General features: G+C 57.2%; 38 protein-coding genes (1 of these 38 only partly in view). 31 read left to right on the top strand and 7 right to left on the bottom strand.

What is annotated here, in order from left to right:
- Both FD02_RS04645 and FD02_RS04650 read right to left on the bottom strand, forming a co-directional pair.
- Positions 1–454: the start of a WxLIP family cell surface protein gene (locus FD02_RS04645; RefSeq protein WP_056950868.1), read on the bottom strand. The gene continues 542 nt to the left of window position 1, outside the view; the window shows 454 of its 996 coding nt (coding positions 1–454); it begins with the start codon at positions 452–454; its stop codon lies beyond the left edge, outside the window.
- A 36-nt stretch (positions 455–490) separates the two neighbouring features.
- Complete coding sequence (locus tag FD02_RS04650) at positions 491–1150, bottom strand: WxL domain-containing protein (RefSeq protein ID WP_056950870.1); 660 nt, start codon at positions 1148–1150, stop codon at positions 491–493.
- Between the two features lie 290 nt (positions 1151–1440).
- On the opposite strand from FD02_RS04650, the gene FD02_RS04655 reads away from it, so the two are divergent.
- From FD02_RS04655 to FD02_RS04700, 10 genes are all read left to right on the top strand, one after another.
- Entirely contained in the window at positions 1441–3300 is a 1860-nt protein-coding gene (locus tag FD02_RS04655) for a BglG family transcription antiterminator (protein ID WP_056950872.1), read from the top strand.
- Positions 3260–3610, top strand: coding sequence for a transcriptional regulator (locus tag FD02_RS04660; RefSeq protein ID WP_054723009.1), 351 nt, complete (start codon positions 3260–3262; stop codon positions 3608–3610). The genes FD02_RS04655 and FD02_RS04660 overlap by 41 nt, the downstream gene beginning before the upstream one ends.
- A 28-nt stretch (positions 3611–3638) precedes the next feature.
- On the top strand, positions 3639–4001 hold the full coding sequence (locus tag FD02_RS04665; protein WP_054723010.1) for an SFCGS family glycine-rich protein: 363 nt from the start codon (positions 3639–3641) through the stop codon (positions 3999–4001).
- A 41-nt stretch (positions 4002–4042) separates the two neighbouring features.
- Positions 4043–4411: a DUF4312 family protein gene (locus FD02_RS04670; protein ID WP_054723024.1), complete on the top strand. Its 369-nt coding sequence runs from the start codon at positions 4043–4045 to the stop codon at positions 4409–4411.
- Positions 4412–4414: 3 nt separating this feature from the next.
- Positions 4415–5191 carry a DUF4311 domain-containing protein gene (locus tag FD02_RS04675; RefSeq protein WP_056950874.1) on the top strand — a complete coding sequence of 259 codons (777 nt, stop codon included), beginning with the start codon at positions 4415–4417 and terminating at the stop codon, positions 5189–5191.
- 13 nt (positions 5192–5204) lie between these two features.
- Positions 5205–5876: a DUF4310 family protein gene (locus tag FD02_RS04680; protein WP_054723012.1), complete on the top strand. Its 672-nt coding sequence runs from the start codon at positions 5205–5207 to the stop codon at positions 5874–5876.
- Between the two features lie 48 nt (positions 5877–5924).
- Positions 5925–7046 (top strand): amidohydrolase/deacetylase family metallohydrolase, encoded by a 1122-nt coding sequence (locus FD02_RS04685; protein WP_054723014.1) that lies wholly within the window; start codon positions 5925–5927, stop codon positions 7044–7046.
- Complete coding sequence (locus tag FD02_RS04690; protein WP_056950876.1) at positions 7039–8136, top strand: DgaE family pyridoxal phosphate-dependent ammonia lyase; 1098 nt, start codon at positions 7039–7041, stop codon at positions 8134–8136. The genes FD02_RS04685 and FD02_RS04690 overlap by 8 nt, the downstream gene beginning before the upstream one ends.
- Before the next feature lie 21 nt (positions 8137–8157).
- On the top strand, positions 8158–8904 hold the full coding sequence (gene dagF, locus FD02_RS04695; RefSeq protein ID WP_054723016.1) for a 2-dehydro-3-deoxy-phosphogluconate aldolase: 747 nt from the start codon (positions 8158–8160) through the stop codon (positions 8902–8904).
- A gap of 117 nt (positions 8905–9021) precedes the next feature.
- Positions 9022–10014 (top strand): aldo/keto reductase, encoded by a 993-nt coding sequence (locus FD02_RS04700; protein ID WP_054723018.1) that lies wholly within the window; start codon positions 9022–9024, stop codon positions 10012–10014.
- A 49-nt stretch (positions 10015–10063) separates the two neighbouring features.
- Here FD02_RS04700 and FD02_RS04705 read toward each other — a convergent pair whose 3' ends face one another.
- Positions 10064–10885, bottom strand: coding sequence for a helix-turn-helix transcriptional regulator (locus FD02_RS04705; RefSeq protein WP_056950878.1), 822 nt, complete (start codon positions 10883–10885; stop codon positions 10064–10066).
- 93 nt (positions 10886–10978) lie between these two features.
- Here FD02_RS04705 and FD02_RS04710 point away from each other — a divergent pair, with 93 nt between their 5' ends.
- The gene (locus FD02_RS04710) at positions 10979–12694 is read left to right on the top strand and encodes a glycoside hydrolase family 2 protein (RefSeq protein ID WP_056950880.1); all 1716 of its coding nucleotides are present in this window, start codon (positions 10979–10981) and stop codon (positions 12692–12694) included.
- A gap of 73 nt (positions 12695–12767) precedes the next feature.
- On the opposite strand, the gene FD02_RS04715 is transcribed toward FD02_RS04710, so the two are convergent.
- Positions 12768–13877: a GntR family transcriptional regulator gene (locus FD02_RS04715; RefSeq protein WP_054723022.1), complete on the bottom strand. Its 1110-nt coding sequence runs from the start codon at positions 13875–13877 to the stop codon at positions 12768–12770.
- Between the two features lie 228 nt (positions 13878–14105).
- Here FD02_RS04715 and FD02_RS04720 point away from each other — a divergent pair, with 228 nt between their 5' ends.
- The 8 genes from FD02_RS04720 to FD02_RS04755 all read left to right on the top strand — a co-directional run bounded on the left by FD02_RS04720 (position 14106) and on the right by FD02_RS04755 (position 26572).
- The gene (locus FD02_RS04720) at positions 14106–15467 is read left to right on the top strand and encodes an extracellular solute-binding protein (protein ID WP_235806672.1); all 1362 of its coding nucleotides are present in this window, start codon (positions 14106–14108) and stop codon (positions 15465–15467) included.
- Positions 15468–15624: 157 nt separating this feature from the next.
- On the top strand, positions 15625–16461 hold the full coding sequence (locus FD02_RS04725; protein WP_056950926.1) for a carbohydrate ABC transporter permease: 837 nt from the start codon (positions 15625–15627) through the stop codon (positions 16459–16461).
- Between the two features lie 13 nt (positions 16462–16474).
- Complete coding sequence (locus tag FD02_RS04730; RefSeq protein WP_082603308.1) at positions 16475–17299, top strand: carbohydrate ABC transporter permease; 825 nt, start codon at positions 16475–16477, stop codon at positions 17297–17299.
- A gap of 238 nt (positions 17300–17537) precedes the next feature.
- Positions 17538–20651: an alpha-mannosidase gene (locus FD02_RS04735; RefSeq protein ID WP_056950884.1), complete on the top strand. Its 3114-nt coding sequence runs from the start codon at positions 17538–17540 to the stop codon at positions 20649–20651.
- A gap of 298 nt (positions 20652–20949) precedes the next feature.
- A complete protein-coding gene (locus FD02_RS04740; protein WP_054723166.1) occupies positions 20950–22842 on the top strand; it encodes an MBG domain-containing protein in 1893 nt (630 codons plus the stop codon).
- A gap of 121 nt (positions 22843–22963) precedes the next feature.
- The gene (locus FD02_RS04745; protein WP_054723165.1) at positions 22964–24853 is read left to right on the top strand and encodes an MBG domain-containing protein; all 1890 of its coding nucleotides are present in this window, start codon (positions 22964–22966) and stop codon (positions 24851–24853) included.
- An 87-nt stretch (positions 24854–24940) separates the two neighbouring features.
- Positions 24941–25534, top strand: a complete 594-nt coding sequence (locus FD02_RS04750) for a hypothetical protein (protein ID WP_056950886.1) — start codon at positions 24941–24943, stop codon at positions 25532–25534.
- Between the two features lie 81 nt (positions 25535–25615).
- On the top strand, positions 25616–26572 hold the full coding sequence (locus FD02_RS04755; protein WP_054723163.1) for a magnesium transporter CorA family protein: 957 nt from the start codon (positions 25616–25618) through the stop codon (positions 26570–26572).
- Positions 26573–26628: 56 nt separating this feature from the next.
- Here FD02_RS04755 and FD02_RS04760 read toward each other — a convergent pair whose 3' ends face one another.
- The gene (locus FD02_RS04760) at positions 26629–27504 is read right to left on the bottom strand and encodes a Cof-type HAD-IIB family hydrolase (protein WP_056950888.1); all 876 of its coding nucleotides are present in this window, start codon (positions 27502–27504) and stop codon (positions 26629–26631) included.
- Positions 27504–28373, bottom strand: a complete 870-nt coding sequence (locus FD02_RS04765; protein ID WP_056950890.1) for a MurR/RpiR family transcriptional regulator — start codon at positions 28371–28373, stop codon at positions 27504–27506. Before FD02_RS04765 ends, FD02_RS04760 begins: the two co-directional genes overlap by 1 nt.
- 221 nt (positions 28374–28594) lie before the next feature.
- Between FD02_RS04765 and FD02_RS04770 the strand changes: the two genes are divergently transcribed.
- From FD02_RS04770 to FD02_RS04800, 7 genes are read left to right on the top strand one after another with little or no spacing between them, the layout of a single operon-like run.
- Positions 28595–29596, top strand: a complete 1002-nt coding sequence (locus FD02_RS04770) for a D-isomer specific 2-hydroxyacid dehydrogenase family protein (protein WP_056950892.1) — start codon at positions 28595–28597, stop codon at positions 29594–29596.
- A gap of 15 nt (positions 29597–29611) precedes the next feature.
- Positions 29612–30751 carry an iron-containing alcohol dehydrogenase family protein gene (locus tag FD02_RS04775; RefSeq protein ID WP_056950895.1) on the top strand — a complete coding sequence of 380 codons (1140 nt, stop codon included), beginning with the start codon at positions 29612–29614 and terminating at the stop codon, positions 30749–30751.
- A 36-nt stretch (positions 30752–30787) separates the two neighbouring features.
- Entirely contained in the window at positions 30788–31633 is an 846-nt protein-coding gene (locus tag FD02_RS04780; protein ID WP_056950898.1) for a PTS mannose/fructose/sorbose/N-acetylgalactosamine transporter subunit IIC, read from the top strand.
- Between the two features lie 16 nt (positions 31634–31649).
- The gene (locus FD02_RS04785; protein WP_056950899.1) at positions 31650–32522 is read left to right on the top strand and encodes a PTS system mannose/fructose/sorbose family transporter subunit IID; all 873 of its coding nucleotides are present in this window, start codon (positions 31650–31652) and stop codon (positions 32520–32522) included.
- 15 nt (positions 32523–32537) lie between these two features.
- On the top strand, positions 32538–33041 hold the full coding sequence (locus tag FD02_RS04790; RefSeq protein ID WP_054723160.1) for a PTS sugar transporter subunit IIB: 504 nt from the start codon (positions 32538–32540) through the stop codon (positions 33039–33041).
- Positions 33042–33059: 18 nt separating this feature from the next.
- Positions 33060–33953 carry a hypothetical protein gene (locus FD02_RS04795; RefSeq protein WP_054723159.1) on the top strand — a complete coding sequence of 298 codons (894 nt, stop codon included), beginning with the start codon at positions 33060–33062 and terminating at the stop codon, positions 33951–33953.
- Positions 33954–33957: 4 nt separating this feature from the next.
- A complete protein-coding gene (locus FD02_RS04800; RefSeq protein WP_054723158.1) occupies positions 33958–34398 on the top strand; it encodes a PTS sugar transporter subunit IIA in 441 nt (146 codons plus the stop codon).
- A 229-nt stretch (positions 34399–34627) separates the two neighbouring features.
- Here FD02_RS04800 and gnd read toward each other — a convergent pair whose 3' ends face one another.
- Complete coding sequence (gene gnd, locus FD02_RS04805; protein WP_054723157.1) at positions 34628–35524, bottom strand: phosphogluconate dehydrogenase (NAD(+)-dependent, decarboxylating); 897 nt, start codon at positions 35522–35524, stop codon at positions 34628–34630.
- A 138-nt stretch (positions 35525–35662) separates the two neighbouring features.
- Between gnd and FD02_RS04810 the strand changes: the two genes are divergently transcribed.
- The 5 genes from FD02_RS04810 (at position 35663) to FD02_RS04830 (ending at position 44096) form a co-directional block, all read left to right on the top strand.
- Positions 35663–36505 carry a MurR/RpiR family transcriptional regulator gene (locus tag FD02_RS04810; RefSeq protein ID WP_056950901.1) on the top strand — a complete coding sequence of 281 codons (843 nt, stop codon included), beginning with the start codon at positions 35663–35665 and terminating at the stop codon, positions 36503–36505.
- 217 nt (positions 36506–36722) lie between these two features.
- A complete protein-coding gene (locus FD02_RS04815; protein ID WP_056950902.1) occupies positions 36723–40061 on the top strand; it encodes an MSCRAMM family protein in 3339 nt (1112 codons plus the stop codon).
- Position 40062: 1 nt separating this feature from the next.
- A complete protein-coding gene (locus tag FD02_RS04820; RefSeq protein WP_054723474.1) occupies positions 40063–41343 on the top strand; it encodes a pilin N-terminal domain-containing protein in 1281 nt (426 codons plus the stop codon).
- 63 nt (positions 41344–41406) lie between these two features.
- Positions 41407–43080, top strand: a complete 1674-nt coding sequence (locus FD02_RS04825; RefSeq protein WP_056950904.1) for a SpaH/EbpB family LPXTG-anchored major pilin — start codon at positions 41407–41409, stop codon at positions 43078–43080.
- A gap of 185 nt (positions 43081–43265) precedes the next feature.
- Positions 43266–44096, top strand: a complete 831-nt coding sequence (locus FD02_RS04830) for a class C sortase (protein ID WP_056950905.1) — start codon at positions 43266–43268, stop codon at positions 44094–44096.
- Positions 44097–44468 lie beyond the last annotated feature (372 nt).

Below are 44468 nucleotides of genomic sequence, written 5' to 3' on the forward strand. Positions count from 1 at the left end.
TCACCACATTGAGGCCGCCGAGCACGCGACCCTTGAACGTGGTGGCAGGCAGGTTCAGCGTGATGGGAATGGTCACTTTTTCCCCGCCGACCAATGCGTATCTGTGCTTGGCAAGCGTGACGGCTTGGCGCCAATCAACCGGGACAGTCGAGTCGATGGGCGCCTGGCGTTGGGTGTAGTCAATGGCCCCGTTGTCACTGGTCAAGGCGGGGTTGGCCCACACCTCAAAGCGGGCAGGGTGCTTGCTGGTATTGGTCAAGGTGACGGTCAACGTTTGCCGCTGACGGGGTTTGACGAGCAGGTCAAAATAGCTCTTGGTCGTTTGCAGTTGGTTCTCCGGCAGCTGCGGCGTAACGGTGTAATCACCTGGCTGTTCGGCAGCCTGAGTCGGCGTCGGGGCACCGCACCATAAGCCGCCCAGCACCAGTAGGAACAATAGGCGACGAACAGTCATCGCAGTCACCTCCAGAAATTTGCTTGACGCGGGCGGTTATTGGACCGGACCGTCGTTAATGGTCCAAGTCAGCTGAGACGTGAAGGTCCCGGCTTGTTGCACGCCGGTTGGAACCGTCAAATGAAATTGGTTGGCGTCGTAGATGGCCTGCCAAGTCCCGCCGCTGGTCTCGACCGCACCGGTGAAAATGTTGGCGACGCCGGTGCCATCGGTGGCGAGGTCGCTCACGGCGAGGCTGGTGATGCCGGCCGTGTCGATGCTGGCGTCTAAGGCGCCGTCGACGGCACCACTTTTATTGGCGGCCACGTCACTACTCAGTGTCGCCCCGGTCAGGTCGTTACCGTTACCAGCGGTGAAGACGGCAGCACTGAGGGTGACCGTCCAGCCCGTATTGGCAGTGCGGGAGTCGGTGACCTGGATCTTGTGGGGGCCGGCATCATCAAACTTGGTCATGGCCTTGGCTGCGTGGTCTCCGAAGTCCAGGTTCGGCACTAGGTCGAGAGAAAGCGGACCGTTCATCCCGGTTTCCTTGTCGGTGTCGCCGGGATCGATGGGCGTCGTCGGGCCAGTGTTTTCGTGAAATTTGATGGTGGCCGTTGAGTCGGCGGTGTCACCGGCGGCCGCAGCGACCGGGCTGGCGCCTGCGGTGAGCAGCATGGCCAGCGCAGCGGTGCTGGCGCAGATTAGTTTTTTCATTGGAATCCTCCTTGCATGAAACGTGCGTGACGGCAAACTGTCCCTAACCACATGCTACAGAGGCGGGATAACATGTGTCCACTTATCTGGTGAGCACGCCAACAAACCGGGGGGGCCGCATTACTTGGCGTAATCTGTTACGCCAAGCTAAGCGCGGTCGCCGCGTTGGTGATTCGTTCGCCCACCGCTGCCACCACCAGTTGCAGGATATATGGTGCAAGAGGTTCATCTTGTTTCCAGCGTGGCACCGCTTAACAATGGACATACGGCTTGGCAAGGAAGGTGATGAAATGACATTGACGCCCCGCCAGCAAGCGCTTTTACGCCAACTGCTCAACGCGGCTGGCGTGACCACGGTGGCCACGTTAGCCGCCGGCGCCCACGTCAGCGTGCGCACGTTGCGGTATGACCTCACCGCCTTGCGTGAATGGCTGGTCGACCAACCAGCAAGCCTGAAGAGTCAGCCGCATAAAGGCGTGTGGTTGGAGGCCACGGCGTCTGCGCGGGCCGCATTGCGCGCGGCCCTTGACGCTCCTAGCGTCAGCGACGCCTTGGCCCCCTCCGCGCGCATGGTGACCTTGATCTTCATGCTGGCACAAGCCGCTGAATTTCAAACGCTGACCTTGCTGCAAGCCAAGGTGCAGGTGAGTCCCACGACGCTCAAGCACGATATGAAAAAACTGCGGGCGTACTTGGCTAATACCGGCGTCCAGCTGGTCAGCAAGAACTATTACGGCTATGCCTTGGCCGGCGCTGAACGCGATATTCGCCAGTTGCTGGTGCAGCTGCTCCATGAGGGGCTGAACCGGCAGTCGTTGCCGGCTAATATCGCGCAAGCTCTTGCGGCAAAGCAGCTGCCCCCTGGCGAACTGGCGTTGACCCGCGACGCGACGATCAACCATTTGTTTACCACGGTGATTGGATTTGCGGTGACGCTGGCGCAAGCCGGGGTGGCAATCCCCGAGCTGAACACGGTGCTCAGCACGAGCATTCGGCTGGTCGTTTCGGTCATGCGCCAAAGTCTCAACCGGCCCCAAAACAGCTATCAAACTTTGAGCGTTGACGCCGTGCCGCAAACTTTTGCCGCCTTGCTCATGCAACGCGTCGTGCAGTATTACGCCTTGCCGTTGCTCCGAGACGATTATCAATACGTGGCGGGTACCGCGAAGCCGGGGCTGACTGACCAGAACCTGGTGGCAGTCACCCGGGCCATTATTCTCGGCGTCGGTCAAGAAGTGGCCACAGACTTCGCCAGCGACGCGCAACTCCAGGAAAATCTCTATCTGCACCTGCGGCAACAGGCGGCGGTTGCGCAACCGGTGCTGGCCTACAGCCCGTTCACGCAAGACCTCCAAGACCAGCACCCGCAGTTGTTTGGCGCGATTCGCCGGGTCTTGAGCCGCGAATTGCCGACGCTGCCGCTGACCGATGCGTTCGTGTCCTATGTCGCCTTGCACTTTCTCGTCTCACTGCACCGCGCTGGTCACCGCCAGCGCCCCGTGCGCATCGCCTACATCTGTGCGACGGGGTTAGGCATTACCAACCTGATCGAGGCGCGGTTGGCCGCCAACATCAGCCACATCGAGTTGGTCGGCTTCGCCGGGTTAGAGGAGGCGCAGGCGTTGATTACCCGCGCCCAGCCCGATTTAGTGGTGAGCATTTTTCCTTTGGCCGACGTTGGTGTGCCGGTCATTGAGGTCCAGCCACTGCCGACGCCGGCAGATATCGAGCGAATTCGCGACGCCGTGGCTCACCGCGTGGCGCTGCCGGTCGGAGAGTTGCGACCGGCAACCGCGTCGCCTGGCGCGACGATTGCCCAGCAGGCGCAAAAGGCGATTCTGTTGATGTTTGCCATTTACGACGACCTCAAGCGCGTCTTGCCGATTCCGGTGGCACCGGAATATGCCGATGCGTTTCTTATGCACGTGTTCCTGGCGGTGCACCGCGTGATGTTTAATCAGCAGTCCACCGCTGAGACTAAACCGGTGGTGCCTGCCGACCTCCAACACCGCATTCAAGCCGTGTTCCAGCGCCACGGCCTCAGCATCAACCAGGCGGAAGTGCACGCCATTACGGAATATCTGAAATTATCCCAATCAAGCCAAGGAGGTGACGCCGATGACCGTCACGAAATATCCAGCAGCCATTGAAAATATGCTCCAAGCCAGCGCCGACCCGAGTGCGGGCCGCGCGTTGGTCGACTGGGTCGTCGCCGCGGCTGAACAGGTCGGCATCACGTTTACACCGCTTCAGCTTCAGGTGTTGACCAATCACCTGCTGGAGATGCAAGGACGGGCCCGCTCGGGTGAGCAACTACCCCCCGTCGACCCGGCACTGTTTGCTGAGGTGTCGCCACAAGCGCTGGCTTTAGCCGAGCAAGTCGTGGCGCACATTGGTCACCTCGGACCCGGCGAGCAATACGTGTTATCAATCCATTTTGAAGCTGCCCAAAGTCACTGAACCTGATTCAACCAAGGAGGATATCACCATGATTAAAGTTGTCATTGCAGACCGGATGGGGAAGGGTCAAAACGTGGCCAAAGGCGTCGAAGCCGCCGGGGGCCAGGCCATTGTCGTGCCGGGGATGGGTGCGGATATGCGCCTAGGCCAGGTGATGCACGATGAACAAGCCGACCTCGGTTTTTCCTTCTGCGGGTCCGGCGGCGCCGGGGCGATTACCGCAAACACGCAATACGGCTATCCGGAACGCCACGGCATGCGCTCGATTCAAGAAGGCATCACTGCCGTAGAAGACGGTAAGGTCGTGCTCGGGTTCGGCTTCATGGACCAAGCCGCCCTCGGCCAGCAAATCGTCGAGGCCTTCAAAAAGCAACATCCCGAGCTGGCGTGATGGCGGTCACCGATTCACCTTATGAAGGAGGCAAAGTCAAGATGGACGCGATTCAAGCCGATCGGCAGCAAGCCGTGGTGGTCACGGGGACTGGCGCCACGAAACAGCAGGCCTTTGCCAGCGCCTTGGCCACGGTGCAGCGGCAGCTGATTGCCGAGGAAACGGAAACCATTTTGCGGATCGAACCACTGGCCATCACGCCGCTTGCGTTGACTGAGGAGCGGTATGTGGAGAAGTTTCTCTTCTTTTTCTTCAAGCGTCAGCGCGTGACGTATCGGGTGCGCCTGCAAGTGACGGTGGCCATCACCGCCGTCGACTTGGCCCCCCTGACTTTCACGGTGCACCAGTTGCCAAGTCCCGACGCCATTGCCTGGCCACGCCTGAAGTGGTTCTCGAAAGGAGCAAAATAGTCTATGCACATTATTGAAATCCTGATTCAATCCGTCATCATTGGCGCCTTGGTCGGCTTTGCGGTCGGCGTCGGTGCTGCGCGCATGTTTACCGCACCGAAAACCCAGGCGTTAGGCGCCTTTCGTACCCTAGGCGAAATGAATGCCGCGGAAGGCGACCCGGCTTCTCACTTCAGCTTCGGCTTGGGGTTCTTCTTTAACGCCTGGGCCTCCACGGTAGGGGCCGGGGCGTTCACCCAAGACGTTACCCACCGCGTGTTGCCGAACTGGGCGGCCGCGGGGTTGCTGGTGCGCTATAAGGACAAGAAAATTATTCAAAACCCCAAGCTGATGGGGCTCACCGCCGCCGTGATCGGGGTCGTCGTGGTGGCGTTCTTGAACGTGACCAGTAGCTCGATTCCCGAATCCCTGCAGGTGACCGCGGTGAAGGTGTTGGTACCAGCGGCCGATCAGCTGATCAACCTCGTCATGCCGATTTTGTTCTGGTTAGCCGCCATTGATGCAGGCCACCGCTCGGGGATGTTCGGTACCGTGTTTGGCGGCTTATCCGCCATGATCATGGGCAACGCCGTTCCAGGCGTCGTGTTAGGAATCCTCGTCGGCAAAGGCGTCGATGAAATCGGCTGGACGCGCACCACGAAGATTATTCTCGGGGCGGCCATCGCCTTGTTCGTGTTGAGCGGATTCTTCCGCGGGTTTGACCTGACGATGCTGCAGCAATTCGGCCTAGGCACGCCAAGCTGGCTGACGAACTTGCACGGCGTATTCACAGTGAAGTAGGGAGGATAACCACATGAGTGAACCAACACAACCAACCATCGATCAGCCCACCTCAAAAGACTTTTGGCATGCCGACTGGGGCTTTGTCGTGATTACCACGATGATGGCCGCCGGCGTGTTCGCCGGGACCTCAATGTATTACAATTTTGGTGTAGGCGCTTTCAACGAAGTGGCCATCGTGGCCATGCTCAAGGCTGGGATCGAAGGCGGCTCTTATGGGGCGGCTGCGGCATTTGGCGCCAGCTTCCTGTTCGCCCGAATCCTTGAAGGCTCGCTGGTCGGGATCCTCGACCTCGGTGGGTCCATTCTGACCGGCGTTGCGATCGGGGTGCCGGCGATTTTACTGAGCGTCGGGGCTAAGCCGCTGGTGCAAAACTTCGGGCTGGCCCTGTTGACCGGCGCCATTCTCGGGTTGGCCATCGGCTTGATCATCTTCTTTGTCCGCAAGTTTACGATTAACCAAACCAAGGCGACGTTCGGTGCGGATGTCATGATGGGCGCCGGTAACGCCACTGGCCGCTTCCTGGGCCCGCTGATCATTCTCAGCGCCGCCACTGCCAGCATTCCGATTGGCATCGGCAGTACCATTGGCGCCGCACTGTTTTACGCTTGGAAGAAGCCAATTCCCGGTGGCGCCATCATCGGGGCCATGATCATGGGCTTGTTCTTCCCGGTGAAGCTATAACCCGGCGCCGTCACACGAGCCACGAATTTTCTCAGGAGGTTGACACCCTTGTATGATGTCTTAATCAAAAACGCGCTGACCGCTCGGCGCCAACCCATCGAAATTGCTCTGAACGGCAACAAGATCGCCGCAGTCGCCACCCAACTGGTGGGGGCCACCGCCCAGCAGGTGATCGACCTGCACGGTGCCACCTACGTCAGCGCCGGCTGGATTGACGATCACGTGCACTGCGATGAGCAGCTGACACTGTATTACGACGACCCCGACGAAGACGGCTACAAAACCGGTGTGACCACCGTGGTCGATGCCGGGTCGACGGGCGCCGATAATATCCGCGATTTTTACCAGCGAACGCGGGCGAAAATTACCAATGTTTATGCCTTGATCAACATCGGCCGCACCGGGATTCTTGCGCAAGACGAGCTCGGAGACCTGAGCAAAATCGACCGCGATGCGTTGCTGGCCGCTCATCACGAGCTACCGGACTTCATTCTCGGCATCAAGGCGCGCGAAAGTCATTCGGTCGTCGTCGATAACGGCATCAAGCCCCTGCTGGCGGCGCGGTCTTATGCGGCACTCATGGGCGGGCTGCCGGTGATGGTTCACGTGGGCGCCAAACCCCCAGAGTTGCAGGATATCCTGCAAGCCATGGGGCCTGGTGACATCCTGACGCATGCCTATAATGGCAAGCCCAACGGCATGGTGGCACCAGACGGGACCATTCACCAATTTGTCTATGACGCCTATGACCGCGGCGTGATTTTCGACGTCGGCCACGGGACGGACAGCTTCAACTTCCGCACCATGAGCATCGCGCGGGACCATGGCCTCGACCCACAATCGCTCAGCACCGATATTTACCACCGCAATCGCGAAGACGGGCCGGTAGTCAACATGGCTACGACCATGGCGAAAATGCTCGCGGTGGGCTATACCTTGCCCGAGGTGATTCGCATGGTGACGCTGGCCCCGGCACAGAATATGCACCTGCTGACCAAGGGCCGCTTGCGGCCTGGCGCAGACGCAGACTTGACGATTTTCACGGTGACCGCCGGGGAGCAGCCGCTCACCGACGCCAATGGCAACACCCGCACCGGGCACGCCATCATCACGCCGCGCACGACCATCGTCGGCGGCAAGGTTTATGACTTGGAGGCAACCCATGACTGATTTTTACCAGGAATTCGGCTTGAAGCACGTGATCAATGCCAGCGGCAAGATGACCATTCTCGGCGTCTCGCAGGTGCCACAGGCGGCAATTGAGGCGCAGCAATTCGGCGACACGCACTTCTTTGAGATGGCCGCCTTAGCCGAGCAAACCGGCAAGACCATCGCTGGCTGGCTCGGCGCGGAAGCCGCGCTTGTGGTGAACTCCGCGTCCGCCGGCATCGCTGAAGTGGTAGCCGGCCTGATTGGCCAAGGCAGTTCCTACCACGTCTATCATCCCAATGATCCGCGCTTCACCCAGCGAGAAATCGTCATGGCTAAGGGCCATAACGTCGATTATGGCACGCCGGAAAGCGTCATGATCGAGCTCGGCGGTGGGCGCGTGGTCGAGGCCGGGTACGCGAATATGTGCACGCCAGCGCACATGGCCATGATGATTACCGAACAAACGGCGGCGATTTTCTACGTCAAAAGCCATCACACGGTCCAAAAATCGATGCTAAGTATTGAAGAGGCACTGACCGTGGCGCACGCGCACGATTTACCGCTAATTCTCGACGCCGCCGCCGAGGAGGATTTGCAGCAATACGTGGCCATGGGCGTCGACGTCGTGATTTTTTCCGGCGCCAAGGCGCTGGCCGGACCGGCGAGCGGCCTGATTTATGGCAAGCAGCCCTACATCGGCTGGGCGCAGCTGCAAGGTAAGGGCATCGGGCGCGCGATGAAAATCGGTAAGGAGAACATCCTTGGCTTTACCGCGGCCTTGAAGCAATACCTCGCTGAAGGCCCGGAATCCGGACCGGCGATGCAGGCACGCCTGACGCCTTTCCTGACGGCCTTGAATCAGGTGCCGCACCTCCGCGCACGGTCGGTGCAAGATGGCGCCGGGCGAGCCATTTATCGCGCCGAGGTGACGGTGGCGCCGACGAGTGCCAAATCTGCCAAACAGGTGGTGGCCGAGTTGAAAGCCGGTGATCCGGCCATTTATACCCGGGAGTACCGCACCAACGAAGGCGTGTTTGAATTCGACATTCGCGCCGTTGATGAAGGCGAAATGGCCCAGATCGTGGCGCGCCTGCAGGAAATTTTATAACCAGCCCAAAGGAGAATCGACATGCAATTAGTCCCTAATTACTACAAGCACCGCGTGGCGTTGAACGTGTTGGCCGGCTCGGTCGCCAACGCCAAGGCCATTTACGAAGCCGCCGAGACCCACGTGGTGGTGGGCGTGCTCACCAAGAATTACGCCACAGACGAAGCGGCCATTGCCGAGATGAAGCTGTATCAGGCGGCGACTGACAACGCCATTTCCGTGGGTCTCGGGGCCGGCGACCCGAACCAAAGCCAAATGGTCAGTCGCGTGTCGCAAGCCTTGTTGCCGCAACACGTGAACCAGGTGTTCACTGGCGTCGGCACCAGCCGCGCGCTACTCGGCGAAAATGACACGGTGGTGAACGGCCTCGTGTCGCCAAGCGGGCAGGTCGGGTTCGTCAACATTGCTACCGGGCCGAAGAGTGCGACGCAACCAGCCGCCAATGTGCCCGTCGACACCGCCATCGCCTTGTTGCAAGACATGGGCGCGACGTCGTTCAAGTTCTTTCCGATGGGCGGGCTGAAGCACGAAGCCGAATACCGTGCAGTGGCAGCCGCCTGTGCGGCCAATGGCTTTAACCTCGAGCCAACCGGCGGCATCGACCTCGCGAATTTTGAGGAGATCCTGCAAATCGCCATCGATGCCGGTGTGCCGCAGATCATTCCGCATGTTTACTCGTCCATTATCGACGCAGACGGGTTGACCCGGCCAGCTGACGTGCGGCAATTATGGGCCATTGTGAAGCGCGTCGTGGATGCAGCAGAATAGCGTCGCGGGTGGTGATGAAAGTCGCCACCCGTTTTTTTGTGGTTGGCGTGTTTGACGATGAAAGCGGTGGCATAATAGAGCTGACAAGAAGTGACGACTAATCATTGGGAGGCCAATATGCCATATTTAGCGAATGAACAACGTTATGGGACCATGCAGTATAACCGTGTCGGCAACAGTGGGCTGAAACTATCCGCGTTATCTCTAGGGTTGTGGCACAACTTCGGCAGTGTCGATCGCCACAGCAATCAGCAGGCGATGATTCGCCACGCCTTTGATCTGGGCATCACCTGCTTTGACATCGCCAATAACTACGGACCGGAGCCCGGCAGCGCCGAAAGCAACTTCGGTCAGATTTATCGCCGCGACCTGAAGCCTTACCGCGATGAGCTGATTATCACGTCTAAGGCGGGGTATTACATGTGGCCGGGGCCTTATGGCGAGTGGGGGTCGCGCAAAAGCATCATTGCCAGCTGCGACCAAAGCCTGCGCCGGACGGGCCTGGATTACTTCGACATTTTCTACTCACACCGGCCGGACCCGGAGACACCGTTCGAGGAGACGGCACTGGCGCTCGATCAGCTCGTGCGCGCGGGCAAGGCGCTGTACATTGGCATCTCGAATTACTCGGCTGAAGAAACTGCGGCCATCACGAAAATCTTCACCGAGCTGAAGACGCCATACGTGATTCACCAAGTCGCCTACAACATGTTCAACCGCGGCCCGGAAGCCGGGTTGTTCGCGACGTTGGCGGCAACTAAGAAAGGCGCCATCGTCTTCAGCCCACTGGCGCAAGGTTTGTTAACCGGCCGTTACCTCAATGGCATCCCGGCCGATTCCCGCGCCGCACGCAGCGACAGCCCGTTCTTGAATGCCGCTGCGGTGGAAAAGCAGCTGCCGAAAATTAAGGCCCTCAACGCCATCGCACAAAACCGCAATCAGACGCTGGCCGAAATGGCCTTGGCCTGGAACCTGCGGCAGCCGGTGGTCGCCAGTGTCTTGATTGGCGCTAGTCGCATCAGCCAAATCGATGACAACATCAAGGCGCTGAAGCATCTGGATTTCACCGCCGATGAACTGGCGGCCATCGATCAGGTGCTGGCAAATTAACCACAAAAATATCCCGCCGACAGCAGCGTCGGCGGGATATTTTTGCGGGTTACTGGCTGGCCTGGCGCCAGGCCAGCGGGCGCTGGCCCGTTTTCTCTAGGAAGACATTCGAGAAGTAGTGCGCGTCGGTGAAGGCGAGGCGTTGGGCGATTTGGCCGACGGTGAGCCCCGTGTGCGTCAACAGCATCTTGGCCATGGCGACGCGGCGATTGAGCAAGTAAGCATAAGGCGTGGCCGAATACACCCGCGCAAACTCACGAGTCAGCTGCGAAACCGACAGGTGAAATTGCCGGCTCAAGGCGTTAAGGGTGATGGCGTCGCCGAGGTGATTATCCAAATAGGCGCGCACCGCGGCGGCTTGGGGATGTTGCTGGGCCAAGGCGTGTTGAGCGCTGAAGCGATGCAAGGCCAGGACCACCTGGTGGAGCAACAACGGGCCGCGTTCCGAACGGGCCTCGGGGGTGAGGCCGGGTAGGCGACAAAACGCGAGGTAATCCTGCAATTCAGCCTCAATCGAATAATGGGGAAAGACCACCTGGCCGGTGAGTTGATACGTATCGAGTAGTTGGCTGCACAAACTACCCGAGACGTTCACCCAGATTTTCTGCATCGGCGCGGCGGGGTCGGAGGCGTAATGGTGGTCGTGCCCAGCAGGCAGCACATACGCGTCGCCGCCTTGCACGGTGTAGTGTTGCTGGTCGACGGTGAGGTGACCGCGCCCGCTTTGCACGTATTCGATGGTGGTGACGCTTGAGTGCGTGCGATCGACGTGATAAGTAGGGAATGGGTAGGTGGTGCCGGCCAGTTCGACCCAGTAAATTGCCGGGTCGGTGAACTGGGACGGTAAAAAGCTCAGGATTTCTTCTGGCATGACGATAATCCTCACTTTGATGGTGATTTTCTCCATTGTAGCAGACCCGCTCCTGCTTGATAATGCAGGGGACAAATATATGGAGGCGTAATCATGACCACAATCCCAAGACCCGAATTTCCCGAACCGCAATTTCAACGTGACCACTGGCAAAATTTGAACGGCCAGTGGGACTTTCTCATCGACGATGGTGACAGCGGCCTGGACCGGCACTTTGAAACCACCGGCGACTTTGACCAGCAAATCACCGTGCCGTTTTGCCCGGAAAGTGAGCTTAGCGGCATCCACCACTTGGACTTCATGCCTGCAGTGTGGTATCGGCGCACCGTGACCGTTAGCGCCGCCGAACTCGCCGGCGTCGTGCGCTTGCACTTCGGCGCAGTGGATTACGAGACCCACGTTTTCGTCAACGGTGAAGCAGTCGGCACTCATCGCGGCGGCTATTCCTCGTTTGCTTTTGACATCCAAGCCCATCTGCATGAAGGGGCCAACACATTGGTCGTGTGCGCTCGCGACGATCTGCGCTCGGGCAAGCAGCCAAACGGGAAGCAAAGCCATTTGTATTATTCTCACGACTGCGACTACACCCGCACCACGGGGATCTGGCAAACCGTGTGGCTCGAATTTCTGCCGCAGACGCATGTGCAAAGCGTGAAATTCTTCCCGAATGTGGCGCGGACCAGCGTGGCCGTGCAGCTGCAAACGGTCGGCGCAGGCGATGTGACCATTGCCATCAGCTACCAAGGACAGCCATGTGGGCAGGCCACGGTTGCTTCCACTGGCCAATTGGCGACCGTCGAAATCCCCCTGAGCGAACAACACCTCTGGGAGCTTGGCCACGGGCGATTGTATGATGTGACCTTGACGATTGGCGACGACGTGGTACACAGCTACTTCGGCTTGCGCGAGGTGCGGCTGGAGGGCTACAAGTTTATGCTAAACGACCGGTCCGTTTTCCAACGGTTGGTGCTGGACCAAGGCTTTTACCCGACCGGCATCTACACGGCGCCAAGCGATGCCGATTTTGTCCGCGACATCGAATTAGCCAAGGCCGCCGGGTTTAACGGTGCGCGCCTGCACCAGAAGCCGGTGGAAGCGCGGTACTTATATCACTGCGATCAAGCCGGCTACATGGTCTGGGGCGAAATGGCGAGCTGGGGCATCGACGGCTCGCGGCCAGAAGCCATCTATCACTTCTTGCCGGAATGGCAGGAGCTGGTGGCTCGGGACATTAATCACCCGGCAATCGTCACCTGGTGCCCGTTCAATGAAACCTGGGACGTCGACGGTCGCCCGCAGCTCAAGGAAATCTGGGCGACGACGTATCACGTTACCAAGGCAACGGACCCGACGCGCCCATGTGTCGATACCAGCGGCAACTACCACGCGGTGACGGACATCTATGACATTCACAACTACGAGCAGGACCCGGCGAAATTCGCCGAAGAATTCGACGGCGCGCAACAGCCGAACCACGAGTTCTGGGATGAACACGACGCCCGCCAGCAGTATCAAGCCGGCCAGCCCATCAACGTCAGTGAATATGGCGGCATTAAGTGGGCCCCAAGCGAGGAAACGGCCGGCTGGGGCTATGGCGACGGTCCGAAGACGGAAGCCGAGTTCATGGCGCGCTACGCTGGGCTGACCAAAGTCTTGTTGGCAAATCCTCACCTGTCCGGATTCTGTTATACCCAGTTGTATGACGTTGAACAGGAGCGTAACGGGTTGTACTACTACGATCGCTCGGCCAAGTTCGATATGGGGGAGATTAAGGCGGCCACTGAGGCGAAGGCCGCGATTGAAGATTAGATTAATAAAATACTGGCTGGCGGATGCTCAATACGAATATTGAGCGTCTGTCAGCCAGTTTTTTTATTCCACATTACAGGCTGAATAGCCGGTCAGTTCTCATCTGATTCGTCGGAATCAAGGTACCGTTATCGACAAATTGAGCTGGGTAGCGAATAGCGCGTTTATCAATGGGTTCGTGATTGATGGCTCTTAATAGCAGTGTGACGGCGTCTTTCCCAATCATTTGCTCGTTTTGGACTAGGGTGTCGTAGCGCAAGCTTGGGGGTGTTGAATGATTGCTATCGAATCCGAAGAGACAGATGTCTTGGGGCACTTGCAGGCCTAGTTGGGTGACTGCTTCGTAAATCAGAGTCGTGATGTAATTATCAATACCAATCAGACAAGTGGGATGATTTCGGCGAATAAACACTTTGATCCGGTCGATGTCTTCGGTGACGGCAGCGTGATTGTTTCGCTGAAGGTAAGCCGTTCTGATGATAAATGGGATGGCGTCGGCTTTCAACGGAAAATTGGTGTGGGCATAGATATCTTTAAAGGCACGGTTGCGCGCATCCAAAGAAAAATTCATGATCTCGGCGTAGTTGATCAGGCCGATGCTGTGATGGCCAGCGTCACTAATTCGTTTGGCGACTTCGGCCGCGGCTTGATAATGATTGGTCCCAACGAAGAGACTGTCGATGCCGGTGATTTCCTTATCGAGCACAGTCACAGGGAAGCCTGTGAGGATTTCCTTGACCAGCGCTTGGTCATAGAAGGAACGCTGAATTGGCGAAATCAAAATTCCGCGTACCGGGATAGCTAGCAAGGCGCGCACGGCTTCCTCTTCATGGCGCTGATCTTCATTGGCAAATTTGATGACAAGTGAATAGCCAGAGGCTTCGCAAGTGGAACATATCGAACGTAATAAGTCGTCACCATAACTTTCTGATAGGCCAGACATGACGAGCCCAAGTAAGGTGTTGCTGGCGGGTAGCTCCTCTTGATGGATGACGGTAGTGCCTTGGCCGGAGCGCCGTTTTACCAGTCCTTCGACAGCAAGCTGATTCACCGCCTTTTGAATGGTGATGCGACTGACGTTATATTCGGCAATCAATGCATGCTCGGGTGGGATCTTTGTCCCGATTGGATACTTGCCTTCGTTGATCCGCCGTTTCAGGTCTTCATAGATTTGTTCGTACAATGGTTTCTGCGATTGTGTTCTCATATTCTGCCTCGACAATTAAATGATATAAAATCTAAGACATTTAATAGCTTTTCGTCTAAACCGTAAATGTAAGCGTTGACACGCCCGCTATTCGCAATTAGTATACGGTTGTGCTTAGAAATACGAAAGGGGTAATTTGCACAAAGTTATTTGGTCATATCGTTTATGTCGTTTAAGGGGTTGTTTTTCAAGGAGGACATGACAATGAAGCTACGTAACTACGCGCTGATCGGAGTAGCAGCACTTAGCGCACTGGTTTTAACCGCATGTGGATCAAGCTCCAAGAGCAAAAAAGGCGTCACAACTGTCAAGATTGCCTGGCGTGGCACCGGTAAGAGTGACAGTATGTACCGGGTTTATTCGAAGGCATGGATCGCCGATTTTGAAAAGAAACATCCAAAGATCAAGATTGAACTCCAGCCGATTAATGCCAGTGAAGGGGATTACTTCTCAAAGCTAGATCTGGCCATGAAGTCGGCATCGACAGCACCAGATATTGTTAATGAAGATACATTCATCCTTCCTTCTGACGCTAAGGCGGGGTACTTAACTGACCTTGGCCCATACGTGAACAAGTGGAGTGATTGGAGCAATTATAATGCTGCTTTGAAGAAGGGGAGTCAGGGCTCTGACGGGAAGCAATACGGGATCCCAGGAACCACTGATGCCCGCGGTATTTGGACCAACTTGGCCGTCACGAAGAAGGCTGGACTGAGCAGTGACTGGACGCCGAAGAACTGGGATGACATTCTCAGCGCAGCGCGTAAGATCAAGAAGGCTGATTCTAGCGCGATTCCTTTAGCCATCGGGGTTTCGACGACTAACGGGGAGTCCGTTGCGATGCAGACCTTCGAGATGTTCTTCTACGGTACTGGTGAAACGCTGTATACCGAAAAGACCAACAAATGGAACGTTAACTCCAAGGGTATCCTAGACACCTTGAACTTCATCAACACCGTTTATAACAAGGACAAGACCGGCCCTAGCATGTCTGTCGTCATGAATGCCAACTATGGCTCGACGATTTTCCAAGATAAGTTCCCGAAGAATCAAGTCGGAATGGGCCTTGATGGGAGCTGGACCACGGGTAACTGGGTCAAAGGTGGTGCCGCCCCGGTCTCGAACATGACCAAGAAATTTGCCTTTAACCTCATGCCAACTCAAAATGGCGAGGCCCCTGGCTACGTGACGATGTCAGGTGGCTGGGCCTGGGCCATTCCTGCCAAGAGCAAGAACAAGACAGCTGCGTTTACGGTGCTCAAGGCAATGAACACCAAGAAGAAAGCAGTCGATCGGGCGTTGATGGAAGGAACCTTGACCGTTCGTGATGATGCGGCTAAGGATCCTGCCTATCTGAAGAAGCCGTTCATTGAACAGGCGACGAAGGCCTTGAAGAATGCCTACTTCCGGCCAAAGAATGAATTGTATCCAAAGGTTTCTGTTGCCATCCAAAAGATGGTTGAAGATGTTGCCTCCGGTCAAAAGACACCTAAAGCGGCCGCAGCGAAATACGCGACTGACGTCAAGGCAATCGTTGGCGCAGAGAATACAGAGACGCAAAAATAATCTCGCAAGTTGATTTAAACGGTTGGGTTGGATAGGTCCAGCCCAACCGTTTTCATATATTGGAGGTGGAGACATGGATGCAGCAGGAGTGGTACCACCACGCAAAAAGCCGCGTAACGCCCAAGATAAGGCGAAACGGAAGCTCGCTTTTTGGCTGATGATTCCGAGTTTTGTCTTATTATTGATCTTCTTCATTACCCCGATGGTGTTAACGATTTTGTTTTCCTTTACCAACCTGTCGTTGACTGGGGCAAACGCATCTGCCTTGAAATTCATTGGGTTTCAGAACTTTGTGACCATGTTTAAGGATCCCCAGCTGGCGCAATCTGTCTGGAAAACGATTATCTTTGTGGTTTTCTCTGCCGTGATTGGCCAATGTTTCTTCGGCTTCCTGATTGCCTTCATGATGCGGGGAAAGAATCGAACCTTCCGGCGAATTGTGGGCTTAATCATTATTGCCGCCTGGGTAACACCGGAAGTCGTTGTTGGGTTCTGCTGGGTTGCATTCCTAGGTGATAATGGGACGCTGAACTTGTTGGCCCACTCGCTACTTGGAATGAAGCCAGTTGCCTGGTTGTATACGTTCCCGATGATTAGTATCGTCATCGCCAATATCTGGCGGGGCACTGCTTTTTCGATGATGGTCTTTCAGACTGCGCTGGATGATATTCCTGCTGAAGTCGAGGAGGCTGCCGTCATGGATGGGGCTTCTCGCTGGCAACTCGTGACGAAGATTACGATTCCGATGGTCCGCGGTACCATCGCGACCAACATCATGCTGGTCACCCTGCAAACGCTCGGCGTCTTCTCGCTGATTTACACAATGACTGGCGGGGGCCCAGGTAACGCCACCGCAACGTTACCGGTGTTCATGTATAAGCAGGCCTTCGTTGCTTACCAGCTTGGCTATGGCACTGCGATTTCACTCGTACTGCTGTTAATTGGGGCGTTAGCGAGTCTGTTGTACATGCGGGTTCTGAAGGTTCGCTTGTAGGAGGTGACGCACGATGATGAGAGAAAATAAAGGAATGCGGGCGTTACAATACCTCATTCTCGCAATAATTGCTGTATTGTTCTTGCTCCCGCTAGTGTGGATGTTGTTTTCGTCTGTTGATCCACACGCGATTCAGGCAATCAAGTTACCGTCACATTTGACGATGGCCAATTTTTCGGCGATTCTGACCGATCCTAACATTATGCGGTCATTCGGAATTGGTTTACTGGTCTCCGGGTTTCAAGCGTTTTTCGTGGTGGCCATCAGCGTCTTGGCCGCCTATCCGCTTTCCCGATACCCGTTACCATGGAAGAAGCCATTTCTGCTGTCTATCTTGTTCTTAACCTCACTGCCGATGACCGCAGTGATTGTGCCGGTATATCAGATGTTTCTCTACATGAAGTGGCAGAATTCATTGATTGCTACAACAATCTTCATGATTTCGACCAGTTTGCCATACGGGATTTGGATGATGAAAAACTTCATGGATTCCGTCCCTGAAGGACTTGAAGAGGCGGCTTGGATTGACGGTTCCTCAGTATGGGGTGGTGTGCGCAAAGTCGTCATGCCACTGATGCTGCCAGGCATCTTTACGATCGCAATCTTCACCTTTACCGGTTCCTGGGGTAACTTCTTTGTGCCGTTCATCCTGATTACCGCGCCGGAGAAACTCCCTGCGTCTGTCACCATCTTTCAATTCTTTGGCAACAATGGGTTGGTTGATTACGGTCAGCTGGCTGCGTTCTCGGTACTCTATACCTTACCGGTTGTCGTGCTGTACACGTTTGCGCAACGATATATGTCAAAAGGGTTCAGCTTCGGTGGGGCTGTGAAGTAGCACCATTAGTGCCTGTCAAGGTCCAAAAGCTTGACCGAATAAGCTACTAAAAAATGCCCGAGAGAATCTTGACATTGAACCGTTCGCAACCCGCGAGTAAGTAGTATAATTCGCATGAATTCTGTTCATTAATGCCCGAAACGGGATACTGTTGCGCATACTGCTACGCGCTGGATTATGGTTTTCGGCAGAGCGGATGAAAGAGCTGTGCATTCAACTAACGTGGAGGAGCTACTCAATGTTTTCAAACAATAAGATCAAGCAACAACTATCCACCTACCACACGTATCTCTATGCCAACTTTACGCCGATTACCGGCTTGGAGTTCTGGCATGATACGCGGGAGGATCGCAAGAGTGTGCCGGAAGCGGCTGACTGGTCGCCGATCGAAACTGGCGCCAAGTGGTCGGGGCGTGACGCGTATTACTGGTTGCGCTTTAAGATCACCGTGCCACCGCTGAAGCCGGAGGATCATTACGTGTTGCACCTGGATCTAGGCCGGTCCGGTGGCGGCGGCAACTCCGGGTTTGAAGGGTTCTTGTACGTCGATGGCCAGCCGCGGCAGGCGATTGACTCGAACCACGAAGAGGCCTATTTCGATGCCAGCACGGCGGGGCAGACGCTGGAGATTGCCATCATGCTGTGGACCGGGCTGGAAGGCGGCGGACCGCAACAGATTCAGCATTACGTTTTGAACGAGCTGACGGCGGGCGTCTTGATTCAGCCGATTCGCGAGGCCTATCGCTGGTTGGATTTGATGTACCAAACGGTCTTGGAATTGGACGCCAACGAGCCGTTGCTGTATGAGTACCAGAAGCTCCTCGACCGCGAGTTGCGCCGCTTCATTTGGGGCGCGATGGACTTGGCTGCCATTACCGAGCAAAGCGAAGCAGTGCTGGCGGACGTTCAGGCGTTTTTGGCCAAGCACAAGGGAGAAAAGAAGCAGTTCCGCATCTCGGCCGTGGGGCACACGCACATCGACGTGGCCTGGCTGTGGCGGTTGCGCCACACGCGCGAGAAAACCGGGCGTTCCTTCTCGACGGTGTTGGAGCTAATGAAGGAGTATCCGGAATACATCTTCATGCACTCGACGCCGCAGGTTTACGACTTCGTCAAGCACGACTATCCGGAGATGTACGCGCAGATCAAACAGCGCGTGGCGGAAGGCCGGTTCGAACCGGAAGGCGCCACGTGGCTGGAACCCGACACTAACGTCCCATCAGGTGAGGCGTTGACCCGGCAGTTCCTGTACGGCACCCGCTTTTTCGCGCGGGAATTCAACGCCAAGCAAAACGTCTTGTGGCTGCCTGATGTGTTCGGTTATTCCTGGGCGCTGCCGCAAATCATGAAGGGCTTTGGCATCGACGACTTCATGACCACCAAGATCAGCTGGAACGACACGAACCGCATGCCGCACGATACCTTCGTCTGGCAGGGGCTCGATGGCACAGAGGTGTTGACGCACTTCATCACCACCGTCGACCAAGGCGACCAGTTCCATAATTCGCATAATTGGCAGTACACCTACAACGGCAATGTCACGCCACATACCGTGTTGGGCAGCTATTATGTCTATGCCGATAAGGCGCTCAACAATGATCTGTTGCTGTCTTATGGCTGGGGCGATGGCGGTGGCGGCCCGCAGCGCGAAATGATTGAAAACATCGGCATGCTGAACCAGTTACCAGGGTTGCCAACCGTTGAGCCAACGCGCGTCGATGACTACTTCAAGCGGCTGCACCATAACCTCGACCATGCAGGGTTGCCGCTGCCGAAGTGGGACGGCGAGTTGTACCTCGAATTCCACCGTGGCACCTACACTTCGCAGGCACGGGTCAAGCAACAAAACCGCCAGCTGGAATGGGCGATGCGCGACCTTGAGTTACGTTACGTCGAAGCTGGCATTGCCCGCGGCGTGGCCTATCCGCACGCCGAGATCGATGAGCTGTGGGAGACCATTTTGCGCAACCAGTTCCACGATATCCTGCCGGGCTCCGCGATTCATGAAGTCTACGAAGACAACGCCAAGGAATACGCCGACTGCTTCGCGACCATCAAGGCCTTGAATGCCAAACTCGATGAAACCGAACTGCAACCGGCTGAGCAGGCTTACACGCTGCGCAACCTCAACGCCTTCCCGGTCACGAGTCTGGTGACCTTGCCGGCGGAGGCTGGCCAGGTGGTCGACGCGGTGGGTCAGGCGCTACCGAGTCAGGCCAGCGACGACGGCGTCTTGGTTGAGGCGACGGTGCCGGCGTTGAGCGCAACGACGGTCACCGTTCAGCCGGGTGGCGCGGCCGCGGCCGCACCGCTGGCCACCACGACGGCAACCAGCATCGACACGCCACACTACCAGCTGAGTTGGAACGATGCCGGGCAGCTCACCAGCATTTTGGATCACGACCATGATGATCGTGAGGTGCTGGCTGGCTTGGGCAACGAGTTGACGGTGTACGAGGACCGGCCGACGACGTTTGATAACTGGAACATCGATGAAGACTATCCGGAAAAAGCCATCACGTTGACGGCAGACAACATTACTGTGGCGACGCCGGAGCCGCTGCGCCAGCGCGTGACGTTCCACTTCACCTTCCAGCATTCTGAGATTACCCAGGTGCTGACTGTTTTCCGGGATTCACGGCGAATCGATTTTGCCACGCACATCGACTGGCACGACCATCAATTCCTGTTGCGGACGGCGTTTGACACCGCGATTCTAGCGGCCGAGGCGAGCTACGATGTGCAATACGGCAACGTGCGCCGGCCGACGCATCGCAACACGTCTTGGGACACCGCGAAGTTTGAAACGGTCGGCCACAAGTGGGCCGACCTGGCGCAGCGCGAGTATGGCGTGGCGTTGCTCAACGACGCCAAGTACGGCTACAACGTCCATGGCGGCGTGCTGTCGCTGTCCCTGCTGAAGTCCGGGATCGATCCGGACACCGAAGCTGACCAAGGCGAGCACAACTTCTCCTACAGCTTGTTGCCGCATATCGGCGATTTCGTCGCCGGTGACGTCGAACGCGAAGCGACGATTCTCAACCACGGCCTGACGGTGCAGGCTGGCAAAGCTGCCACCACCGCTGCCGCACCGTTCACCTTTACGGCTGCGCATCCGGTGGCGGTCGATGCCATCAAGCACAGCGAAGACGGCAATGCCGTCATTCTGCGCTTCCATGAATACGCCGGGGAAAACGACACGATTACCGTGACGCCGACCTTTGCGCATGGCGCCGTGGCCCTGGCGAAGTTAGACGAAACGCCGACTGCGCCGCTTACGGCCACCGAAGACACGTATGCCGTGAAAATGACGCCGTATCACGTGGCGACACTGCGGATTGAGTTGAAGTAGGCCGTGATTCATGGGAAAACCATGAGAATTGCCAAGCCAACCGAGTAATTGAATAGTTAATAGGTAGTAACCGACTCCGATACGGGGCGGTTGCTACCTTTTTTTGTCATAAAAATAAATCACGTCCATTATTAATAGTTCTTTGTTGAACGATTAATTATTATTTCGATATGCTTAATTTGTAGAGGATTCGACCAGCAGGAATGAGAGGTGATACTAGTGAGACGGACGCGGTAAAGCACGCCCGCTTCAAAGCGGTTTAGTCGAAGCAAACGCCCCCAATGGAGGACAACGAATTATGAATAAGCGAGAAGCATTTCGTCGGGCCTTGACCGACACCAAGCACCGTAAGCACATGCGCAAATCCGGCAAGCACTGGCTGGTGCGCGGCGTGACCGCCCTAACGCTCGGTCTGATGATGGCCCAGCCGGTGGTCAGCGTGGCGGCAGTGGTTGACGCCGACCCACAAACGGAAGCACCAGCAAGCGAGGCGCCAGCTGCTGATGAAGAAGCGCCAGCGGCCGAGGTGGCGACTCCGGAAGAGGCGCCAGTCGAAGAAAACGTGAGTGAACCAGCCCCAGAAAACGGCAACGACGGCGCGACGGGAACGGTGACGCCCGAAGCGGATAGCCAGCCTGTGCCCGAGGTGGAGAACGAGCAAGCCACGCCTGAACTGCCTGTGATTACACAACCTAGTGAGTCAGTTGTCAAAGAAGAGGCTGAGACACGCGAGGCAGACGTGGCAATTGGCGAAGTTGACAACGTTACACAGGTATACGGGGAGCTCATAGGTTCGGTCCAGTTCCGTTACACGACGGCGGATGGAATGTCCAAAAAGGTTTGGCTATTCCCAGAAGATATGGACATTACTGATGAAGCTGGGAATATAATTGATCATACTCAGCGAATGGATGTAGGAAGCTATCAAATTTCCCCGAATGAAGAAACTCTTGATCGGTATCATCTTGGTCCGATTAATCTTACCCCAGGTGAGCTGGTGGTTACGCCAATGCAAGTCGACATCACGGCAACCAACCAAGTACTGCGTGAGGGCTCTAGTTTTGACGACTTAGGTTTCTTGTCTTCAGGGTTCTTGGACGGCGATATCGGCATTCAGCTGGCAAACGGTGTGGCAATCGAAGACTTATCGGTTGGTCGCCATACGCTGACGTGGGAATTATATAGTGACAATGGAAAGCATAATAACTACGAGATTGAAACGCCGGAATTTGAATTGACAATCATTCCTGAAGACGATTATGGATGGGTGTCGATTGGTGCCTACAGGGATTATGACGGAACTGCGACTTTACCTGATAACCTCATCCGGGAGAACGACTTATTATCCGGTGAAATCAGTCCAGAAGATCTGGAATTCTCGAGTGATTATGGTGAGACTTGGGAGTCGGAAGTGCCGGTTAATGCTTGGTACTATTACGTTCGGGTGGCGTTAACTCGTCAGGCGGAAATTCAGGAAATGTTGTGGGATGAGTATGGTGTTGAACTGGACGAAGGGGACTTTTCGGGCTGGTACAATATTCAGAGGGTAGCGATTACTGATGCCCCAGAAAAAGACGGTGACTTGTTCATCCGGTTGCCATCCGGGAAGCAATTCGATGGCACATCGAAGTTAGGCACTAAGGTGGAACACAATATAGCGCTGGACTATGAAATCACTGAGGAACACCTGATGTATCGCGCTCTCGAGGAAGCGGATGACGAAGAAGAGGAATTGCCCTTTGCTTCTCGGGAGGCGATCGGCTGGCAGGCAGGGGCCCCAACTGAAGTCGGTGAATATGAGTTAGCCCTCAGAGATGAAGTGGTTGACGACATTGAAGAAGCTAATCCGAACCACTGGGTGGACAGGGATGCAATTGCTACGACGTACACCATCACCCCAGGCGAGGACACGGATAATAATACTGGTGGCAGTGGTGGCAGCAACGGCAGTAACACCGGCAGTAACACGGGCAACACCGGTAGTGCCACCACTGCCCCAACCCCAGACTCCGTCGCCTATGTGAGTCAAACCAGCGGCCACACTCTCCCGCTGGCGATGACCAACAGTCAAGCAGACGGCACATTGCCAAGCACGGGTCAGCGGAACCAAACGCTGCTGAGTATGCTGGGAATGACGCTGTTAGGCACACTGGGTCTAGCCGGCTGGTACAAGCGGCACCAGGCAAAATAACGAAGTAGCAATCGGTGTTAGTGAAGACTGGCACCGATTATTTTGTTGATAACTAGGTTACAAACACGAACTTCGAAGCGAACTGTCGAAACAATCGCCCCCCAATGGAGGATAACGAATTATGAATAAGCGAGAAGCATTTCGTCGGGCCTTGACCGACACCAAGCACCGCAAGCACATGCGCAAATCTGGCAAGCACTGGCTGGTGCGCAGCGTGACCGCCTTAACGCTCGGCCTGATGATGGCCCAGCCGGTGGTTAGCGTGGCGGCAGTGGTTGACGCCGACCCACAAACGGAAGCACCAGCAAGTGAGGCGCCAGCAGCTGAAGAAGAAGCACCAGCGGCCGAAGTGACGAATCCGGAAGAGGCGCCCATCGAAGAAAACGTGAGTGACCCAACCCCGGAAAACGGCAACGACGGCGCGACGGAAACGGTAACGCCCGAAGCGGATGTCCAGCCTGTGCCCGAGGCGGGGAATGAGCCAGCAACGCCTGAACTACCTGTGATTACACAATCTAGCGAGGAAGCTAACAAAGAAGAGATTGATATAGTCGAGGTTGACTTGGCAAGTGGCGAAATTGACAACGCTACACTTGTTTACGGGGATTACATTGATTTAACCAAATTCCGTTACACGACGGCAGAAGGATTGGCCAGAGAGGTTTGGCTGTTGAGGGAAGATATAGAAATTACTGATGAAGCTGGGAATAAAATTGATCATACTCAGCGAATGGATGTAGGCCGCTATCAAATTTTCCCGGATGACGAAATTATTGATCGGTATCATCTTGATCCGATTAATGTTACCCCAGGTGAGCTGGTGGTTACGCCAAAGCAAGTTAACATCACGGCAACCAACCAAGTCCTGCGTGAGGGATCTAGTTTTGACGACTTAGGTTTCTTGTCTCCAGGGTTCTTGGACAGGGGTATCGGCATCCAGCTGGCAAACGGTATGGCAATCGAAGACTTATCGGTTGGTCGCCATACGCTGATGTGGGAACTATATAGTGACGATGGTAAGCATAATAACTACGAGATTGAAACGCCAGAATTTGAATTGACAATCATTCCTGAATCTAATTTTGATTGGCTGTCGCTTGGCTCTTCCAAGCGTTACGATGGGACTGCGAAGTTGCCTGATGACCTTATCCAGGTGAATGAACTATTATCTGGTGAAATCGGTCCAGAAGATCTGGAGTTCTCGAATGTTTATGATGATAATTGGGAGTCGGAAGCGCCAGTTAATGCTAGCGGCTATGACGTTCGGGTGAAGTTAGCTCGTCAGGCGGAAATTCAGGAAATGTTGTTGAATGAGTATGGTGTTGAACTGCCCGAATCGAGCTTTTCCGGTTGGTACTATATTCACGCAGCAGCGATTACTGATGTCCCAGAAAAAGACGGTGAATTGTTCATCCGGTTGCCATCCGGGAAGCAATTCGATGGCACATCCAAGTTAGGCGCTAAGGTGGAACACAACATCGCGCTGGACTATGAAATCACTGAGGAGCACCTGATGTATCGCGCTCTCGAGGAAACGGATGACGAAGAAGAGGAATTGCCCTTTGCTTCTCGGGAGGCGATCGGCTGGCAGGCCGGGGCGCCAACTGAAGTCGGCGAATATGAGTTAGCCCTCAGAGATGAAGTGGTTGACGACATTTATGAAGCTAATCCGAACCACTGGGTGGATGAGGATGCAATTGCTACGACATACACCATCACCCCAGGCGAAGACACGGATAATAATACTGGTGGCGATGGCGGCAGTAACGGTAGTAACACCGGCAGTACAGGCAACACCGGTGGTGCCACCACTGCCCCAACCCCAGACTCCGTCGCCTATGTGAGTCAAACCAGCGGCCACACTCTCCCGCTGGCGATGACCAACAGTCAAGCAGACGGTACATTGCCAAGCACGGGTCAGCGGAACCAAACGCTGCTGAGCATGCTGGGAATGACGTTGTTAGGCACACTGGGTCTGGCCGGCTGGTACAAGCGGCACCAGGCAAAATAACCCACACACCGGTGGCTTACGGCTGCCGGTGTTGTTGTATCCCAAGGGGAGCTTTAGTACACTTGACCCAGTACACAGGAGGACCACATGGGATTAGCAATTGCTGGTGGGATTTTAGGATTAGTCGGATTATTGGCCATGGCGAGCCTGATCACGCTTGGCGCGACGCGGGGGTGGCGAGCGGCAGTGGGCTGGGCGCTGACCGTGGCCACGGTCGCGGTGGTGGCCGGTATGGCACTGTTTACGATGAACACCGCGGCCATGTCGGTGCAGCAAAAACAAACCATCGCCCGCAAACTCGCTGCGGCTAAGGCGGCCGGGGCGCGCAAGGCCGAAGACGACAACGGGGATGTTTACGACTATGGCGCACCGGTGGATTTTGACTCCGGTGAGCGCATCACCGTCCACCGCGCCAAGGCGACCGGCAACACGAGTGATGGGCGCAAGCAAGTCGCCGTGCGCGTGACGGTGGCCAACCCGACGAAGCATCGCCTCGCGTTTAACGAGCAGAATTTCGACTTGTATGACGACCACAATGAGCCCGCACGCTTTGATCCGATCACCTACTCGGCCATCCCGCGGCACATTGCTGCCGGCGACCGGCGGACGTTGACGTTGTATTTTGACGTATTGTATCCCGGGACGTATGCCGTCGATTACGGCGAGGTCGAATGGCAGTAGCAACCAGGCCCGCTTCCGGCAGGAGGCGGGCCTGGTTTGTGATAAAATACGCCTAACGAGGCTCAGCAAAGGAGCGGCAAGATGATTAAACGGGTGGCATTATGGCAGGACAAGACGTGGGTGGCGGTGACCGATCCGACGCACGATGAGTTGGCAACGCTGGTGGCATCTGACCACGTGCCGCGCCGCTTCGTGCACCATTTGCGCGACGGCAAAGAACGGGCGCGGTTCGATTTCGATTTTGACACCGGCGCGGGGCTGTTCGTATTCAAGGTCATCGATCCCAGCACCAACAAGGACATCGAGCACACGACGACCATGCCCTTTGCCGGCGTGCTGCTGGACCACACGCTGGTAACGGTGTGCCACGGCGCCGGCGACAAGGTCAACCGCGTTATCGAAGGCGTGCTGCAAGGCGAAAGCTGGGCTGGCCGGCAGCAGCCCAGCTTGAAGCTACTGGTGATGGCGGTAATGCTCGAGCTCAATGCCGGGTATTTCGATCGGATCAACGACCTAGACAACCTGCGGCAAAAACTCGAGCGCTACCGGACTCGCCCCAGCGATTCGCAGATCAGCCAGCTGTCCGAGCTGGGCAAAAGCCTGATTTATCTGAAGGCCGCAGCCAGCGGCAACGTCATCGCCGCCCACCAGCTGCAGGCCATCGCCGAGTCCAGCGACTACGCCATCGCCTTGACCAAAGACGAGCGCTATTGGCTGAAAAACCTGCAGGAGGAATTCGAGCAGGCCCGCGACTTGGCGGAGGTCAACAGTGAAATCGTCGCCCAGGTTACCGACGCGTACTCCAACGTCTTGAACAATTCGCTCAACACGACGATGTGGCTCCTGACGGTATGGTCCTTGGCGCTAGCGGTACCGCCCATCATCTCGGGGTTCTACGGGATGAACGTGAAGCTGCCGATTATTGGCGGCTGGCGCGACTGGCCGGTGACCATCATTTTGTCGCTGGTGCCAGTCGCCGGCTTGCTTTGGTACCTGCACCACCGCCACGCCTTGTCGACGCACACGCGTCGGCGGTGATGGTAAAAAACAGTGTCCGACAGCAGCCTTAGCTGCGTCGGGCACTGTTTTTTGCGCTATGCGTTAAGTTGCTGAAGAAACTTCGCGATGCCGTCGTGGTTATTGTCTGCGGTGCTGTAGTTGGCCACGCGCTTGGCCACCGGTAAGGCGTTACCCATGGCGACGCTGTATTTGACGACCTTGAGCATGCTGACATCGTTGCCGGAGTCGCCAAACGCGGCGACTTCGTCTGGTTGCCAGCCGCGTTCTTGCATCAACGCCAGTAGGGCCGAACCCTTGCTGACGTTTTTTGGTGTGACCTCCATTTTCCGCGGGTCGGAAAAGGCGAATTCGAATTCTTGCCAAATGGGCTGGGCCTTGGCGGAGTCGGCGACGAAATGGATCTTGTCCGGCTCTTGGACGATTGACAGCTTATTGGCGTGCGTCGGCGCCTCGGCCAGGTCGCGAATCATGGTTTGGTGCGGGTAGCCGTCGCGCATGTCGCACAGCCAGCTGTACATGCCGCCGGTCCACGGGTAATCCGCGGGCAGGCGCATCTCGCCGCGGATGCGGCGCTTCATAACGTAAATCGGCTCGGGCAGGTAGGTGACAATCGCGTCGTCTTGGTTGAATTGGATCTCCACTTCAAACTGGCTAAAGAAATCGACAACGCGCTTGATGCGCGGGGCATCCATCCCGCCGATATACCGGCGCTGCTGCGTTTTCACATCATACAACGACGTGCCGTTGACGTCCATCAGCACGCCACCATAGTCGGCTAGGTGTAGCTTCGAAGCATCCGGCAGCAGGCGCAAGTAGGAGCGGCCGCTGGCGAGCACGACGGTGGTGCCGGCTTGTTGGACCTGCAGCAACGCGCTCAAGGTGGCGGGGGAGATTTCATTTTCGCTGGTGAGTAGGGTGGCATCCATGTCCAAGACAATGGCTTTTAACATTAATCGGTTCCTTCCTTCGAGGGGCGCAAGGCGGCGCGAATCTTATCGGTCGCTTGACGATTGGCGGTTTCATCATGATACATTAGATTCAGGTATAAGATATCGGTCAGCGTTGTGTACAGGATGCGGCTGGTCAAGGCCTCAGCGCCAATGGCCACCTCTTCGGTGAACAGGATGTAACTGATATCAGCCAGCTGAGCCAGCTCCGAGCCGGGGCTGCCGGTGAGCGTGATGAGCTTGCACCCGGCTTGCTTCAGCACCTGGGCGACGCGCACCGTTTCTTTCGTCGCCCCGGAATGGGAAAACAGGAAGGCGACGTCGTGGGGCCCGACCTTGGTGGCGTCGGTAAGCTGCAGGTGGTAGTCGGCGACATACTGGCAGCGGTAGCGGGTGCGCAGGAACTTGTGGTAGGCGTCAAACGCCACGACATCGGAGCCGCCTTGGCCGAAGAAGTGAAACGTCTCGGCGGGGTACATCAAGGCCAAGGTGCGCTCAAGCTTGTCGGCGCCCAGAAAATCGTTGAAGTCCGACAACAAATCGATGTTGGATTGGATGACTTTTTTGGCAATGGTGATCGGCGCGTCTTGGTTGGTGATGTTCACCGCCGCGCTGATGTTGTCATGCGGCGTTTGGCGGTGGAGGTTCGACGCCACGCGAATTTTGAAGTCCTGGTAGCCCGAGAAGCCGAGCTTCTTCACGTACTTGTAGATGCTGGTTTCGGACACGCCGCAGCGGTCGGCGAGCTGGGTGATGGTGAGGTTGACCACGCGGCTGTCGGTGGTCAACAGGTATGCGGTGATCTTGCGATCGGTTTCGGTTGAGTTGACGACCTTCCGGCGAATCAACGATTCTAGGTAGCTAAACGCCATCGGCTGGGCCTCCTTGTTGAAGATACAGTTAGTATAACGGAAAATGCCCAGAGAAAAAATCTTTTTTACGTAAGCGTTGCCAAAGAATATTTTTTTACGTATACTTGCCTTAAGCGGTGGATCATCAAAAGCGCGAAAAATCAGCGTTACGATAATGAATTGTTAGCAATTGATTCATCGCAAGCGTAATTGTTGGCATTTTAGAAAGGAGAGGGGGAACGATGGAGAATCGCATTGCGATTGTGAATTCAAGCAGTTTCGGCGAAGTCTTTACCGATCACCTGGACCGGTTGAAGGCAATCGGCCCGGTTGAACGGTTCCGGTTTCCTAGCGATATCGGCGGTGCCGAGTTGGCCTCGGCGTTAACCGGCTTCAACCTGATCATCGCCAGCGTGACGCCGACGTTTTCGGCGGAGTTTTTCGCCCATAAGGATGAGCTGAAGCTGATTGCCCGCCACGGCATCGGCTACAACAACGTCGACCTCGCCGCCGCTCGCGCCCATGGCACGGTGGTGGCGATCGTGCCGGCGTTGGTTGAGCGCAACGCCGTGGCCGAGAATAACATCACCAACCTGCTGGCGGTGATGCGCAAAACCGTGCCGGCCACCGCGCGCGTCAAGGCGGGCAAGTGGGTGGAGCGCGCCGACTTCCTCGGTCACGGCCTGTCGAACAAGACGGTCGGCGTCATCGGCGTAGGCAATATCGGCAGTCGCCTGGTCGAGATTTGCAGTTACGGGTTCCAAGACCGCGTGCTCAGCTACGACCCGTTCAAGTCGCGACTGGAAATCGAGCAGTTTGGCGCGGAGGTCGCGACCTTGCCGCAACTGTTGGCCGAAGCCGACGTGATTCTGCTCGCGGCCAGTTTGACCCCAAGCAGCACTGGCATCCTCGACGCTGACGCGTTAAGCCAAACCAAACCGGGTGTGTACATTTCCAATGCGGCTCGGGGCGCGTTGATCGACGAAGCGGCGATGCTGGCGGCGTTGCACAGTGGCCAGGTGGCTGGATATGCAGCAGACGTGTTAAGCGTCGAGCCGGCGCCGGCGTCGCACCCGTTTCTCCAAGAGGCTCAGGTGGTGGTCACGCCACACACCTCGGCATACACCACCGAGTGTCTGCGCGGCATGGGGGAGAAGTGTGTGGCGGATGTCGAAGCAGTGGTGGCTGGGCGCCTGCCGGAACGAGCGGTGCAGCCAGTCGCCGATTGGCTACCTGCAGAGTGAAAGGATGGCGAGGACATGGTTTCGCAGCTTCACGTGAAAATTGGCCCGCAGTTTTATTCGTATAGTGCCGGGGCCATTGACCTGATTCCTGAGCTCCTGCCGCAACACGGCGCCAAGCGCGTGTTGGTGATTCATGGCACCAAGTCGTGGGCCAAGGCGCAACCGTACCTGGCGGCGTTGTTCGAAGCCCCCGACTTGACGGTGACCACTGAGGCGTATCACGGCGAGTGCAGTTTTGCCGAAGGGGAGCGCTTGGCCGCCATTGTCCGGGAGCGCCAGGCCGATTTCATCCTGGGGGCCGGCGGCGGCAAGCTTTGCGACTTAACGCTGTACACCGCGCACCTCACCGGGTTGCCGTTTGGCCTGGTGCCGACGCTAGCCAGCAACTGCGCGCCGTGGACGCCGCTGGCCGTGATGTACAAGGACAACGGCTTGGCCGAAGGGAAAACGGTGCACATCCGTCGGCAAGCTGCGTTTGTGCTGATGGATCCGGCCTTGATTCTGGATTCGCCGGTGAACTATTTCATCGCCGGTATCGCCGACACCTTGGCCAAGTGGTACGAGTCGGAGCTGATCCTCGAAGAGCCCGAGAATCGCACCGAGCCGATGATCAGCATGGCTCGCCACGCCGCTTTGATGTGTAAGGATCAACTGCTCAAGGAGGCCCCGACCGCCGTGGCGGATATGCGTGCCGGCCAGGCCACGCCGGCGTTTCGCCACATCACCGAAATCGTCGTGGCCATCGCCGGTACCGTCGGCGGGTTCGGCGACAAGTACGCCCGCAACACCTTGGCCCACGCCATTCACGACGCCTTGTCGGCTTACGTCCCCGAGCTGCACCGCTTCTTGCACGGGGAGAAGGTCGCCTATGGCATCTTCTTGCAGCTGGCCTGCGAGCAGCGCTGGAGCACCATCGACGCGTTGATCCCGTTTTACCAGCAGTTTCACCTGCCGATGAGCCTGACCCAAATGGGCGTCTGGCCGTTGGCACCGGCCACGCTGACGCAGGTCTGCGAGCTGGCCAACAGCTTCAGTAAGGTCCATCTCCTGCCGTTTCCCGTATCCGCCGCGTCGATTCAAGCGGCGATGGAGACGCTGGAGCGCTACATCAGTCATAACCGCTTAGTGCAACCCGTTAGTACCGCCAAAATGTAACCGCTTTATCACATTTGGTCTAAGGAGGACAACATCATGGAAACACTGTCAGTTTGGCAGAGTCTCGCGATTGGGTTATGGGTCGCGGCTGTCATGTCGCGGTGGCTGTTAGGGGGCGCGACGTTAACCCTGCGCTTCTCCCCGTTAATGACCGGCTTTTTCGTCGGTCTCGTCATGGGCGACATGAAAAGTGCGATGACCGTTACGGCCGCCATTCAGTTGATCTACATGGGCGTCTTTTCACCAGGGGGCACCATGCCGTCTGAACCGGCGATTGCCGCGGCCATCGCGGTGCCGGTAGCGTTGCTGGGAAATAAGGACCCCAACGCCGCCATCGCCGTCGCCGTCCCAGCTGGGTTGCTGGGGAGCTACTTGTACCAGTTCCGCTTCTTCTTGAACACCTTTTTCGGGAAAATGATCGACCGCGCCGTGGCCGAACTCAACGAACGCAAGATGGCCTTTGCCATCATCTGGGTCCCGACGATTATTTCTTTCCTGTTATTCACGCCATTGATTTTCGTGTCGTTATACTTCGGGGCGCCAGTGATTGCTAGCGTCGTGAAGGGGTTGGAAGGAACGGTGCTGTTCCACGTGCTCACGGTGGTCGGCGGCGGCTTAGCCGCCATCGGGATCGCGGTCACGATTTACGTCATCGGGAAGCGCGAATACCTCGCCTTCTTCTTCCTGGCGTACTTCATGAGCGTGATGCTCAAGAGCCTGAACATTACCATGGTGACCTATGCCATCATCGGCACCCTGCTGGCCTTCATCTTCGTGATGGCCAAGGGCGGCTTCAGCAAATCCGGTGGTAGCGGCGGCACGCCTGCAGCGGACACCGGCGCAGCCGTCATCACCGATGATGATGACGACGATGACTTCTAGGAAGGAGGCCACGATCATGGAAGAAACCACGACGAATCAGTACCCTAAGGCTGGGACTGCGGCACCGGAGCAACTGACCAACCGCGATGTCAGCAAGGCCTACCTGCGCTGGCACTTCGCCAACGAAATTCCCCATTCCTTTGAACGTTACCTGGCGGCGGCCTTGCTGTATGGCATGATGCCGGTGCTGAAAAAACTTTACAAGGATCCGGATCGCCTGCGCGCCGCCTACCAGCGCCAGCTGTTGTTCTTCAACACCCAGCTGACTTGGGGCGGCGGGATCATCACGGGCTTGATGTCCTCGATGGAATCCGAACGCGCCAAGGAAGAATACGAGCACCAACCGATTTCGATGACCGACGACTTGATGTACAACACCAAGGCCGGGCTGATGGGCGCGTTAGCCGGCATTGGGGATGCTATCGACTCCGGGACCATTCAATACATTTTCATCGCCATTGCCTTACCATGGGCCCAACAAGGCTCCGCGTTAGGCGCCTTGTTCCCGTTCATCTGCTTTGCCACTTACCAAGCGGCGATTGGCCTGTTCTTTGCCCGCCAAGGCTTCAAGATGGGCCGCAACGCCACTAGCCTGATGGCCAGCTCCGGCGTCCAAAACGCCATCGAAATGTTGAGTATCCTCGGGATGTTCATGATGGGGATCATCGCCGGTTCGTACGTCACGGTGAACTCGAGTCTGAAGTTCACCATTTCCGGCAAGAAATTCGTCGTTCAAGACATTCTCGACCAAGTGCTGCCAGGCATTTTGCCACTGGCTACCGTCATGGGCGTGTACCTGTACTTCGTGAAGAAGGGCTTGAAGGTCACCCGGGCGCTGTTGTGGCTAACCTTGATTCTGGTCGTCTTGGCTGCTGTGAAGATTTTATAAAAGGAGGGATCACCTATGGGCGTTGTTAATCTGGCCCGAGTTGACCAGCGGCTGATTCACGGCCAGGTCATGCTCACCTTGTCCAAGCGTGCCGGGGTCAATTCGTTGTTCGTCGTGGACGACGCGGTGGCGCAAGACAAGTTTATGAAGAATCTGTACAAAAGCGCCGGCGCCCGCACCGGGCAGAAAACCATCGTGATGACGGAGGAGAAGTGCAAGTATTACTGGGACGAGTTCAAGTTCAAGGAATACAGCTGTATTCTCATCACCAAGACGATCCGCACCATTTATGACTTGGTGACCTATGGCATCCCGATGCAGGAGCTGAACATTGGCGGCATCGCCCAACAGGCGCCCACCGATATCATGGCCAACAAGGCGGTGTACCTGAACCTGGCCGACGCGAAGTTGCTCAAGGACCTCAACGAGAATCACGGGGTCAGCGACATATACTTCCAGTCGACCCCGGCCGCCCCGAAAACGGAACTGAAAAGTGTGTTAGCCAAGTTCGAGTTGTAATCCAGTGGAGGTAGAGGCATGGAACAAGTGGCACCGCAAGGCTTGATGGATTGGTACATTCGCTATACCACCGTCTTTCGCAAGCGCAATACGCATAAGCAAAAGGGACTGTTCCTGAAGAGTCTCGAAGCGGACATCCGCGGGTTTCGCAGCGACGTGGCCGTGGACGACTTCAAGTTGCACGAAAAAGACCCCTACGTGTACCGCAACTTGTACGTCGGGGACATGCACCGGGCCAACACGGTGATTTGCACGTATTACGACACGCCGACAACCGTTTGGCGGCCGTATCGCTACTTTGACGTGGCGCAACATGCCAAAACTGCCACCGCCTGGATTGCCTTGAGCAGCTTCATTTACATCGCGCTGGGCTTTGCCTTTACCGCCTTGGTCGGGATTCCCGTGTTGAGCCACGGCCCGCTGTTGGCACTGTGGCCAATCGTGACCATCCTCGCCTACATCCCGTACTTTCTGATTATGGGCCAGGTGACGCGCGGCTGGCCGACGCGCCACACGCTGGTTCAAAATACCTCCAGCGTGCTGGCGTTGCTCGACGCCGCTCAGCACCAGACCCATCCTAGCGTGGCCTTCGCCTTCCTCGACGGCGGGGCGGCCAACGAAGCGGGCTTAGCGCGCCTGTTGCGCCGGAAAAAAGGCGAGGCAACGGTGTACACCGTGGAAAATATCGGGGCCGCCGGTGAACTGTACGCCGTGGGCGCCAACGAACGTCGCGTGGCGCGGGCCCAAGGCTTCACCCCGGTAAACCAGGCAGGTGACCCGCGCGTGGTGCACCTGATCAGCGCCACGCGCAGTGACCAAGGCTTCGAGTTGACCCCGGCCGCGTTGAAAGCCCGGCAGTTGAACGACGCCAACATGGAAGTGCTGGCGACCTTTGTAGAAAGTTTGAGGTGACAAGATGTTAGGATTCGTCGTAGCCACCCACGGCAGCATGAGCGACGGCATCATCGATGCGGCCAAGCTCATCGTCGGGGAGGTCCAAAATACCGCGACGGTGAACCTCGTCCTCGGTGATGATATCGAGGCGCTAAACGAACAAATCAGTACCGCCATCACCACCGTTGACCAAGGTGAAGGGGTGATTGTGTTCGTCGATTTATTCGGCGCCAGCCCCTATAACCAGTCGACCATTGCCATCAACGCCTTGCCGGAGTCGCAGCGCGACCGCGTGGCGTTGATCACCGGCGTGAACCTGCCGATGTTTATCGAGGCCATCAACCAACAGCTGATCGGCGCCGACCTCGACACCGCCGTCGACAACGCGCTGGAGCAAGGCGGCGAAGGGGTCACCTTGTGGGCCAACGAGCCGCCGAGCGAAGACGAGGAAGACGATTTTTAGGTCACCACAGGGACTGTGACGAAAGCCACAGTCCCTTTTTGCGTACCCGAATATTCCAGTGATGTTACGTGCCAAAAGGCCGGCATCGAGCTGATAGCTACACCAGCCACTTGGTCCAAAGTGCGGACCCAGCGTCTGGTTAGGCTATCCGTCGATGCCAACCCGCCTTTTGTCACTGCCCCTTGTTTTGCCCACAAAAATGGCGGCAGCTTGCGCTGCCGCCGAGGGATTATTGTTTCACCATTTCATGCCCGCCAAACCCATTCCGCAGCGCCGACACCACCTTGCCGGTCATCGTGTCGGTTTGCTCGGAGCGGTAGCGCATCATCAGCGCCGAGCTGATCACCGGCGTCGGCACGTGCAGGCGAATCGCCTCTTCCACCGTCCAGGCGCCTTCGCCGGAGGAGTTCATCACGCCCTTGATGGCAGAGAGCTCTGGGTCTTGTTCAAAGGCCGCCTGCGCCAGTTCCATGAGCCAGCTGCGGATGACGGAGCCGTGGTCCCACATCTTGGCCACCGCGGCGTTGTCGTAGGTGTAGTCGCTGTGGCTCAAGACGTCGAAGCCTTCGCCGATGGCCTGCATCATGCCGTATTCGATGCCGTTATGCACCATCTTGAGGTAGTGGCCGGAGCCGGGCTTGCCGGTAAACAGGTAGCCGTCCGGTTGGGCCACGGCTTGAAACAGCGGCTCGATGGTCGGCCAGGTCGCCGCGTCGCCGCCAATCATGAAGTTGCCGTCGTGCCGCGCGCCGCTTTGCCCGCCGGAGGTGCCGCAATCAAAGAAGTGGATGCCAGCCTCGGCCAGCGCCGCGTGGCGGTTTACGGAGTCGCGGTAATAGGAGTTGCCGCCGTCGATCACGATGTCGCCGGCGCTAAGTAACTGGCCCAGCGTCTCTAGCGTCGCTTGGGTCGGCTTGCCCGCCGGCACCATCACCCAGACGATTTTCGGGCTTGGTAACGCGGCGACTAACGCCGGCAGGTCGGCGGCCGCGCTGGCCCCATAGGTCGTGGCCTCGGTGCGCGCGTCAGCGTTCAGGTCGTTAGCCACGACGTCTATGTCGTGGTCGCGCAGGTTTTGCAGCAGGTTCATGCCCATTTTGCCCAGGCCAATCAAGCCGATTTTCATGTGATCATCCTCCGTGATGTAAAAAGTTTTCGTCTACAAGATGATTATATGAAAATATTTGACGTTTGTCCACCGTTTGCGTGTAAATTTTTTACATGGTAGACTGACGGCAACAAGCATCAGGGAGGACAGGCAGTCATGGATAATTTCGCCGCGCGGTTACAGATGAATCGGGAGCGCTTGAGCGTCAAGGAGTTGCAGCTGGCGGCATTCCTCCAGGCCCACCAGCAGCGCGCCAGCAGCTTGACGATCTCGGCACTAAGCACCGCCGCCGGGGTGTCGACCGCCACCGTGTCGCGGTTTGCCAAGAATCTCGGTTACGTCAACTACGCGGGCTTGCGGGTGGCGCTGGGCCAGGCGCCGGTGAACGGGGCCAGCCTGTTTGAGGAAATCGACCCCGGCGAATCGCCGCTGGCCATGGCGGATAAGGTGTTCGCCGCCAACATCAACGCCTTACAGGCCACGGTGAACTCGCTAGACGCCACCAGTTTGGCCACGGCGGTGGACCTGTTGCTCGGCGCGCGGTTCATCGACTTGTACGGCCTTGGCGGTAGCAACATCGTCGCCTTAGACGGGTACCACAAGTTTCTGCGCACGCCGCTAGAGGTGCGCTACGCCGCGGACTACCACATGCAGTTGATGGCCGCCACACGCTTGACCAAGCGCGACGTGGCCGTGTTGATCTCCCACACCGGGGAGGACAAGGACGCCTTGGCGCTGGCGCAGATTTGCCACGACCGCGGCGCCAAGCTCATCGTCATCACGGGCAGCGCCCATTCCGCCTTGGCCAAGCTCGCCAACGTCTTGCTGGTCAGTGTTGCGGAGGAAACGGCTTACCGCTCCGAGGCCTTGCACGCGATGATTGCCCAAATCACGCTGGTCGACATGTTATTCACGCTGACCTCGGTGCGCACCGGCCAACAAGGCGCGAAGGTGCTGGCGGCGATGCGCGACACCATCGGCCAAACGCGGCAACGCTAAGCTTTCTCATCATTTTGGAGCACAGAAACGCCGGTTTAACTGTAAACCGGCGTCTTTTTTTGTCAAAAAATTAGAGAACATTCGATATGTTTCCTTCCTCACAAGCCACCATGATAATCTGACAATGTAGGCAAATATTATCGATTTTATTAGCCTAAGGGAGGCGATAGGCCAAGCGTAACTCAGCAACGGCACCAGTTTTGAAGGGAGAAAGCCCATGACACGACGCATCATGCACGGACTGATGATTCTCGTGCTACTATTCACACAATTTCAAGCGCTGGTTGGCATTCGCCCGGCCAGCGCGGCCACCACCCCTGTCGTTGCCAGCTTGAAGGTGCTCGATCAACCCGGCCTCACCGCCACGTTGACCGGTCGTGAAACCGACGCCGGCATCGACTGGACGCTCAGCTACACGAAAACCGCCACCGGCACGCCGCGGGCGCTGAAGGTGAAGGCGACGGTGCCGGACCAGGCCGCGCCGCTAACGCCGAGCACGGCCCCGGGGTTTGCCCCAGTGGCGGCCACGGCCGATGCCGGCTGGTGGATCGAAGCCGAATTCGGCGACACCAGCGGCGGTGAGCTCAAATACCGGACCGCCAAGACGGCGCGAAGCTTGCAAGTGACGGTGCAGGTGAACACCCAGGCGGAAGCCGGCGAACAAGTCGACACCTTGCCGGCGGCGTTAGCGGGTCCGCACACGTTGACGCTGCCGACGCCGGCACCAGAGCCGGCGCCGACGGAGTCCAAGGCGCCCGCGCCGACAACGGCGCCAAAGCCGGCGCAACAAGCGAAGGCTGCCCTGGCGCTTAACCCCGGCGAGACCAAACGCTGGTCCAACACCGGGGACACCACGGATGAGTTTAAGACGGTTAAGTACGATGTCGATCCTGCCACCGGGGCGCAGACCCTGACGATTGGCTTGTTGTTCCGCGGGGCCGACACCCATAAGGCCGAGATCACCCTGCCGCGTGAGTGGCAACTCCAGACCATTAGCGGGGCATCGGGCGTCTCCGGTGAAACCGACGCCAACGGGGTGACTCGGGTTTCCTTCGAGGACTGGTGGGCCGCTCCGAAGCTCACCTTTAGCACAACGAAGCCCGCCGACGGGACGGCGCCGGTGATTGGCGAGATTGAAAGTGACCGACAAACCGTTGCGTTAGACCTCCTACTGGAATCCGGCGTCTCTAGAATCACCAAGCCGGAAATGGCTGCGCCGGTCAAGGGTTACGATCTCTTGCTGACCCAAGACGCGCGCGCCGAGCTGAAGACGGAGGTCGTGAAACTAAACGGTGAGGCGTGGCCAGCCACCGCCAACATCCAGTTGGCGGAGAAAGGCGCCACCCCGCGGGCCAGTTATAGCTCCGAGGCAATCATGAAAAGCAGCACCTCGACGTTTTACGTGGAAGGCTCGAGCTCTCGGGCGGTGATTTTTCCAAATGTGGCCACCGCCAGTGATTCGCGCCTCATCATCGACTACGACTGGGTGGGTTACATCAAGGACGCCGCTGGTAACGCCATTCCGATTGGCGCCTACGTAGAAGTCGACCAGTTCAAGTACCGCGATGCCGACTGGCGGAATGGGGGGAGCCCCAACCCGAAGATGGGGTTTGACGTTTCCAACAACTTCTATTCGGGGATGACCTTGGCCAACATTCGGAGTTTCGACTGGGACGTGACCTTCTACGTCGTCGACAATGGCGTCAAGCGCGCCGTCGACTTTGTTCAACCCGACGACGATGAAGCCGCGGTGAGTGACCGGCCGCTGTTGACGTTTACGTCACTGAACCCCGGCGAATTCGTGAAGTCCCATGCCGATGCCTACGCTCATTACAAACCCGGGTCGGTGGCCAAACTCGGCTTCGGGCCGGACAACACCCCGGTGCTGTCCAATCCAGCCCAGTTCAACGGCATCAAGGACTCGACCAACCCTGAAATCAGCGACGTCTACACCGCCGTGGCGTTCGGGTACTGGCCAAACATCACGGGCCTGCCGAGTGTGGCGGGGCTGGGTGCCGACAAGTGGCACGACTGGCTGGGGTCGAGTACCTTCGGCCGCGGCGCCGTCAGTTTCAACCTGACGGGGACAAGCTTCAAGTATACCCGCGGGACCTACGCGGAGGCTGGCACGACCTGGCTGGCCAACGCCAGTGGCGCCAACCGCTTCGATATTCCTACCAGCGTGGTGACCAACAAGTCTGTCACAGCCAACCCGAATGCCGGCGGCGGCGACAAAACGGTCGTCGATCGGGCCAAAGCCAGCGACCAGGACCCAATGACGTTTACCCCCAACGAATTAGACGGCGAAAACATCAACGACTTTTACGATGGGGCCAAGCCGCTGTACTACTACATCAACCAGGAGTTGTATAGCCTGACTTCGCAGGTGATCATGCGGCCGAACCAGATTGAAATCAGCGACCTATTGCCGGCCGGCATTGACCTGAAGAACGGCAAAAACTCGGTCACGTTGTTTAACGCCCGCAAGGCGCTCAACGGTGGGCAGGACATCATTTCGGTGCCGGCTGGCCAGATCACGCTCCGCGAAGAAGCTGGGCGCACCCGCGTCATCGTGAAGTTGCTGCCGCAGCAAATCGATGAGCTGCGGTTTGAAGGGGGCTTCATGAGCCTGCGTCTGGACGTCAAGCTCACTGAGCGCCCAAGCGACTGGCCGAACCGCCTGACCATGAACAACCGGGCGACGGTGAAGATGTGGGACGTCGACAACGAGGTCGGTTATGACCGGCAAACCAACAACGTCAGCACTTGGATTCAAGAAACCACAGTCCCTGGCGTCGACGTGGCCTTCACCAAAACCGATGCCTTCGGGGTGGACTTGACCGGCGCCCAGTTCACGCTGACCGCCGGGCAAAGCTCGGTGAATTCGGTGGCGGATGGTAGCCAGATCCAATTCAAGGGCGTGACGCCAGGTGAGTACACGCTGGCGGAAACGCACGCCCCGAATGGCTATGTCCTGCCAGAAGCAGGGATCAAGGTGACGGTGACGGCAGACAGCAAAATCGTCTGGCCGGCAGACTACGCCACGCCAGGCGAGGTCGCCAACACGTTGAAACCGTTCAGTATCCGCCTGCGCAAAACCGGCGACGGCAAAGACCTTGGTGGCGCCAAGTTGCGCCTAGAGGGGCTCGATCATGACTTTGCCGCCACTGGCGTGACCAGTGCCGACGACGGGATTACCCGCTTTGACGGCAAGACGCTCCGCCCAGGGCGCTACCGCCTCACTGAACTCGAGGCCCCTAATGGCTTTAAGCTGATGGCGGGGCCGTTGACCTTCACCATCAACAACCGCGGGGAACTGGTCGACCTCGATTACTCGGCGACGGGATTGAAGGCCGACCAAATCACCGTGACGACGCGGCTGATGGCAAATGACACGATGAACCAACTGAACATCGTCTTGGACAACAACAAGGACGATTTCGGTCTGCCAAGTACCGGCGGCTCCGGCTACTGGTGGCAACTGGCCATCGCCATGACGTTGATGTTGACGGCACTAGGGTATTGGTTTTACCGCTACGGCAAGGAGGTGGCCTAACATGAAACGATTCCTACTCGCGTTACTCGCCGGGCTGCTGACTGCCGTGGCGCTGGCCGCCCCGCGGCCAAGCCAGGCCAGCGGCGACGACGCGAATGTGGTGTTGCACAAGCGCATCTACCGCGACGCTCGGCTGTCGCAGCGGCCGGATTTCGATTGGGCCTACGAGTCGGGCACCGAGCTGACGCTTGACGACGACTCGTTTGGCCTGAATGGCGCGCATTTCCGGATTTACGACGCCACGGCGTTGCTGGCCCCGGATGATGTCGACGCGGCGGTATTGGCCGAGCGGTTTGCCCAAATGTCTTGCCGCCAGGCCATCGCCTATGCCGAAGATCACGACTTGCCGCTGGCCGGGCACAACCCGGATGGCAGCAGTGGTGAACTGGTGACCCAAACGGTGGCCAAGGCCGACGGGACGACGGAAGACGGCTATGCCAGCTTCACCGTGCCCAAGCAAGTCGGCGGGCGCTGGGCGGCGTACCTCATCATCGAAACCAAGGTCGACGCCGACAAGTTATTAAACATCGACCTCGATAAGAAGGCCGTGCCGATCCTTCTGGTGTTTCCCACGGTGGAAAACGAGACGGAGCTGGATGAGGTGCACATTTATCCCAAGAACGTCGGCTACGTCCGCGACCCGTACTTCTTTAAGTATGGCGTGACCACCAGCGGCGAGCAGGTGCGCTTAGCCGGCGCCATCTTCGCCTTGTATCAATACGACGACGCCGGGCGCAAGATGTACCTCGACCAGTCGCCGGTGAACGATTTGAAGAACAGCTGGGTCTATACCGATGACCCGCTGAACCACCCAAAAGTCGAATTGTTCATCGCCGACAAAAACGGCCTGGTCAACACCGGGCCACGGTTCCTGCCTTCCGGGATTTACTACTTCGAGGAGCTGAAAAGCGTCCCGGGGTACACCAACAATCTCGGCGAGCACGGCGTGAAAGTCGAGATACCAGACAGTTGGACCGATGACGACGGCAACTTCCGGCCGGTGTTGGTCAACGGCGAGCCGCTGATCGAAACGCTGGAAGGGGATGTCACCGCAGAGGCCCTCGCCTTGGGTCGCCCGCGCGTGTACAACTACCAACAAGCCACCACCACGCCGACCAAACCAAAACCCGGCGTGACCACCGCCGGCCCCGGCTCGCCTGGCAAACCCGGTCTGCTTCCGGGGCTTGGCGAGGCCAGCACGTGGCTGGCCATGGGCATCGGGTTACTCCTGATGCTCACCACTTATTGGCTGCTGCGACGCAAGGAGCGCCAGCGCGCCTGATGATTTTGCCCGAAATGACACCCAACCCGCCGGGACGACCCGGCGCCACTCAAGGAGGACAACATGAAAGCAATCACTCTCACGACCACCACCCGCGCCTTGCTTGCCGGTATGATGACCTGCAGCCTGGCCCTCACCGCAATCACGGCCACCCAGCACGCCGCCCAGCCGGTGCGCGCCGAAAACGTCAGCCAAACGCGCGACACGACTAGCGTGACGCTACACAAGCTTGGCGTGAAAAACGCGCTTCAGATTGAAAACAATGGGCAAGTGCTGTCGGATGCTGAATTGCCAGCCGGGGCAGAGAAGCTGGACGGGGCGAAATTCCAAGCCTATGACGTCACCGAATTATTCTGGAACGTTAAGAATTCGGCTGATTGGCAGAACAAGACCAACAAGGAAACCATGACGTACATCAGTGAAAACTGGTCACAGGTGCGCACCGAATACTCGGATGACTTTGAGGCAGTGGGTGACGCGAAAACAACGGCCAATGGCGGTCAAGCGACCTGGTCGGAGCTGGCCACCAAGAAGGATGACGTGTATCGCATCTACCTGTTTGAAGAAGTGGCAGGCGTCAAGGATTACATGAAGGCCTTGCCAGTGGTGATGGGGTTACCATCTGAAAACGGCGTGGTGCGTGAAGCCTACCACTTCTACCCAAAGAACGTTGGGATGCAAAAGGACCTGTTGGATGATCAAGGCAATCCGCTACCGGACGCCAACAACGATGGCAATATCGTTTACGACTTTGAGGTGGGCCAAGCGTTCACCTACCGGACTACGCTGACGCTGCCGGCTAACTTGGATGCCATGGTGGGCGACAAGTATGAACACGATGTGATGAGCTTTAAGGATATCATGTCTGAAAAAGGCACGGATTTTGTTGCCGACAGCTTGACGATTAAGGACGGCGGCACCGACGTCACGGCCGCCTTCGAGAATGTTTGGCGGAATTATCAAGACTCCAATGGCAACAATTGGGGCAATCAAAACGCCGGCTTTAGCTTCGAGATTGCGCTGAATGACCCGGCGCTGTCCGCAACGGATCGTCAGAACCTGTTGGCGTTGAAGGGCAAAACGCTGACCTTCGAGTACCAAATGCGCATTAATGGGGATGCGAAGCCAACCCAAGACATCGGTAACACGTTCACTTATGGGAATAAGCCGGTTGGGTCTGACCAGTGGACCTATATTGATGACGACGCGCCGGAAATTGAAACTGGCGGGATGAAGATTCTGAAGAAGTCTTCGCAAGGCGCCCAAGCACCGCTCTCCGGCGCGCAATTCAAGCTGTCGCGGCAAAAGGGCGACCTGACGGAATACGCCCAGTTGTGGTGGCGTGATGCGACAGGTAAGCTGACGCAAGACAACCCGGATCCGGCTGGTCAGTATCAACCGGATGATATCCAATGGGTGACCGAAGCCGAAGCCACGACGTTGGTTTCAGGTGAAGGCGACATCCTTGGTCAAATCAATATCGGCGGCTTGGAAGGCGATGACTACAAGCTCAAGGAAGTGAAGGCCCCACTTGGCTACCATATTATCAACGTGGAAAATCCGATTACCGTGGCTGAGGGGGAAGTTGGTACCGTCGAGTTGGCGACCAATGACATCTTCAACACGCCGGATTCTGGCTTCCTGCCGGTCACTGGGAGTACAGGCATCCTGGCCTTCCTGATCGTCGGCGGATTGGCCATGGGCAGCGCCGTGTACTACAAGAAGCGCCGCGCGTAAGCGTCCGGTTCGCAGCTTAATCGGGCTCACGACCCCGGTTCGCACCTTAATTGGGCTCACGGCCCCAAGGACCTGCGCACAAGACCACCTAGCACTCGAAAGGCATAGCCCGCCTTTCAAGCACTAGGTGGCGCTTGTGTTTCGGTCCTTAAGCGGGGCCGTTCGCACCTTGTTGGAGGGATCTGATGGCTAAACGTAAATCTGCTCGGCGTTGGGGCGATGTGATTGTGGTGCTGGTGTTTTTCGTTGGGCTGGCGATTTTCGCCTATCCCTTCGTGGCCAATGCCATCAACGACATCTCCACCAGCTTGCGCGCACGCCAAGACAAGCAGCTGGCGGAGGCTAACGTCAAGCGAGAAGCAGCGGCGCAAAAGCGCAGAAATAAGGAGCTGGCGGAACAAGGGTTGATGCCCAACGCCGACGCCTTGCGCGAACGCAGTGCCACCAGCAAAAGCGCGGCATATCGCGCCAAGCACTTGATTGGCACGGTCAACATGCCAAGTATCCGCAGCGAGACGTTGCTGTACGATGTCACCAACGAGGCGTTACTGCAATCCGGCGCCACCGTGTTGCCCGGAACGAGCTACCCCTCCGGTGGCAAGGGCAACCACACCGTGATCTCAGCGCATAGCGGGATTCCGGGCAAGCAGCTGTTTTCCCGCCTTGAGCGGCTCAAGCGCGGGGATGTGTTTGTCCTCACGGTCGGCAAGCAGAAGCTGGCGTACAAGGTATTTCGCCGGCAAACGGTGAAGCCGCAGCGCACCGACGTGTTACGTGCCGAACCCGGGCGAGACCTGGCGACGTTGATGACGTGCACCCCCATCGGCGTCAACTCGCATCGTTTTCTCGTCACGGGCTACCGCGTGCCGTACACGGAGCGAATTGCCAAGCAGGTGCAGTCGGCCAATCGCCACCGCCACTGGTGGCAACTCGCCTTGATTGGCGCCGCTGTGTTGGCTGTTCTGGGCTGCGGCTGGTTCGTCATTCGGGCCATTCGCCGCCATCGTCAAGCGTAACCTGTACCCCGTGCTCCGGCGCGGGGTATTTCTGTGGGCGCGCATGGTGATCGGGCGTGCGCGTCCTACACTTATATAAAGCGCTCAGCGAGAAAAAGTGTTAAAAGCGCTCGGGAAATGCCGGTATGACTTGTTTTCATAGCACAGCAAAAATCGCCATTTTCAAAAAAATCTTACGGCACATGGATCGATTCAGCAGGAAAATGGTGTGAGTTTGTCGTGCACAATTCTTCAACAAAAGTATTCGCCAGAATTTACTTTTTCGGTCGAGCGGGTTGCCTCACTCGCTTAATTTTCCCCGCAATCGTCAAAAATGCGGTGTTGATATACCGGGCTTTGTGGGCTGTTTTTGACACTTTTCTGAGCTGAGCG

This window comes from Lacticaseibacillus nasuensis JCM 17158 (genome assembly GCF_001434705.1).
Taxonomy (GTDB): Bacteria; Bacillota; Bacilli; order Lactobacillales; family Lactobacillaceae; genus Lacticaseibacillus; species Lacticaseibacillus nasuensis.

Excerpts from the sequence above, each read along its gene's own strand:
- FD02_RS04790 (WP_054723160.1), top strand. The coding sequence starts at position 32,538 with ATGGGCGTTGTTAATCTGGCCCGAGTTGACCAGCGGCTGATTCACGGC.
- FD02_RS04730 (WP_082603308.1), top strand. The coding sequence starts at position 16,475 with ATGATGAGAGAAAATAAAGGAATGCGGGCGTTACAATACCTCATTCTC.
- FD02_RS04700 (WP_054723018.1), top strand. The coding sequence starts at position 9,022 with ATGCCATATTTAGCGAATGAACAACGTTATGGGACCATGCAGTATAAC.
- FD02_RS04800 (WP_054723158.1), top strand. The coding sequence starts at position 33,958 with ATGTTAGGATTCGTCGTAGCCACCCACGGCAGCATGAGCGACGGCATC.
- FD02_RS04795 (WP_054723159.1), top strand. The coding sequence starts at position 33,060 with ATGGAACAAGTGGCACCGCAAGGCTTGATGGATTGGTACATTCGCTAT.
- FD02_RS04820 (WP_054723474.1), top strand. The coding sequence starts at position 40,063 with ATGAAACGATTCCTACTCGCGTTACTCGCCGGGCTGCTGACTGCCGTG.
- dagF (WP_054723016.1), top strand. The coding sequence starts at position 8,158 with ATGCAATTAGTCCCTAATTACTACAAGCACCGCGTGGCGTTGAACGTG.
- FD02_RS04675 (WP_056950874.1), top strand. The coding sequence starts at position 4,415 with ATGCACATTATTGAAATCCTGATTCAATCCGTCATCATTGGCGCCTTG.
- FD02_RS04775 (WP_056950895.1), top strand. The coding sequence starts at position 29,612 with ATGGTTTCGCAGCTTCACGTGAAAATTGGCCCGCAGTTTTATTCGTAT.
- FD02_RS04785 (WP_056950899.1), top strand. The coding sequence starts at position 31,650 with ATGGAAGAAACCACGACGAATCAGTACCCTAAGGCTGGGACTGCGGCA.
- FD02_RS04740 (WP_054723166.1), top strand. The coding sequence starts at position 20,950 with ATGAATAAGCGAGAAGCATTTCGTCGGGCCTTGACCGACACCAAGCAC.
- FD02_RS04690 (WP_056950876.1), top strand. The coding sequence starts at position 7,039 with ATGACTGATTTTTACCAGGAATTCGGCTTGAAGCACGTGATCAATGCC.
- FD02_RS04770 (WP_056950892.1), top strand. The coding sequence starts at position 28,595 with ATGGAGAATCGCATTGCGATTGTGAATTCAAGCAGTTTCGGCGAAGTC.
- FD02_RS04720 (WP_235806672.1), top strand. The coding sequence starts at position 14,106 with ATGAAGCTACGTAACTACGCGCTGATCGGAGTAGCAGCACTTAGCGCA.
- FD02_RS04760 (WP_056950888.1), bottom strand. The coding sequence starts at position 27,504 with ATGTTAAAAGCCATTGTCTTGGACATGGATGCCACCCTACTCACCAGC.
- FD02_RS04780 (WP_056950898.1), top strand. The coding sequence starts at position 30,788 with ATGGAAACACTGTCAGTTTGGCAGAGTCTCGCGATTGGGTTATGGGTC.
- FD02_RS04680 (WP_054723012.1), top strand. The coding sequence starts at position 5,205 with ATGAGTGAACCAACACAACCAACCATCGATCAGCCCACCTCAAAAGAC.
- FD02_RS04725 (WP_056950926.1), top strand. The coding sequence starts at position 15,625 with ATGATTCCGAGTTTTGTCTTATTATTGATCTTCTTCATTACCCCGATG.
- FD02_RS04815 (WP_056950902.1), top strand. The coding sequence starts at position 36,723 with ATGACACGACGCATCATGCACGGACTGATGATTCTCGTGCTACTATTC.
- FD02_RS04655 (WP_056950872.1), top strand. The coding sequence starts at position 1,441 with ATGACATTGACGCCCCGCCAGCAAGCGCTTTTACGCCAACTGCTCAAC.
- FD02_RS04755 (WP_054723163.1), top strand. The coding sequence starts at position 25,616 with ATGATTAAACGGGTGGCATTATGGCAGGACAAGACGTGGGTGGCGGTG.
- FD02_RS04650 (WP_056950870.1), bottom strand. The coding sequence starts at position 1,150 with ATGAAAAAACTAATCTGCGCCAGCACCGCTGCGCTGGCCATGCTGCTC.
- FD02_RS04825 (WP_056950904.1), top strand. The coding sequence starts at position 41,407 with ATGAAAGCAATCACTCTCACGACCACCACCCGCGCCTTGCTTGCCGGT.
- FD02_RS04750 (WP_056950886.1), top strand. The coding sequence starts at position 24,941 with ATGGGATTAGCAATTGCTGGTGGGATTTTAGGATTAGTCGGATTATTG.
- FD02_RS04665 (WP_054723010.1), top strand. The coding sequence starts at position 3,639 with ATGATTAAAGTTGTCATTGCAGACCGGATGGGGAAGGGTCAAAACGTG.
- FD02_RS04670 (WP_054723024.1), top strand. The coding sequence starts at position 4,043 with ATGGACGCGATTCAAGCCGATCGGCAGCAAGCCGTGGTGGTCACGGGG.
- FD02_RS04705 (WP_056950878.1), bottom strand. The coding sequence starts at position 10,885 with ATGCCAGAAGAAATCCTGAGCTTTTTACCGTCCCAGTTCACCGACCCG.
- gnd (WP_054723157.1), bottom strand. The coding sequence starts at position 35,524 with ATGAAAATCGGCTTGATTGGCCTGGGCAAAATGGGCATGAACCTGCTG.
- FD02_RS04765 (WP_056950890.1), bottom strand. The coding sequence starts at position 28,373 with ATGGCGTTTAGCTACCTAGAATCGTTGATTCGCCGGAAGGTCGTCAAC.
- FD02_RS04810 (WP_056950901.1), top strand. The coding sequence starts at position 35,663 with ATGGATAATTTCGCCGCGCGGTTACAGATGAATCGGGAGCGCTTGAGC.
- FD02_RS04710 (WP_056950880.1), top strand. The coding sequence starts at position 10,979 with ATGACCACAATCCCAAGACCCGAATTTCCCGAACCGCAATTTCAACGT.
- FD02_RS04745 (WP_054723165.1), top strand. The coding sequence starts at position 22,964 with ATGAATAAGCGAGAAGCATTTCGTCGGGCCTTGACCGACACCAAGCAC.
- FD02_RS04830 (WP_056950905.1), top strand. The coding sequence starts at position 43,266 with ATGGCTAAACGTAAATCTGCTCGGCGTTGGGGCGATGTGATTGTGGTG.
- FD02_RS04735 (WP_056950884.1), top strand. The coding sequence starts at position 17,538 with ATGTTTTCAAACAATAAGATCAAGCAACAACTATCCACCTACCACACG.